Consider the following 57,671-nt stretch of genomic DNA (forward strand, 5'->3'; position numbering starts at 1 on the left):
GCAGGCAGGACTTCCTTGACGGTGTATGTGCCCAGCTTGAGATTCTCGAAGCACACCCAACCCGTCTCGTTCGTCACAGCCCACGCGATCTTCACCCCTCCCTGCCAGAGTTCGATCGTTACATTAGCAACTGGTCCGATTCCCTGTTCAATTTTCTGCACGCAGATCTTGCCGTACATAGTGTTTGCAAAATTGACATCCGTTACGTGCACGCCCGCCTGTACTGTCACGAAGAGGGCAGTGGGTCTTGTGTTATACCATCCCGCTTTCAGAACTTCTTTGACCGTGTAATTCCCGGCCTGAACTGGATCGAAGATATAGTATCCATTTGAATTGGTAATTGTGCTCGCAATTGGTACTGCTCCTCCGCTGGCATACAATTCAATTGTCCAGTTAGCCAGGCCAGGTTCTCCTAGATCCCAATTTCCGTCTCCATCAATATCATGGAACTTATATCCTGAAATCTTTCCAGCACCACTGTTAAAGAAATCAATGTAGATAATTTCTCCCTTTTTCAAGGCGAAATTGTTATATTCTCCAGCCGGAACATTAGGTGTCCCCAAACCGTTGGAAACTATACCTAGGCAGCTGTACTGCGGCTTGATATGTTCATGAACTGAATATGTACCCTGCACCAGACCACTAAATGCGAAGTATCCTTGACTAAAGGGTATGGTCACGAATTTTCCATTCTTATCAATAGTTGTGTAGCTTCCATTACCAGTTAGAACTGGCCCTAATGAAATCGGTATTCCGGGCAGTCCGTATCCAAGATCAATCGTGCCAGTAAGCGTGATCTCCCAATTGTTTGTGAGCATCCATGTGGATGGTACGGGACTTCCTGGAGAAGGTATTGATCCGCTTCCAGTATACTTATGACCCTCAATACGGCTCGTTGGATAGTTCGCTATTGGAATAGGTATAGTCTTTTCACCGATGCCAGGATAGTTCAGAGTAAAATGACGGGATGATCCCGTGGCGAATGCTGCACCATTCCATTTTGCAGTCCAGTCCTGAAATTCGCCACCATCTAGCTCGGTTGGAATTTCCGATTCTAATCCGTTTTGCCAAACAAGGCTGAGTGCCAGATGAGCTCTAAAGAACAAGATGATGTAATCGGAGTTTGTAGGCCATGTGTCATTGGTATACACAGTAAATTTCCTAGATTGTGAAGGTGCAGTTCCTGGTGAGTCGTCACCGCCGCTTAAAGGATCCATATAATTACGTATGTACCATCCAAAAACATTCGGGTTTGATCCTGAAATATAATTCACACCTTCAACAGGGATCGGTTTGCCCCAGGTTGTGCTCGGCGGTAGCTGCTGCCCGTCAGGAAGATAATCATTAGGAGAAACTGCAACTTGGAAGCCAGTATAAGATCCGTTGTAAGGTGTTATGGACGTGTCGAATCCATCCACATAGATTGCACCACTCGAAGGCTGATAGAAGTTGAAATCAATTTCGAATTCCGAACTGCCCCAAATTTTGCTTGATTTGGTAATTTTCAATTGATACGAAACGAAATCTCCTTCCGTGTAAGCCTTTCCAAGATCACCAGTTGTCCATTTGTTCTGCTCGAGATTGTAGCCAACAAATCGCTCCGAAGGTTCTGCTGCTACGACAGTATTTTCACTGACCATCGTAAACGCACCTGCAACCAACATTAGTAGTGCCAAGATTAGCCCCAGAAGTTTCCTGTTCCTATTTGTTGTAGTCTTGCTATTATTCATTTATCTTTTTCCCCCCTTTTGGTTCTCATTTGTGAAAACGACGATACAAAGGCTGTAGAATAGGCTTAGATTCGAATGTTCCTTTTTTTCATAACCCAGCTTCTTAAACTCTTCGTGTAATCACTTTATCATATGTTTTTAATTCGTCATTTTCACAAATGATATTTAGATTTTCAATTGCAATGAACCGTATTTAAATGTTGTTATCAAATGTAGCGATTTACCCATTACATTTGATAAAATAATATTATTTTACAATCAAAATATATAAATCTATAAATTTCTTTTTTTATTATTATTCATGAATGGAATCGAAATTCATCAACTAGACGAAGATTCCACATAACCGTTCAATTCCTAATATTTTCATTCAGTCTATTTGATAGTCAGTTGAGCAAGACAAATAATAAATTGGTTATAATCTCTATATACGAAGTAATTTCGTTGAAGAAACCATCAATTGGAAAAATGGAAGACTAAAGAATAGATTGGTAATAACAGAAACTTGCATAACATGCGAACTCGTCGTATTTCACAGTCTTTTTGGAGATGCTCGCAAAAGTTCTGAGGGTTAACCAATAAACGATTTATAATAAAACTGAAAATCGCAGAACGTTGGGCAAGCTTAAATTAGCAAGAAGTATTAAGTGAAACGACAAAGAATTAGGCAACAATCCAAAGATGGACAAAATGGTGCCTTAAATGGTTGAATCATCTGGCATGATTGTCATCGTCGTCGGCGCGGCGATTTTGGCATTTGTCATTTTCTTTGAGTTGAGGTATATGAGGTCAAGGAAAAGAGAAAAGATAGAAATGATACTACAGCGGGATGAAGCCTACAATGCGTTAATAACGACTAGTGCCGTTTCAAAAACTTTGAAAGAAAAGAATAAAGATACAAGCGAAGCGGATAGCCTTATTATCGAAGCGGAGAGAGCATATCAGAGGAAAGACTATCTCGTTTGTAAAGAATTGACCGAGCGGGCAAGAGAAGCTCTGAGAAGGGCGAAATCAAAGGATTTGGACGTATTCGAGGAAATTTCATCAAAACCGACTCCGCAAGAAGAAGAACAAATACCACCTTTTCAGGAAGTGAAAAAATTGCCAGTAAACTACATTGAGTCAAAATTCATGATTGAGAGTGCACAGATGGGTATCGAAGCTGCAGACCAGAGAGGCGTTGATACAACAGCCGCAAAAGATTATCTCGAAAGTGCAAGAAGATGCTTTGAAAGAACGGAGTACACGAATGCGTTGAAATTCGCTTATAAAGCAAAACGATGCGCTGAGGGGCAAGTGGTTGAACAGCAAGTTAAGGTGGCAGAACAGAGCGTAAAGGAGGAAATTGAGGCAAAAGATGAACCTCGGGCGAAAATTGAAATCGGGATGGTCGGTAATGAACAAAGATGCTCGAGTTGTGGGGACATTCTGCATCCAAATGATAATTTCTGTGGAAAATGTGGTGCAAAGGTTCGTAAGATTATTAGATGTCCCTCTTGTGCTTTAGAGGCAGAATCAACGGATAATTTCTGTAGGAAATGTGGGACTAGATTGAAAAGTACGTGATTTGACTTCTGAATTTCCCTCCGATCCGGAAACTTGTTCTTCGAATCCAAATTGAAAACTTTCGATCGTGCCCTCGATTTATGGAAAATGAACCGGATGGCTCGACGTCATCGCCTTAACTTGTGAAGAAGACTAGAGAATTCAAGAGATCATAGTCGGCAATCCGGTCAAAGACGCTATGAAGTCACTCAAACAGAATTGTTTAGGCTCTGTAGCCAAGAATCTTTTTATAGAGACCTTCAGATGCTTGAGTTGGTATAATGATACTAGTAAAATTCGGCGGTAGCGTGATAACGGATAAAATGAAATTGAGATATTTTAGAAGGAAGAACGTCAATCGACTTAGTCAGGAAATTGCAAATGCTGCAAAAAACATCATCCTGGTCCACGGAGCAGGCTCGTTTGGTCACATTGTTGCTCATGAATTCGAACTCCAAAGAGGATTAATTTCCGCGGAGCAATTGAAAGGTCTTGCTAAAGTCATGCTGGATGTGAGAGAATTAAATTATAAAGTCATGGAAGTTCTTGTTGAAAAAGGACTTAAACCGGTTTCCATTCCTCCAAGCACATCAGCGAGGCTTGATTCGGGAGAGTTGACATATCTCGATACAGATATTTTTGATAAATATCTTAAAATTGGATTCCTACCCGTGACTTTCGGCGACGCGTGTCTGGATTCGAGCAGGACTTTCGGAATATGTTCAGGAGATCAGTTGATGGAGAGATTGGCGATGTACTTCAAGCCCGAAATAGTTATCTTCTGCACGGATGTCGATGGTATTTATACTTCTGATCCATTCATGAATCCAAATGCGGAGTTGCTTGAAGAAATAGATCATTCTACGTTGGAGAAACTGCCTAAAACCTCAAGATACGTCGATGTAACTGGTAGCATGTATGGTAAGATAGAACGCATGGTACGAATTGCTTCTAGAGGATGCGAATGTTTGGTGATTAATGGCAATGTACCCGGAAGACTCGAATCTGCTCTTAAAGGAGAGCGTGTAAAAGGAACGAGAATCATTGGTGGATGAATCGATGTCAAGAATAGAAGATAGAAAGGCCGATCATATTGAAGTGTCGTTGGAAGAGGACGTAGGAAGCCAATACAACTATTGGGATGATATTAAATTAGTTCACAATGCCCTACCAGAAATCAATTTTGATGAAATAGATACCTCTATTGAATTCCTCGGACGCAAATTCTCATTCCCGTTGATAGTTACGGCAATCACTGGTGGATATTCAAAGGCCTCGAAAATCAATGAAAATATCGCTAAAGCTTGCGAAGAATTCCAAATAGGCATGGGCATTGGTAGCCAGCGGGCAGCACTGGAGAATGGAGATTACAGAAGCTATGCTGTCGTAAAGGATTACGATATTCCACTGAAGATCGGAAACCTAGGTGTTGCGCAGCTCATCAGACAAAAGAACAAAAATGCGCTGGCTTTGGACTCGATTAAACGTGCAATTGAAATGATAGATGCCGATGTGCTCTGCATCCATCTCAACTTTCTTCAAGAAGTTGTACAACCGGAGGGAGATACGAACGCAAAAGGATGTCTTGATGCAATTCGTGAGATCGCTCGAGAAGTGCCTATTATGATAAAAGAAACCGGGGCAGGTATCTCCAGAGGCGTCGCAAATCGATTAAAAGGTATCGGCATTAAGGCGATCGATGTCTCAGGAAGCGGAGGGACGAGTTTCTCCCTCGTTGAGAAATACAGAGCAGAAAGAGTAGGCGACGAAAAGGGAAAAATCTTGGGGGAAGCGTTTAAAGATTGGGGCATTCCATCGCCAGTATCGGTCATCGCTGCCAAGGTAGGTCTTCCACTCATTGCGAGTGGCGGAATCTTGAATGGTCTTCACATAGCAAAAAGCATCGCAATAGGTGCAAATTGTGCTGGCACAGCAAGATCGATTCTGCAGGCAGCGACCGAATCTGCAGATGCTGTCGTCAAGAAATTGAAAGTAATGCAGATGGAATTCAAAGCAACGATGTTCTTGACTGGTAGCGCAAGGGTTAATGAACTTTCAAGATCTCCACACGTCATCACGGGAATAACAAGAGAATGGCTAGAGCAAATGGGAGACTGATAAAATGGATATAGGCAAGGAAGTGAAGCCGATCATTGAAAAAATAGATAGAACTCTTATTTCTTACCTTCAGGAAGGAAAACCAGAGAAACTAATGAAGGCTGTACGGCACTACCCGGCCGCTGGTGGAAAGCGGTTAAGGCCACTAATCGCATACTTAGTCGCGGAAGCAGTTGGAAAGGCTGGGGATAGATCGCTACCGTTTGGATGTGCTCTTGAAATCATTCATAACTTCACACTCATACACGATGATATTATTGACCAGGATCCGGTAAGACGTGGGAGACCAGCAGTTCATGTACTTTTCGATATCCCCACTGCGATCATAGCCGGAGATGCAATGTTTGCCAGGGCTTTTGAGGTTATTGGAAAAACTCAAGTATGTGCTGGCGACCTTAACAGACTGTACGGGCTCACGGCCCGGACGGTATGGCTTATTGCAGAAGGGCAACAAATGGATTTTGATTTTGAGACAAGAAATGATGTGAGGCCAGAACAGTATTTGGAAATGATAGAGAGGAAAACCGCGGTCCTGTTTTCCTGCGCATCTGAAGGCGGCGCGATTATAGCCAGTGGTTCTGAATTCCAAGTTTCTGAAATGAAAGAGTATGGAAGAATGCTCGGCATTGCATTCCAGATTTGGGATGATGTTCTTGGCATTACGGGCGAGGAGGAGATATTAGGAAAGCCGATTGGGTCGGATATTCGAAACGGAAAGCGTACCCTCATTGTGCTTCATGCACTTGCAGAACTTGAGAAACTGGGAGATAATAAGAGAAGAGAATTTTTGCTTGCATCACTAGGCAATGAGAAACTTGATGGCGCTGGTATGGCTAATATAATCGCTTTGCTGGAGGAACTCGGAAGCATTGAGTTCGCAAAAAGAACAGCATTCTCATTTGCCGAGAGGGCAAAACATAGTTTGAAATGTCTTGATAAAAGCAGGGAAAGCGAGATCTTGTCGATACTCGTAGATTTTTCAGTTGGACGAAAGAGCTGATGATACATCAATAGCGAAAGAAATTTAGAAACTAACATGTCACGCCGCGATCTGTGAGCATAAACTCCGCGATCCTTCCTTCAGGAAGATGACGGTGTTTTACCAAGACTGCCCTGCGCCTTCCAGTTGAAATTTTTTCGAGCCGTATGATCACCTTTGCGTTATGATGAAGTGCATGACCACCGAGGGATTCAAAAGTGCCTTTTTCAACGTCCGTATAAACCTGAGAAGTGAGTAAGACGGGGATGTTCATTTTCCTCGCGACTCCAACGAGCTTAACAGTTTGACTTGCAATAGATCGCCTTTCCGATCGTTCTTCTTGTCTACTCGTAAGACGATAATACATTGTTGCGGAGTCGAGCACTATCAGGCCGATGTCAGCGTTTGCCTCGGCCATTTTCACAGCCTTATCGACCATTCTTTCTTGGTCGTCGAAGCTATGAACCTCTGTGAAAAGTGTATTTTTAATAACGGCATTGAAACTATCGCCAGCGATTTGACGAAGCCGGTCTAGAGATACACCTTCAGTGTCAATGTATGCGACCTTCCTCCCTGTCTTTACCACGTTGCACGTCGCGAGCAGACATAGGCTCGTCTTGCCTGTGCCAGCTTCCCCATAAATTAATGTGATGCAACCTGGTTCGATGCCGCCGTCAAGCATCGAATCAAGCGATTCGCATCCAAACGGAATTCTATCCACGCATCGAAAAGGTCTTCGAAAACAATAATCTTTCCCGTCGATAAAGTCGTCTATAGTCCAGATGAAACAATCATACACACTTTGGCTATACAAACAATGTTTCGAAATTTATACAACAAGGTGCAATCTTTACATCAAATATCAGGTCATTGTCAATCTAGTTCTTCTCGCAGTAAAGTCACAGTTCATAGGAAAATTACTTGCGGAACATTTGAAAGCCTTTTTTGATATTATGATTGCCGAGTGGAGCAGAGAAAACGAGATTATTAGGGGTCATTTCGAATGATTTTCCTTTTCCAGAAGCGCTCTCGGGAATGCCAGCAACAGAAGTGCACCTGTGATTTGGAATGCTGCCAAAAGAACCAGTCCAATGTCATAAGAGGAAGTAATAGCAACAGCAAAGCCAAGAATGATTGGCCCAAGTACGGCAGCACCGTTCGCAATGCCGTTCATAATTCCTGTTGCACTTCCAACAAGACACGTCGGTGCGACGCTCTGCAACAATGTGAAAGAGGTTGGTGCCATCACCCCCAGGAAAAAGAATATTCCTGCAGCAACAAGGATAATGAGATTCTCCGAGAACGTGAAAATCATAATGACTAATAAGATAGCATCGCATACAGCAAAAGCAAACGCAATCTCCACCCTTTTTCCCGTGTGATCACTAATCCAAGATCCAACATACATCCCGAAAATACCGCCTAGATAGGGCAGGGACGCAGCCCATATCAATTCCTCTACTGCCAAACCCTTCGCAACGATGAGATATGTAGGAAGCCATAGTGAAAGCCCCCACCAAGCCATGTTGATTGCGAGAAAGGCGATCGTAATTACAAATAACCCCCTGATCCTCAACGCGGACACAACATTCTCTTTTATTACGGCGAAAAGCCCACCCAGAGTTGTTTTCTGTCCGTCTTTAAAACAGCTTTTATCGGAAATATCTGGGATAAACAGCCATAAAGGAATTAACAGGATGAATCCTACAATTGCCACAAAATAGAACATAAATTGCCAGCTGGTTACGATTATTAAAGGAATGAAAATAATTGGCACTAGTAAATTCGAAAGGAACCCAGTGCTCAGATATAGCGCATTTATTCGAGCCCTGCCTGACAAAGGAAACCATGTAGAAACAATCTTACTTGCACTCGGAAAGAGCGGTCCTTGTGAGAGACCAAGTAGAAATCTTGCCAATATAAACGCGCCAACAACGGCTCCAAAGAGACCAGTCGCGAATGTTAAAATCGACCACGAAAACACAGCCAATGCCAAACTTTTTTTTGGCCCGATATGATCAATGAGTGGACTCATAAAAATATTTGAAATTCCGTAACCAACAAGGAAGATTCCTAGTAAAACTCCACCAAGTTCGCCAAGTTTTTCTGAATCCCAATGATATTCTTCGGCTACAAATGGCAGTGCAACTGATACATTTGCGCGGGCTATATATCCTACAAGCGTCGCCAAAAAGAGCATGAGTGAAATTGTTACCACGCGTTTTGTTCTGCGTCCGTCTCCTGCATCTTCCAGTCTGTCGATTGATGTATTCATCGAGAAGTCATTCCTCCTAGAAGCTAATCATGCTTTGGTCTTTCGGAAATCCGATGCTGCCAAGGATGCTTAACCTGTTAATATACATTTACTGATAAGTTTTTGGAATCATGCTCAGTTTGAACAACTGGGCGAATGACTTGATTGACCTAGCGAAAGATCATGTTACAGATCTTTTCCCATTTGAACAGCCAAGAAGAAGTCAAGATTTATTTCTTATGCATGCAAGAGAATGCGTCAAACACGGAATCCATCTGTTGGCAAATGCACCAACTGGGCTGGGGAAAACTGCTGTGTCTCTTGCAGCTGGACTTGAGCATGCGGTTAAAAATGGAGGACGGGTCTTTTTCCTTGTGGCAAAGCAATCGCAGCATACGGCGGTCATCGAAACTGCGAAGAGGATTCATGAGAAATACGCCATCAAAGTCGTAGATCTGATTTCCCGTAGAGACATGTGCTTGGCAACTGGCCCCAAGCATTTAGGATGTACTTCTAATTTGAAATGTTATTTTTCGAGGAAAATTCCAAGCGATCTCGTAGATTCCATCTTTCATTCGCCGTTGCACGTTCGAGAATTGATTAGATTTTCACTTTGCGAGGGGATATGCCCTTATCGCATGGCAATTAGCGCACTCCGCAAGGCAAATCTCATCGTTTGCGATTATAATCATTTCTTTGGAGCGCCTACTGAAAATTGCGCAAGTTGGTTAGGAGCGGATTGGGACAAAACCATTCTTGTAATAGATGAGGCACATAATTTGCCGAGGAGGATCGTTGAGAACTACTATTGCAAGATTTCAATGACCGATCTCCAGCGAATAATATCTGAGAAAAACTTAGGAAAATCCAGGCGGAAACTTGAAGAATTAAAGTTTCTCACGAGTAAAATCCTCCAAGAGAGCGAAGATGGCTACCCATTAGTAGGAAAGCTGCCTATAGATGATGTTTTGATCTATTTGGCCAACAATGAAGAAATCTTTGATGAAATAATGACGAGGCGTCGTGATGAGTTTAAAGAAAAGTGCAGCAGTGTATTGAAATTTGCTCATCTCTGGACCCAATACAGCAAGGATAGCATAAAATATGTTGAAAAAAGATCAAAAAGTCTCTGCATTAGACTTGTCGACCCCTCTACAATAGCTGCTCCAATTTTCAGTAAATTGCACTGTGCCATTCTGATGAGTGGTACTCTACATCCTCCTGAGATGTATGCGGATCTCCTTGGAATTGAAAGCAGATTTGCATGCAGAGAGTATGCTTCTCCCTTCCCTAAAGAAAACAGACTCATATGCGTACTACCAGAAGTTACATCTCTGTACAAGAAAAGGCGAAAATCCAATTATTCGAAAATTGCTGATTTGATAATTCAAATATCTGGAGTAATAGAGGGAAATGTGTCATGTTTCTTCCCCTCATATGAATTTCTCGAAAACGTGAAATCAGAGCTGAAGGACATAACAACCTCAAGGAGAATGCTTATTGAAAAATCAAGTTATGGAAAAAACGAAAGAGAGGCAATGATCTCTGCATTGAAAAGAGAGCATGATTACTTAATGCTTGCGACCATCAATGGATCTTTAGCCGAAGGTATTGATTTTAGCGATAATATTCTTTCTTGCGTCATTATTGTTGGTTTTCCGATTAAGCCGCCTTCACTCGAGACAAAGGAGATGAAAAAACGGTATGAATGGCGATTAGGAAAGGAGAGGGCTCACCTATATTTTGATATATATCCAGCGGTTTCGAGCGTGCTGCAGGCGGCTGGTCGAGCCATCAGGAGTGAAAAGGATAGAGCAGTAATTGTGTTGATGGATCATCGGTATCTTGATCACGAAATAAGGTGCGCATTTCCGAAAGATTTTGAAATGGGATACTACGCTGATCCTTTGCATGCTATTGCCAAATTCTACAGCCAAGAAAAACCACCATTGAATCATTAAAATTTAATTTAGTGAGTCACCTTCGCAATTGCAGATAGCAGAGCGATGACTTTTTTGTTTCAGAAAGATTATTTAGTCAAATGAAAGTTTTCGTTTTGTGCAAATCATCAGGAGAGGGGCCGAGGCTGAAATAAAAATTGGAGATTGGATGGGTCGCACTGCAATCATCAAAACAAGAATCCCAAAAAGCTACAGACATCCCGTGCTTGATCAGCATATTAGATCGACCCGCACGAAGAACGAAGCCAGACTTATGAAGGAGGCAAGAAAGTGCGGTATTCCTACACCAATAATCTACGATATAGACTTATTGAACTCGGAAATCGTCATGGAAAGAGTCGATGGAGAGAGGGTGAAGGATGTGCTCTCACGTGTTATTGACCAACATAAAATTGATGAAATCTGTAGAGAAATTGGCGGATTGGCTGCAAAGCTCCATAAAAATGGAATTGTACACGGCGACCTGACGACGTCAAACATGATTCTTAGAAATGGAAAGATATGGCTTATCGACTTTTCTTTGGGAGAAAGAAATGCGAGAATTGAGGAACTTGGTGTCGACCTTCATTTGCTTAAAGAGGCGTTCTTATCAGCGCACTCAGAAATCTTCGATAAGTTCGAGATAGTTTTAGATGCATACAGGCAGGACTTCGAGGGTGCCGATGAGGTGATTAACCGAATGATAGATATTGAAAAGAGGGGGCGCTATACCTAAATGAGGTTTTCTATCGTAACTTCAAATCAATGGAAAGTTGAAGAATTCAGAAATGCCATGGAACCGTTTGGTATAAAACTAGAAAAAAACAATTTGGACTGTGAAGAGATACAGGCAGATTCGCTTCAGGAAGTTGTGAAACACTGCCTTCTCGATTTGAAAGAAAGAGGTGTCAAGAATGCCCTCCTAGACGACTCGGGTCTTTTCATAAAACGATTGAACGGTTTTCCTGGTGTTTACTCATCGTATATTTACAAAACACTTGGGTGTAAGGGAATATTAAAACTGATGGAAGGCGAGAATGATCGAGAAGCGTATTTCGAATGCTGCATCGGATGTATTTTGAATGAGGAGGAAATTCTCATCAGCGAGAGAACCTACGGAAGGATAGAGTGCGAAATGAGAGGTACCAAGGGATTTGGATTCGATCCAATATTTGTACCCGACGGTGAGCGCAGAACATTCGCTGAGATGCCCATTGAGGAAAAGAATAAGATATCACACCGAGGCAAGGCAATCGCTTCATTGATAAAAACACTAATGGCTAAACACGTCGTTTCCGCCCGGTGATCAGATGATACTTCAGAATAAAAGAGTAGTTTTAACAGGTTGCGCTGGGTTCATTGGTAGTCATCTTGCTGAGAGACTCGTTGAGATGAATAACCACGTTATTGGAATCGACAACTTCAGTGCTGGAAAAATAGAATTCCTGCGATCCCTAGAACATAAAGATGTTTTTGAGCTAATCAGAGGAGACATTTTGGCACTTGAGCTCGAGGATATTATTAAGGATGCTGATGTGATCTTTCACTTTGCAGCGAATCCCGATGTCAGAAAGGGTGCTCAAGATACTCGTATAGACCTTGATCAAAATGTCCTTGCAACATATCGAGTCCTGGAAGCAGCTAGAAAGCTGGAAATCCCGAGATTCGTTTTTCCATCAACATCGACAGTTTACGGAGAGCCGAGCATCATTCCGACTTCAGAGAATTATGGGCCACTTCTTCCCATCTCGCTATACGGCGCATCGAAACTTGCTAGCGAAGCGATGATCGCAGCATACTGCCATATGTTCAGTATGGAAGCCGTGATATACCGATTTGCGAACGTTGTCGGTCCGAGGAGTACGCATAATGTCCTGCATGATTTTATATCGAAACTAAGAGAGACACCTAGACGATTGGAGATCCTCGGATCCCCACCAGGTACGAAAAAGTCATACATTCACGTCTCTGATTGCATAGATGCAATGATTATGGGAGCTGAGAGAACCTCAACAGATACTGAGATCTTCAACATTGGATCGGAAGATAGCATCACGGTGCAACAAATAGCAGACATCGTTGTTGACGAAATGGGCCTTAAAGGTGTCCAATATGTATGGACAGGGGGGGTCAAAGGGGGCAGGGGATGGGTAGGCGATGTAAAAGAAATGCTTCTCTCGATTGAGAAAATAAAGAAAATCGGATGGAGGCCGAAATTTAACAGTCGGGAGGCAGTAAGAAAGGCTGTGAGGGAGATGCTAGGTGAGTTGCGATGAAATCTCAAGAAATCCACTTAAAGATCCATTGATCTTAGCTTGAAAAAAAGTAAAAATTTCATCGCATGATTTTGATGTCATCATCGATCCTGTAGCGCGTCGATGCTTATCAGCCAGTTTGTTGATACAAACGTCCATAATTCATATTTTGTCAGTTCCGCCGCGTTCGAATTAGCCCTTATCGGGGATGCATTAGCCGGTAGACCGCCAGCATACATCGAACCTGCCGTATCTATGACTAACCAATAACCCATATAATGGATTATGTGCATAGTGACGTTCGTCCCGTAATATGACCACAGGGATTCCTCTACATTCGCAAGTTCAGATTGATACATTGATATGAAAACAGTGGTAAAGGCATGTCCCTCTATGAAATTGATACGTGCGTTGCCCCCTAACGCAGTTATTATTGATGCTAGCAGAATTGCTTGATCTTCGCAATCTCCCCTTTTTCTCATAAGTGTCTCTTCTGCGCTTTGCCAAATATCGGTTTCATTTTCCTTTTCATATTCAATATGATCTCGAACCCATTGAAAAGCCCGTGCTATTTGCAAAGTTGAATAATTACCAGGTTCAGCATTTTTTATTTCTTTTACGACATCGCTAACAGCGGTGCAATTCACCAATGATTTTACTCGATTGAAGTAACTCATGAGATTGCTTTTGATAAGATATTCTCGCTCAATTGCCAAAGGTTTAATAGCAACAGCCCTGTCCGCGCTTTCTACTTCACCATAATCGTACCATGCTGAGAAGGACGGATTTGAAACGCACAACTTCAGCACAATTGTGTACACGCCGACATCTCGATCAGATGGTGCGTAAAATTTGAGCAAGCCGATAGAGGCGTTTTCAGAGGGAAAAACGTATGCGCTCGTTGTTTTGAAATATTCTTCTGTGTAATTGACCCATTTCAAGCCATAGCCATAAACAAAGATCGCTGTCTGACCTTTGTTTCTTATCTCAAGAGACATAACCCCTCCATAGTATGCGTACACATCGCTGATTTCCCATCGTAACGAGTAAGTGTATACTTGCGGTTTGGAGGTGAGAGAGGATGGGAAGTCAATTGGTATCTCATTCTCCTGAACAATGCATGGCGCCTTTAGATCTGAGTCATTGAAGCCCTCAACAGCTGGATCAATCAAACAGCAAAAAACAAAAGATGCTAGTAGAACAATAGAAGCCGCGATAGCAAATGCCCTTCTCATCGATTATCTATCCTCATCCGAGATAAAGACCTCAGGAAAAATAAATCTGACCATCTGAAATCATTCATTAACTTAATGATTCGAGGCTCTGCTACATTTTTGTAATTCTCATAGCAACTGTAAGGAAATATTTATTTTAGACCGCCTCATTCCCTCAGCATAATGGGGCCGTGGGGTAGCTTGGTCCATCCTTCGGGCTTTGGGAGCCTGAGACCCCGATTCAAATTCGGGCGGCCCCATTTAGTCTCGAATGAATAATCGAGATCGCTGAGACGGTCAAGGTTTCCAATGCGACTTCCCGTTTATTATATGACAATTGCATGGCCGATTTATGCGCATTGATCCATTAATTGTCAATTTTCTTGAAAAGAAGGACTAAGAGAAAGTAAAGACCCCAATACACTCATTGAAGGATTGCCCCTAAAAATGGTTTTCCGGTAGATCATTCTCGATGAAGATTTAACGTAAATGAATATATGTGTTCCTCTTTTCTGAGGCCATCAGAATAAACAGAATATTGCGGGAAATGAATGCCAACAATCATGCCGATCGAGAAAAAAGAAAAGGGAAGAAATGGTTTACTCAATTTTCCACTTTGACGCCACTTTCACTATTAGGAAAATCACGAATGCCACTATCAAGAATGTGATCAGAGCAACGAGAAAGCTTCCGATCCCAAAGTATTGAGTGCCGACTTGGAATGTTAGCGTCGAAAGATTCTCTATACCAGGAAGCACAAGACCAATGAGCGGCATCAGAAGATCCTTAACCAGCGATTGAACCAATACACCAAGGTACAAACCCAAAATGAAGGCAACAGCAAGCCCGAGAACCTTATATTTTGATATAAAATCCTTGAATTCGGCCCGTAGACCCTTCGGAGGCGGCGGTGCAGGTTTCGGTTCAAGAATTTCCCTTATCTTCTTCAGCTCCTGAAGCATTGCGTCTTCCTTTTCCATGAGTTAGTAATTAGCATTAAATTTTATATAAATGCTTTCAGAGCTGGTTACACCATCCATCTGAATACGCTCATAATCGCTTGAATAAACTGGAAAGAAAGGAAGAACTCCATGGAAATTAATGCCGGAATTTACAAAAAATCTCCAGTTATGTTCTTCTTGATTAGATTCTTTGTTTACCTTCATTAAAATCTCAAATTGACCAGACTTATGAATTAAACAGCAATGAATTTGATCATATATAAGAAATAATAAATAAATTGGAGCTGGCTAAAATTTATAGATAGTGAATAATGAAGCTCCGATTTGTTACCTGCTTATAAATCGTATTTTCCTAGGTTAATTAGCCTGAAGCGAATTCCAATTTGAGAGTCATTCACAATCAAAATAAGATATGGAAAAGAGAAAAATAAACAAGGATACAAAAAATCATTCTCAGCGGCTCAAACATCATAGTAAAGAACAAACTCGTAGGGATGTGGTCGTAGCCTGACTTGATCATACTCTTTTCTTAATTTATAATCGATCCAGGTATCAATCAAATCTTTTGTAAATACACCTCCTTTCAATAGGAATTCATGATCGTTCGCAAGTGCGTTCAAAGCATCATCGAGAGAACCTGGGACAGTCCTTATCTTTTTCGCTTTTTCCTTTGATAATTCAAATATATCAACATCCAGTGGTTCGCCAGGATCTATCCGCCTTTCTATTCCATCAATTCCGGCCATTAATATGGCAGCAAAGGCAAGATAAGGATTGCAACTTGGATCAGGAGGTCTGTACTCGATGCGTTTCGATTTCGGATTCTGCGATGATACTGGGATTCTTATCGCTGCACTTCTGTTTCTCTGAGAATATACAAGATTCACGGGTGCCTCATAGCCCGGAACAAGCCTTCTATAGGAATTGGTGGTAGGAGAAGTAAGGGCAAGTAACGCTGGGGAATGGGTAAGTAATCCGCCAATAAAGTACATTGCGATGAGGCTTAATTGGGCATAGCCTTCTGCGTCATAAAACAGATTCACGTTATTCTTTGATAGGCTTATGTGAACATGCATTCCAGATCCATTATCTTGAAAGAGTGGCTTTGGCATGAAAGTCACTGTCTTATTTTGCTCCTTTGCGAGATTCTTCAAGATGTACTTATATAACACAAGGTGATCTGCCATTTTTACAAGCGACTGAAATTTTATGCCGATTTCACATTGACCACCAGTTGCTACTTCGTGATGGTGAACCTCCACATCAATTCCTGCTGCAGTCAATTTCGAGACAGCCTCTGATCTGAACTCCATCAAAGAATCTATCGGCGGTGCTGGAAAATAACCCTCCTTGTACCGGGGCCTGTATCCCAGATTTGATCCTTCGCGTCCTGAATTCCATGCACCTTCATGTGAATCTATGAAATAATATCCAGAGTTTTGGTTATGATCGAATCTAACGGAATCGAAAACGAAAAACTCTGCTTCTGGACCGAAGAACGCCGAGTCAGCTATGCCCTTTGATTTCATATAATTCTCTGCCTTCTGTGCAATATACCTTGGATCACGCCAGTATCGTTCCTTTGTGACTGGATCAAATACATTACAGATGAAGGATGCTGTGGGTGTCTTGCAAACTGGATCGATAAAGACAGTATTAATATCTGGAATAAGTATCATGTCGCTCTCATGAATTTCTGCAAAACCCCTTATGCTGGATCCATCGAAACCTATCCCTTCCTCAAGCAATCCAGTATTTAACCGTTGTGAAGGAATTGTTATATGTTGCAGTGTCCCTGGGAGATCTGTAAATTTAAAATCTACCATCTTAATTTCGCCCGTTTCGCAGAGAGATAGGATGTGGGATATCTTCGGCTTCTCTGCAGGAGCTTTTTCATCTCTCAAGTGAAATCGCTTTTCGAGCAAACTTCATCACTCCGCGTCTTTGATGGATTTGTTGATAATCCCGATGATGCGCCACCTAGCGCAGGCAATTTCTTTATCATATCTTCAAGTTTCAAACCAGTCAATGACTCTACTACAACAGGCAATTGGGAAATTATTCTTGTAATGTCATTAGTAAGCTTATTCGCACCTGCTGTAGTTCCGTCGTTTGAGATAATGATGACTTTATCAGTCTTTGATAGCGGAGCTGCAACCGCCTCTGCGAGTTCGGGCATAATTTGGATGAGCATCGAAGCGATGGCGGCTTCGTTGTATTGCCTCCAAGCGTTTGCTTTTTTCTCCATTGTTTCTGCTTCAGATCTTCCCTTCTCCCGGATTACATCGGCCTCGGCGATACCCGTGCTCTTTATAAACACGGATTTACCTTCTGCTTCTCTAAGCATCTTGATTTTATCGGCTTCTGCTATCTTTTCAGTCTTTATCCTTTCGGCCTCAGCAGGTTCAATGATTTCTGCTGCTAGTTCTAGCCTCTTTCTCGCAATTTCTTTTTCTGCGAGCGCTGCCATGAGTTCCTTTTCTACAATTCCCACACGAATCTCTTCCTCTTTAACAAGTTGTTCTGTTTTGAATTTCTGCAACTCGTATGCCAAATCGGATGCTGCCTTTTTCTGCGCGATTTCCGCATCGAGTTCAGCCTTTCTCACCTCATAATCTCTCTTTGCCGATTCTATATTAATGTCCGCTTGGTATCGAACTCTCTTAGCTTCCTCTTCAGCTATTGCTTCTCCTATAAGAGCGTCACGTTTTACTTGAGCGATCTTTGGACGTCCCAAGGAATCCAAATATCCCTGAGAGTCGGTAATGCTTCTTATAGTCAATGATAAGATCTCTAGTCCCATTCTGCTTAAATCACAAGTTGAAGCAACTTTGACCTTTTCTGCAAATTCTTTTCTCTTTTGATAGATCTCTTCTGGTACGGAAGCGCTTATCGTCGCCCTCATATGTCCTTCTATTACATTATAGGCTGTTTTCAAAATATCATCTCTGGACTTTGACAGGAAGTGCTCGGCTGCCATTATTATCGATGGTTCGTCTCCTCGAATTTTAATTTGTGCTGTGGCTTCCACTGTAATAGGGACACCGTGGATCGAATAAACATCCTGCGTGCGTACTTCGAGATTCATTAGTTCCAGTGACATTTTGCGCACTTGTTCGATAATTGGCCAAACAAATGTTCCTCCTCCCTTAACTATTCTGAAGCCAGTAGTCTTCGTTTCAGCTTTATCGCGTATTCTTCTCTTTCTACCAGAGATTATAAGTACTTCATTAGGCCCACATTTTGTATATTTCGCAGCCCATACCAGTACTAACACGGCAGATATGGCTAAAATTCCTCCTATAAACCCATAATCAATCACGCTGATTCCCTCCTTATTTGCTCTAATTCAACAGAAGCTGAACCGCTAACAATTCCCAATTCATTGAGAATCCTCGTCACATTACTCCGGAGCTTTTCCAAGTCCTCCCCAACGTAGATCCTTGGTCTTTCAGCTCCCAAAAGGATGTTGTCGATCTTATATACGGGGATGATATTGCGCTTACCCTCGCTGTAGTATCCCAACGAGGCTTCTGTACTCAAAAGAGTTTTTTTCAACTCTTTCCAAAAGAAATCATCCACTCTGTCCGCATAAAGGACCATATTGGGAGAAAATGAGTGCTTCTGATTCAAGAATGAATTCACCGCATACCAGAGCTTAGCCAATTCAGAAATTTCAAATCTTTGTGATGGTTTGTTTACGACGTCGAATATCAAAGACCTTATACCCACAAAGTCTTTGTGCGAGAATATTGGAAGCCACACTCTCTTTCGTGCGTCTCTAATAACCATCGCTGTAAGATACAAAGATAAATCAGCCCAGAGAAAAAGTCCGAGGGTGACTTCAGCCTCGGATGAAATGATCTTTTTCGAAAGTAAATAATTTGTGCATTTTTCGAATACCTCGCCGATATCAGACCCAGTAATAAGCCTTTCATTTATTTCTATTGTTAATTTGTCGCCTTTTAGATATATTGGGAATCTTGTTCCAGTCGGAATGATGAGTGAGTAGTATGGAAGAGTGCCCTGTCCCTTGAGCAGCTCGATTGCTTCATTAACGGCCCCAAGCAACATCTGGAGATTTCCTTTTTCGATCTTGTATCCCGCAATTTCTACTGAATAAATTTCTTTCAATAAGGGATGTAGACTGTTTGGCTTCCAGTATACAGGAAGACATGCAGAACGACCGGGTACAATATCTCCAAGATCCACTTTCAAGAAATATCTAGGCGCTATTTCACCGATTTCATAATCAAGATTCTTGCAAACCTCTATTTGGGGGCTCACAGTACATCCTCTCCTTCTTCTCCCGTACGTATCCTTATTGCTCTCTCAACGGGTGAGACAAAAATTATGCCGTCACCTACATTCCCTGTCCATGCGTGTTTCATTATCTCGCTACAAGCCGCTGAAACGAACTCATCCTTCACAAAGGTCTCAAGTTTCGCCTTGGGTACTCCCGCTTGAGAATATTCATAGGCCCTCCACTGTTGTTTGAAATCCTTCTGCTCACCAATTCCTACCACACCAAGAATTGTCATGCCTGATATGCCAATTGATTCCAACGCATTCTTCACATGCCCAAGCCTTTCGGGTCTCAGTACAGCCTCGATCTTTTTCACAGATTTCACCCCCTTGGTACTGATTTTTCTTGTTCTAGACCTGTATAGCTTGAAACGGTTGCGATCGCGATTTCTCCGCTTTCACCAGTGCGAATTTTCTTGGCATTTTCAACTGGAAGAACGAATATTTTACCATCACCGATTTCACCAGTTCTCGCAGCTCTGCAGATCGACGATATTATTCGATCGACATCACTATCAGCTACGACAACTTCGATCTTAATTTTCGGAAGAAGATCAATGCGATAGGTTCCCACTCTATGCGAAAATTCAAGACCTCTCTGCTGGCCCCTACCTTTTACTTCGTAGGTTGTTAGCCCTGGAATTCCTGTTTTTTCGAGTTCCTCTTTTACTAATGCAAATCTTTCTTTCCTGATTATCGCCTCAATTTTCTTCATCACCAACCTCCATTATTACGAATACGCACTTTCCCCATGCTGAATAATATCCGCACCTATTCTCTCCTCATCCTTGGTCAATCTAATCTGTGTGAATAGACCAATCATTTTCATCAGAACAAATGTCATAACGAATGAATATACCCAGACGGAAATTATCGCAATCACTTGAGCCATGAACAGATCAGTATTACCCGAGATTAGCCCATCATTTCCTGCAGAATTTACCGCAGTGGTCGCGAAGATGCCTGTAGCTAATGCTCCCCAGGTTCCTCCAATACCATGTACTCCCCATACATCAAGCGCATCATCCACTGCAATTTTTCGCCTTGCTATTATGCCTAGATAACAAGAAATGCCTGCCCCGATTCCTATGATAATAGATCCAGCAACATCGACAAACCCAGCTGCCGGAGTGATTGCGACAAGCCCTGCAACGCCACCGGTGATTAATCCCAACACTCCTGGTCTGCCCATGTGCAACCAACTAATGAATCCCCATGTAATCGCTCCAGTTGCCGCAGCAACTTGAGTTACAACAAAGGCATTTACAGCAATTTCGTTTGCAGCAAGTGCACTCCCAGCATTAAATCCAAACCATCCTATCCAAAGGAGCGCACCTCCAAGCACAACCATTGGAATGTTGTGCGGCACTTCGATACCGTGTCCGATAGTGTATCTCTTTCCAAGTACCAGCGCTGCTGCGAGAGCTGAAACCCCTGATGCAATGTGAACAACCGTACCGCCGGCAAAATCCAAGGCACCTAACTTACCTATCCATCCTCCGTTTCCCCACACCCAGTGAGCTATCGGGACATACACGATGAGCGTCCATAAGATAACAAATGCTATTAAGGCCCGTAATCTCATGCGCTCTGCAATTGCACCAAGAATCAAATTGACAGTAATAATTGCGAAAACACATTGAAAAATCATGTATGCGAGATGCGGGATGGAAGTCGCGTAGATTCCACTCGGTTGCAGGCCAACTCCCAACAAAATGACGTGGTCTAAATTGCCTATAACCCCGCTTACGTCCTGTCCAAATGCCAAAGAATAACCGACGACGACCCAAACGATTGTGACTATGCCTATAACAAGGATGCATTGGGCCAATATTGAGAGTACACTTTCTTTTCGCAACATTCCACCATAAAATAAAGCAACACCCGGTGACATTATGAAAACAAGTGCCGTTGACACTAGAATCCATGCGGTGTCCGCTTCATCCACTTGATTTCCTTCGGCCGATACGACTGGACACATTAGGACAAGAAAGGAGATACCGAGCAGGGCAATCAGCGTATAATTGAGCCAGCCACGTTTCATAAAGCTCGCCCCAATACTACTTTTTTGTTCGATTTATTCAGTCGCTGCATTCCAACTTTCTTGCGATATTTAATTTCATCATGTACAATTAAATTGAACATGTGTAGATGATTATACAAAGTAATATATATCTGCTATCTTAATGAATTATATTGCAAATATACGACTAGATAATGTAAAAATGAATAATATATCGGATCAAATTGCAGTTATCATCTATTTAAGAACCTGAGAACTTACTAAAATTTTCAAATCGCGATTAACCCGCCTCGAAACGCTTAGGTCGATTGCGGAATAAGATTAGTGACTTTTGAACAAAGCAAGTAGGCAATAATTGTATTAAATCAAGAGGGAGCTCTGAATTTTAGTATTGTGATTTTGTTGCCCTCATTTTATAGCGCAACCTATCAATAGTCAATTTATAAACGGTAATTCGATTAAATCATGAATTCTGAAATATTCGGAAAAAATTCCATGAATTTTGACAAATAAAATTTATGTTATTTTTTAATGATTAATTATGCTTACTCTTGAGCTATAATCTTCCGACTTAGATTTTCCGCAAGCTGGACGACACTTTCATGGTCATTTTCAGTTGGAGGCCCATTTATCTCGATTGCACCTACCAACTCAATCTTTGTTGGTTCAAATATCTCCATAGCTTGCTTAGCCGCACCGCCTCCCCAACCGTATGAACTCAAAACGGCTACAAATTTTGCAGGTGGCTTTAGAGCCTTAGTAAGCATCGCAATATAAAGTGCCACTGGATGAAGTCCGCCAAGAACCGTAGGTGCCCCGAGTACGATAGCTCTAGAATCGACCAAATCCTCTGCAATATTCCCTATGTCAGAATTCGCAATGTTGTAGAGTCTTACATTGATGCCGTTTGATTGTAACACTTCTACCATCGTATCGATCATTGCTGCAGTTGAATTCCACATTGAGGCATACACAACGAGTACCTTTTTCTCTGTGTCTCCAGCCGTCCATTTCTTATAATATTCAAGTATTCTCTTTGGATTCCTGTGAATCGGCCCGTGACTGGGAGCTATTAAGTCCACCTCAATCTTTTCGATTTTTTCGAGTGCTTTCTGCCCCATTTTCCTGAACGGCATCATGATTTCTCCAAAATAACGCTTGGCAATGGATGGAAGCTGATCTACCTCATCGTCGTAGAAGCCAAAAGCAGTATGCATTCCCAGGAAGTCGCAGGGAAAGAGCACTTTGTTTTCTTCAAGATATGTAAACATGGTTTCAGGCCAGTGAAGCCACGGAGCATCAATGAATCTGAGCGTCTTGCCACCTAGATCAATCTGGTCACCCTCTTTCACAACAATCGTCCTGTCTGGTGGAACACCATAGTAAATTCCTGCGGCTTTGGCACCTTTTTCAGTCGCAATGAGTTTAGCCTTCTTCGCTGCCTGCATGATGAATGGAATACCGCCGGCGTGATCTGGTTCCGCATGATTCATGACGACATAATCGATTGACGAGATGTCGACGAGACTCCCTATTTTTGCAGCCCAGTGTTCTTCAAAACCAGGATTCACGGTGTCAATAAGCGCGATTTTTTCCTCTCCCCTGACGAGGTACGCGTTATATGAAGTGCCATGTGGTAAGGGTATTAATGCATCAAATAATCGTCGCCACCAATCTTTAATACCAACCCAATAAACGGAGTCTGAAATTTCTCTTACATCATACTTCATGATTCTATCACCCGCTAAGCAAAACTCGCAGTGCCCAAATTATGAATGAGCGAGTTTAGAAAAAAAATGGGTGCACATCGCATATTAAACTATCGCTAGGAAAAATCAATAACAGAAATTTTATCAAATCTAACTACTGGATGAGGATTATTCATAGCGAAAGCTACCTTCAACACATCAACCGATAATACAAGCCAAAAGTCATTTCAATAAGAAAGAAGATCATGCAAGCCTGAATGATCTATGGCCAATGAACAAGTAAGAGTCGGTATGAGCGCCCCCAGATTCGAACTACCCTCGACTATAGAGGAAAAAATAAAGCTTGAAAGCATACTGGGTAGCGGTCCAGTTGTGCTCATGTTCTACGTCTCGGACTGGGGAATGATGTGTAATGTGGTAATTCGAACTTTTCGCGATATGTATGATAAATTCCTCGAGCATAACGCGAGAATCCTTGCAATCAGCACAAACAGCATCTTCAGCCATCGTGCGTGGGCAGCTCATTTGAAAATTCCATTTCCTCTGCTAAGCGATTTTGATGGGAGTATCTCAAAAAAATACGGTGTCCTGTGCGGAGAAGAAGGATACCTCAAGGGCTATTCTAATCGAGCGATTTTCATTATCGACTCCAAAGGCATCATAAGATACGTTTGGATTGCAGAAGATCCATCCTTTGAGCCCGATTACGACAAAATTCTTTTTGAAGTCGCAAAGTTAGCTGATGGTTCTTGAGAACTACCTAGTACTTTGAAAATTCCAACTGATAGAATTCATCAAAAATAAATCGGGCTTTTAATGAGAACCTAGAGAATAGATTTAGCATCTCTTCGAAAGAAAGCCTTTCGTGCAGGGGCGGACCAAAAGATGCAGGTTTCTTTTGAAAATCAACAACGCTAACTCTTCCACCAGATTTCAGAACCCGAGCGATTTCGTTAACCAACAACTCTTTAGCATCGACTTCATGGACAACATTGACCGCTACTACATGATCGACTACAGCTGATTTCAATGGCAGGAGGGGGAGTTTACACAAGAGGGGAATTATCCTATCTCTCAACATTGAGGGGGTTTTCTTCAAGAGGGTATCAAGCATGATCCTCTCGATATCCAAGGCGATTACATTCGCGCCGCGGGCTGCGAGCGGGATCGAAATGTATCCAATTCCGCATCCCAAGTCTAAACATGTTTCAGATCCATTTATTGCAGCCCTATCTATAATCTCTTGAGCAGGCTGGATGCGCCAGCGCCAACTTTCATCAAGCTTATTTCTATCCTTTACATTGAATCTATGTGGAGTCATTTCGCTTCTCCCAGGACGGCTTCTTTTACGATTAGACGGCCATGATCGCGACCAATTTCCTCAGAGATTTCAAGCAATTGCAATGGTGCCTTATGAAGTGGTGAATCAAGCACGAGACTTTCATATTCTCCACCCTCTCCTGCAATATGAACGCCAAAGCGGTCGTGAATCATTTTGAGAAATGCCAAGAAAGAATCATCGATTTCTATTCCAAGATGGGAACTGTCAAGACCCTCCGACGATACACTTACCACGATCGACTTAATACCAGCTTCGATTTCCTCCTTAACAATCATATATTCGTCTTTCCGCCAGAGGGGTGATAACATTGGAATTTCGAGTTCTTCGCATACACTATTGATTCTTTCCCACTGAAATTCCGATGCAATAGCACCGGTCACAATTCCGTCCACTTCTACGCTTTGGAGGGCTGATTTGAGCGCAAGCAAGTCTTCCTCTTCAGTTTTGCCACCCTTCACCATGATAAGAGGTTTCTCCATTGCACGTGATTGGAGCGGCAAGAGCTGGAGATTTGGCGTGTGGAATAACCACGAATGTGGATCCGTAGGCACAACGCCAATAAGATACTCAACAACATGCCCCTGCTGTTCGATGAGGTAGGTGGCGAACGTAGAATCTTTTCCACCCGAAAATAACGATGCAAATTTCATTATTGATTACCATTAATTCTCCTCAATTTCAACATTTCTTCTATTCGCACCTTAGCACTTTCTCCCTACAATCGGAAATCGACCAGAGCTGATTGCAATCCCACAGGCAGAATTTTAATTACTATCATTTCTGATGCCTCTAATAATGTACTATTGTCCGCGCTGCGAGAAATCGATAAAGAAAGAAAAAATCGATGAAATCGATCGAAAATTGAAAGAAAGATTCGACATAGATTCTCTGTCAAAGAAGATATGTCCTGTCTGCGGCTGTCCATTGATTGATCTTGATTCCAAGAAAGGTGAGAAACGTGCGAATTGAGGACATGACCAGTTGTGAATTCAGAGAGATCATAAAAAGGGATCCGATAGTTTTTCTTCCTATCGGGGCAACAGAGGCGCATGGAGCACATCTACCACTTTCCACAGATTCGCTTCAGCCAGAGGCAATTTCAGAAATGCTAGCAATCAGATTGAACGGACTGGTTGCTCCGTCGATAAAATACGGGTATCATAGTTCGACCAAGAACATGGCGGGAACGATCGGATTAGAGTTTGAAACGCTCCGTAATCTCGTCTTTGACGTTATTTCATCGCTTGCAAAGAATGGGATAAATAAAATTGTCGTTATAAGCGGGCACGCTGGTGTATTGCATATGGCAGCTCTCAGACTTGCTTGCCAACAAGCGGTCGAATCATTTGATCTTAAACTAATGCTCGTCGCTGATTACGAATTTGCCAAAGAAATAACTTGCGAGCTTGGATGCAACAACAAGGATGGACACGGCGGTTTTGTCGAAACAGCTAGAGTTCTCGCAATAAGACCTGAATTAGTAAAAGAAACACACGTCAAGGGGACATTCATCGATAAGAATTTCATGATTGTTAGAAACCCAGAAACCTGCTATCCCCAGGGTATTGTTGGTAATCCCAGTGAAGCATCCGTCGAAGTGGGCAAGCGCATCAATGAATATATCGCACAAAGAATTGAGAAGTTGGTTCGCTTGAATTTTGGGGACTGATATCATGAACAAGAAGGAGATAGCCGCGTTGAAGGCTGTTGAGGAGATTAAAGACGGTATGATAGTTGGTTTAGGAACTGGGAGTACCACATATTATGCGCTGCAAAGAATCGGTGAGCTCTGCAAGCGCGGGCTCAATATTGTAGGTGTACCAACATCTATCGAAACGGAAAAAATCGCACAGTGCTTAGGCATTCCGTTGATGTCGATCGACGACGTAGATCACATTGATGTCACTATCGATGGAGCCGATGAAGTTGATCCTGATTTTAGACTAATAAAAGGTCTCGGCGGTGCTTTGCTCCGTGAGAAAATTGTAGCGCATTTATCGCGGCAGGAGGTTATAATCGTTGATGATACGAAACTCGTTTCTGCATTAGGAACGAAGTCTCCGTTGCCAGTTGAGGTCATTCCTTTTGGCCACAAGCATACAAAAAAGAGGCTGGAAGAGCTCGGATGCATTGCATATTTAAGGGGAGGGGAGAAACCCTTCGTTACGGACAATGGACATTACATATATGATTGCAAATTCGGAAGAATAGAAACTCCAGGAGATTTAGAAAAACGGTTGAAATCCATTCCAGGAGTTGTAGAAACGGGACTTTTCATAGACATTGTGACAAAAATAATAATTGGAACTGAGCAAGGTGTCCTCGTAAGATTCCGTTGATCGGAGCAGTTGACTAAAGTCGATTTTTAAGAAGTTTCGGAGCCCTTTATTATCCCTTCAGGGGCTGCAATGACGAGCTGCTTCAATTGATTGACATTCTGTTCAATTTTCTCAATCCGTTTTTTCTCTTCCCTTTCAATCATCTCAACAATCTTTTCGAAGGGTACTGCTAAGCGGTACGCATGAATAGGTCTGCCCTTACCCTCCTTCTTAATATCCCTTTTTGTCACCCATTTTCTTCGACGAAGCTCCTGCATAGCAATCGAGACTTCGGGCTGTCGTAGGGCTGTCGACATTTCAATCTCAACAGACGTAGTTTCAGTTTTCTTTCTAAGAAAAGCGAGTGTTTTCGCAACATTTTTCGGCATACCAGTATTCGTCAGAAGCTCAACAAGCATCTCATCTTCCTTACTGAAGCCTCTTTCCACCATAATCTTCATTTTTTAATTATTCGAATCATATATATTCTTTTCTATTTCTAAATTTGATTCAAATTTACTCTCCTTTCGAGTCTTCAATTCACAAACTGGAAAAATTTATATGGATCAGAATTTCATTGGTACATGCATTGAAAGCCAGATGATCATTCCTTCTTGTCTTCTAATAAGATTTTATATATATGTTGAGTATTAGGGCACTTGCGCCCAAGGTGAATACTCATGAAAATGCCCAGAATCATCAGGACTTACTGTCCTCATTGTAAGACCCATACAGATCACGAGGTTGAAAGAGTTAAGAAAAGGAAGGCAAGCGAACTTAAATGGGGGCAGAGAAGATTTAGGAAGGCAACATCTGGATATGGGGGTTTTCCAAGACCGAAACCCGAAGGTCGTGAAAAACCTACGAAGCGCATCGCATTAAGGTACCGATGCAAGACTTGTAAAAAGGCACATCAGAGGCCATGCTTTAGAGCCAAAAAGTTTGAGCTGGCGGAGTGATACCTATGGCTGACGTCAGGACGGGTAAATTTATAAAAATCAAGTGCCCTGATTGCGGTAACGAGCAGATCGCCTTCAAGAAGCCATCTACCAACGTTGTCTGCCTCGTCTGTGGATCAGTATTGATCAGACCCACTGGAGGTAAGGGCGATATCAGAGGCGAGCTGCTCGGGGTGGTTGATTAATGGTTAGGATAAGCGAGTACCCTGAGGAAGGCGAGCTTGTCGTCTGCACAGTTCAGAATGTAAAGAATTTTGGTGCATTTGTAACACTCGATGAGTATGACAATAAGGAAGGGTTTATCCACGTAAGAGATGTGGCAACCGGGTGGATCAAGTATATACGCGATTACGTTCGGGAGGGGCAGAAAGTCGTGTGCAAGGTTCTCGGCGTGGATCCTTCAAAGGGGCATATCGATCTTTCATTGAAATCCGTCAATGAGCATCAAAGAAGGGAGAAGATCCAGCAATGGAAAAATGAGAAGAAAGCGGAGAAACTCATGGAAATCGTTGCTGAGCGTTTGGGTAAAAATGTCCAAGAGTGTTATGAGGAATTCGGATACAAGCTCATTGAGAAATTTGGGAGTCTCTATGGTGCCTTTGAACAATGTGCAATTAATCCCAAGTCACTAGCTGAGAATGGGTTCGAAGGATCTTGGACTTCCACATTCATCGAAATCGCTAAGGAGAATATTGTGCCACCATTCGTTCAAATTGATGGGCAAATTGAGTTGACTTGTCCGCTACCAGATGGAGTCGACAAAATCAGGGGTGCACTTCTCGCAGGTCTCGATCTGGCAAAAGAAAACGTTAAAATTCAATATATTGGTGCGCCACGGTATAGAATTGTAATTACCGCACCTGACTATAGGAGTGCCGAAGAAGAAATGAAAAGGATCAGTGAAAAAATAGTTACCACGATAAAACAGTCAGGTGGACAAGGAGTATTCCATCGGGAAACGAAATAATTAGCTTTTGTTCGTTAAATTAATACGAACGAAGATATGAATGTGAAACTAAGGAGAATGATTAAGGGGAAAAATTAATAATGAAAACTTCGCTTAGAAAGTGTCTAAAGTGTCAGGAATATACTCTCGAAGAATCATGTCCGCGATGTGGATCAATGAGTGTTATTGCGACACCACCCAAATTCTCTCCCGAGGACAAATATGGGAACTATAGGAGACGACTGAGAAAGGAAAGAGGTGATGGTTACGGAGTACATTGAAACAATATTCTACGAGGATCCGGTCCTCGAAAACCCAATACTAGTCGAAGGACTGCCAGGAGTTGGCAATGTGGGAAAACTCGCAGCAGAACATCTGTTGGAACAGCTGGGGGCCGTGAAATTTGCAGAAATTTACTCGAAATTCTTCCCGCCGCAAGTTCTCGTAGATGACGAGGGTTTGATCAGATTAGTCGGTAATGAGTTGTACTACAGCAAGGGCAATAGTGCGCGACCTGATTTGATCATTCTTGTTGGCGATTACCAAGGTCTCACCCCAGAAGGTCAATACGAGCTTTCCGATCACATTCTAAGAATAGCCAAAAAGTATGGTGTGAAGAAAATCTTCACACTTGGCGGGTATGGAGTTGGAAAGATGGTTGAAAAGCCTCGTGTTCTCGGTGCTGCGACGGACAAGGAGCTAGTTGAAGAGATGAAAAAATACGGCGTTGTATTCGCCAAAGGAGAGCCAGGAAGCGGCATAGTCGGGGCTAGTGGCCTGTTGCTCGGTCTAGGGAAGATTCACGGTATAAGAGCGGTCTGTCTCATGGGTGAAACGTCTGGTTACTTTGTTGATCCAAAGGGTGCTGAAGTAGTACTGCGGGTTCTTGCGAAAGTACTTAACGTCGATATCGATTTCAGCGCGCTTGAGGATAAAGCCGAACAAATCGATCTTATAACCTCAAAGATACGGGAAATAGAGTCGCCACCCGAACCAAAACGCGAAGACCTCGGATACATAGGGTAAACCAAGGATTCCTTAAACTAAGAAATACCCGCGTCGGCAACGATATCATTAAGTGATTCGATTAAAATAAATGCCAAAGGCGTGCCGTGTCTGGGTTTTCAGACATTATTATGCATGAATTAAATTATTCGTCTCCACGTTAAAAAAATAAAAAGGGGGGAGGTAATAGTGACCTCTTATCTGAGAATGTGCATCCCATCCCATTCTCACAGGCTATTTGTTGAGGTATCGTTCCTCGAAGATCTCCATAGCGGCGAGAGTCTTTTCGGCCTCTTCCATTTTCTTGATTTTATCCATTACTAGGTCAACGCGCCCGTAAATGAAGTCCCTAATTGCAGCTCGTATCGCTTCTGAGCGCGAGGGGAAATCATCGACTTTTACGAGGAAATCGAGTGCTCTGATGTATCTAGCAGGAAGCCGAATTGTTATTTTTTCAAGATCTTGCTCAACCATCCTCGCACCGGAGATCCAGAGAGGTACAAACGACCTCCTTTGTCTGACAAAAAGATATCACGACCATTGTATTTAAATATTATCATCCTTTGCTCTTGATAATAACTAGACTCCCAGCCTTAAGGATCGAGCTTTAAGCAGAACAAAATTCTAAATAGGAAACCGATAATTAGGTTGAAACATCCCGACTTAGCTCAGTCTGGCTAGAGCGGCTGACTGTAGTGGGTTACCGGCTTGCCGGTTGCAAAGCCGCTGAGATCAGCAGGCCCCCGGTTCAAATCCGGGAGTCGGGACTTTTTACTTCAATCATCGATTTACTACCTAACCTAATAACTTCTCTGCAACATATGATGCTTGCTTGGTGATATGAGCTTCGTCAGCTACGTTAATTACAAAATCCTTCATAAGAATATGTCCATCGCAAATTAGTGTCTTTACATTTGCTGGTGAAGAAGAATATATCAAATTAGGAATAAGAGTTGATAATCGAACAGGCTGAAGATTAGGAGCAGCGCCGTCAATTATTACGATATCGGCGCTCTTACCCGGTTCAATCGATCCTATCTTGTCTCCAAGACCAATTGCCCGAGCTGCATTGATCGTTGCGCAGTCTAAAATCTGTTGCGCTTTCAGAATAGCGGGATCCCATCGACTAGACTTTTGAAGAAGTGAAAGAACTTTCATTTCACCAAACATATCAAGAGAATTGTTTGTAGTTGCGCTGTCGGTTCCTATCGACACATTCACTCTTTCAGCAATCATCTCTGGAACTGGGGCTACGCCACCTGTAGCAAGCTTCATATTTGATACTGGACAAGTTGAAACACTAACGCCGTGCCTTGCTAAGATCTTTATTTCATTTCTTGTGAGCCAACAACAGTGAGCTGCTAGACAGCGCGAGTCAAAGAAATGAATAGACTCCAAAAATTCTGCTGGACGCATGCCAGTTTTCTTTTTGTGATCATTGACCTCTTTACGAGTCTCTGATAGGTGAAAGTGTAGAAGAAGTTCGTTTTCTCTCGCAAATTCTCCCGCTTCAGTAAACGTGTTTTCTGAACAAACATAAACGCCCTGCAACCCGACTCCAGGAGTAATTCTCGAAGAAATGCTTCGGAAACTCTCATAAAAATGTCTACAATTATCCATCGGACGCCCTTTTTGAGTTGTAAATTCTTCATCCAGCACGGCCCAGCAAAGAACTGCTCTCAATCCCATTTCTTGCACTGCTTTTGCTATTACATCTTCTGAATAGTACAAATCTACAAAGGTTGTCGTACCGCTGCGGATCATTTCAAGACATCCGAGTTTGGTTCCTAGATAAATGTCCTCAGAGGTACGACGGCTATCTATTTCGAAGACTTTAGACAGAAATTCCTCGAAAGTCATATCATCAGCAATACCTCTCATGATCGACATCGAAACGTGTGTATGCGTGTTAATCAAGCCCGGAATCACAATGTCGCCATGAGCATTAATCTCCTCGTCGGCGCAACAATCAACCGTTCCAAGTTGCTTGATGATACCATCTTCAATGAGAATATCTCCTCTCAGGATTTCTCGCCTTGCATTCTGAGTTACAATCCAGGCGTCCCTTATCACCGTTTTCATCAACCTTAGATCGAGACCTGGCGTATTAAAATTTGGTATCATCTTAAAACTCGAAATTTGTACGGCGTTTTATTCAGATGACTCAGAAAAACATATTTCAAAGAGTTTCATTCATACGTCAAAAACCAGAAAAAGAGGTATAAGGGTGACATTTATAACTTTTCTAGGTACTGGCGGGGGACGCTTTGCAACGATCTATCAGGCACGGAGTACAGGAGGAATTTACATAGATGATGGTGCAAGATTCCATGTAGATCCAGGACCAGGCGCAATAGTCGCGATGAAAAGATTGTCTATTGATCCCGCAAAAACAGATGCCATACTTGTTTCACACTGTCATTTAGATCACTACAGCGACGCAGAAATACTTATCGAGGGCATGACTTGCGGCGGATTTGGTCGCCGTGGATACCTTCTTGCTAGCAAGAGCGTAATTGAGGGCGAGGGGCGATTCGGTCCCGCGATCTCAAGATATCATCTCTCAATGGTCAAGAACGTTAAGACCGTTAAACCTCGAGATGAGATTCCCGTAGGAGATGTCACCGTGGAAGTCACACCAACAAAACATAGCGATCCAACTACTGTGGGGTTTCGCTTTCACACGTCGTCTGGGATTATTTCGTATGTTAGCGATACAGAAATTGACAAGAAGGTAATAGAATTCCATCGCGGCTGTCGGATCCTTGTACTTTGTGTTACGAGACCGCTTGGTTCTAGAATCACTTATCACTTAAATACAGAAGATGCTGCAGAATTTGTGAAATTGATACGGCCAGAAATCGCGATTCTCACTCATTTTGGTATGAAGGTGCTAGATGATGGGCCAGAAAAGCAAGCAGAATACATTGAAAGAGAGTCCGGAGTTTTAACACGCGCAATGAGTGATTATGCTTCGATCGATGTCCAAAGAGAGATAGAAGTTCGTTATTAAATGCGCTATGAAAAACATCATTCTGTTTACTGAGTAATTACAGACTTTGGGTTTCGCCAAAATATCGGAATACCGAGCGATTTTCGATAAAATATGCGGCTTATCGTATTCTTATTCGGGGAAGTAAATAGTTAATTATTTATAGCAGTGCATGCTATGGCAAAATTAGGCGCTTGGGGTCGGTGGCTCAACTTTCCTCCTAAGCTTTTTTGTTATCCCCACCACGCCGATCCTGGGCGCCAAACCCCCCTCATATTTTTCTCAGAATGATTTTATTGATATAACTGTTTCATACTGTAAAACAAAAGCATTTTTCAATTCAAGTGATATAGAGTCGTTGTATGGAACTCGAAAAGGAAATCGCTTGGAAAATTACCCCAGATGAAAAACATAGACAAATGGTTGAGAAGGTCGTCTCTGATTTGATGAAAAGAATCAGAACAACGATTACGGATTATGAAATTCCTCTTGAGCCGCGATTAGTCGGATCTGTTGCAAAGGATACGTATCTACCATATCCCGATATCGATATATTCATCATGTTTCCACCCTTCATAGAGCGGAAAGACCTTGAGAAGATCGGACTCGACATAGGAAAAAAAGTCCTAAACGGTGAGCAAAGATATGCCGAACATCCGTACATACACGGACAAATAGGTGGTTTTGAGGTCGATCTTGTTCCATGTTATAAGGTTCTTGATCCTTGTAACATAAAAAGCGCGGTTGACAGAACGCCCTTTCACACGGAATTCATCAAGAAACATTTGAAGGAAGAACAAAAGGTGGAAGTCCGTCTCCTTAAGCAGTTCATGAAAGGTATAGGCGTGTATGGAGCCGAAGCCAAAATTCAAGGATTCTCTGGCTATCTCGTAGAACTTCTAATTTTGAAGTATTCCACATTTATTTCCACCATCCACGCAGCATCAAGCTGGAAATTTGGAGAAACTCTGTGGTTAGAAAATCGAAGCGAATCTCAATTCAAAGATCCATTAATATTCTACGATCCAGTTGATCCCTTTAGAAATGTTGCCTCACCAGTTTCAGTAGATTCTTTTGCCAGATTTATTTACGCTTCAAGAGAATACATTGCTAGAAAAAGTGAGCGCTTCTTCTTCCCCAGAAAAAGAAAGCAATGGAAGATAAAAGAAATAAGGAAATGTATCGAAAAAAGGGGGACTTCGATTCTTGTTGTTGCTTTTAATCGTCCTGAGATTGTTGATGATGATTTATATCCGCAGATTAGAAAGACCGAAGAGGGCATCGCAAACCTTCTGAGGGAACACGATTTTGTAATAATTGACAAGAATTCCTGCGCAAATAAAAGGATCCTGATTGCATTTGAACTCGAGAGCATCAATCTTCCCTTTGCCAAAAGACACAGTGGCCCGCCAATGTGGATAGATCATTCTAAGCGATTTCTGGAAAGATGGAGGGGGGGCAGGGGTTTCAGCGAACCCTTCATTGATGGAGGTAGGCTTGTTGTCATTGCAAAACGCGAATACTGCCACGCACTTTCGCTGATCGAGGAGAAGATTAAGTGCACCTCATTGGGAAAGGACTTCAGAGAGTTGCCTTTCAGGACATACTCTGGCAAGATGGTATTTAGGAGAGAATTCAAAGGAATATTGACGATGCTTCTAGACAAAAGAATGCCCTGGGAGATATGAAATCATATCGATTACCCAATTACATATATATTGTAGGAATTAGACACCAATTGATTATCGGATTCATCAATTGCAACGATGTGAAAAACAAAGGGACCCGATCCAGTAAACTTGGATAGATCCTTTTCAAGCTGATAAATGTTTCCTGAGGCTAGAGACATATTCTCTGCAGGTTGCCCAGAGAACTCCAATTTGACCGATTTTAAACCGCCGTTATCCACAATTGTGGCAGTTATATTTATCACGGCATTCCTGGGGATGCCTGAAAAAGAGAAATCGGTCGGTTGTTTTCTCACCCAATCGGGGCCGTCTTGATACCAAATGGCGACCTCTGTCACATGCGGGCTCGTATGATCGCTGAAGGGTGGATTCATAAGGAGAATCCAGATGCCGAGGAAAAGAAAGAAAAAAAGCACACCATTTCCTAAAAGAGTTTTCTTGTCAAGTTCTTCTGGCTTTATTTTTATTAAGATGGGCAAATACCTTAATAAAAATATTCCTGCGAATAGCACTACGAGGCCGAGTAGTACATTAAATTCTCCAAGTAAAAATGCAATGATGCCACACAGAACAGCAAATAGAGTCGTCAATAGCAGCGTTTTCGTTGATCTAATATCATTTTCCAAGAACGCCTTCTCGTCAAATTCAGGAGGAATAAATTCATATTCCTCTTCAACGACCTCTTTTTTCTTCTTGCGAGCCATCTTGCACCCCCTAACACGGGGAAGATTAAAAATCCTTCGTATAATGCAATCCTGAGAAATAAGATACAAGTTCATCCCTAAAGGGTAATAAAACGATTGAAGTGTGACATTAACGATGATAGAATGCAAATGATGTATGCTGAATGCCGATTCATATTCATGACAGAATTATTCGTAAATTACTAGTAATAAAGCTTTTTTGATATAACTGGTCCTTAGTGCACCATTATGATATACCCACTTTCATTCATCTCCCGCAGTATATCTTATAAAGGTGGGTGAGATTAGTTTTAGTAGGTGCATCAATGCCCGAGAAGAAATTAGAGGAGTTGCCGGGTGTTGGCCCTGCAACAGCTGAAAAACTCCGTGACGCAGGATATACAGATCTCATGAGCATAGCTGTGGAATCTCCGAAAACTCTCGCTGAAATAGCGGAAATCGGGGAGAGCACAGCAGCAAAGATCATTGCCGCAGCTAAGCAGGCCGCGGACATCGGAGGTTTTGAGACAGGTGATCAAATCCTTGAGAGAAGAAAAAACATCCACAAGCTGACTTCATGTTCAAAAGCCCTTGATGATCTTATGGGCGGAGGTTTTGAAACACAGTCAATAGTCGAATTCTATGGGGAGTTTGGCAGTGGCAAATGCGTTTCCGCTGACACACCAGTTATTTATGAACTTGACGGTTCTCCTGAAATCGCATCAATCGAGGATCTGTTTGCTCGTCGTGAAGAAGAATCTGGCAAAATTAACAACGAGGGTGGCGGCGAAATTGTGAGCGCCGACGATTTCAGAGTTTTGGGTCTCGTCGACGGAATGATAATTCCCGTTGAGGCTTCTTATTTATACAGGGAAAAAGCCAGCGAGCTAATCGAGATCAAAACCCTTCGCGGACGAGATATAGCCCTGAGCGCGATTCATAAACTTCCCGTGGAAATAAATGGAGAGGTAACCTGGATTTGTGCCGGAAAAATCTTGCCTGGACAGAAGATTCGAGTGATTGATTCGCCGTACAAAGATCTTTTGGAGAATTTTAATAAACCCCATAAAATCTCATCCGATACGGTCACATCCGTTAATAGAATTCCTTATGATGACTACATTTATGACTTCGTCGTTCCAAATGGCCATTCTTTTGTTGGCGGATCTATTCCAATGATTCTTCATAACACACAACTTTGTTTTCAGCTCGCGGTGAATGCAACGATGCCCGTCGACAGAGGAGGTCTTGAGGGAGAGGTCATCCTGATCGACACAGAGAATACTTTTAGGCCAGAAAGAATTGTCCAGATGGCAACAGCACTTGATCTTGATCCTATAGAGACTTTGCAGAAGATCCATGTGGCAAGGGCATATAATTCGCATCATCAGATGCTACTCGTAGACAAGGCTTCCGAACTTGCACGTGAGCGACCGATCAGACTTATGATCGTTGATTCATTAACGGCACATTTCAGAGCGGAGTATATCGGACGTGGTGCACTTGCTGAAAGGCAACAATCACTCAATAAACATATGCATGACCTCATGAGATTCGCCGACGTAAACAACGCAGTTATCGCGGTGACAAATCAGGTGGCAGCAAAACCAGATGCATTTTTTGGCGATCCGACAAGGCCCATTGGCGGTCACATTGTCGGGCATACTGCTACATTTAGAATCTACCTCAGGAAGAGCAAGGGTGGGAAAAGAATCGCGAGGTTGATCGATTCTCCGAATCTGCCGGAGGCAGAGGTGGTGATCTCAATCTCAGGAGAAGGCGTTCGTGACTGAGTTGCCATTCTTTTTTGAATTATCAGGTGAACATCCAACGCTTCCAGAATCAGAGGCAATAGCTTGTGTGCGAGCCGAATGCGATCGATACACAATCGGAGCGCGTGGACCTGGCTACTTGATTTGTAATTTTCCAAGAGGAAGAGCTGATCGTATTGCGAATCGCATTGCTCTTTCACATCGCATCGGTAGATACCTCGGCTCCTGCCTCCCAGATAATTTCCAAGAATTCATAAATAGTATAGAGTTGCCATCAGGAACAATAAGCATCCGCGCAAGAAAATTTCAGAATTGCACGCCCGAAGTAGATACGAATCAGCTTGTAAGAAAGGCTGCAGCTGTGTTGACAAAAGATAGAAAAGTCGATCTCGTGGCGCCCGACGTCGAAGTCCGCATCTTGATTTCTGATTATCTGCATTTCTTCATTTCAGACTATGTGATTGATAGAAAGCAATACGATATGCGCAAGGTCGCTTTCAGGCCTTTTTTTTCGCCAATTTCTTTGCACCCCAGATACGCAAGGGCGATGATCAATCTCGCAGAGTTGCATGAAGGGGAATCCATTCTTGATCCCTTCTGTGGCACTGGCGGGGTTTTGATCGAGGCAGGGCTCATCGGTGCAAAAATTTTCGGATCGGACATTTCCCCAGAAATGATAGAAGGATGCAAAGAAAACCTCCAATACTTTGGAATTAACTGGGAAAGATTAGAAGCAATCGACGTCGGTAGATTACATCAATATTTTGACAAAATAGATGCAGTCGTAACGGATCCTCCGTATGGTCGGTCAGCTTCAACGAGAAAGGAAGATCTAAAAACACTTTACAATAGGACCCTGGATTCGATCTGTGAAGTTCTGAACACAGGAGGGAGACTATGTATTATTTACCCTTCGCCTCACAATTGCACCTCTGAGAGGTTGAAACTGCTGGAAGTCCATAAGCAGAAGGTCCATAGATCGCTTTCGAGAAACTACTGTGTATTCATCAAGACACATTGATTTCGAAACTCAATCTTTGTGATTTGCTCTGAGACGAAGTGTCAAGAACTATCGTTCTCTTGCCTGGAGTTGCGCCTTCCCAAACGTAGATTTCCATCGTCACATTAGCAGACATCCCATAGGGGACTCTAAATTCCAGCATATTTGTTGCATTAGCCTTGGATTGATTGCTCAGGTAGATTATTGCGCTCCAATTCATGGGAATCTGAGTCACGGAGAATTTGAGATCCAAATATGTATTACCAGTGTTGTTCACAAACATGGTGAATCCGACAACCTCTCCTTGCGTGACATTGACGACCGGTGATTCTGGATCAACAAGAATGATCTCGTACGAATGATCTGGTGGGATTTCTACAACTGGAATCGGAACAAACGTGAGTAGAAGAATCGCAATGGCTGCAATGCCGATAAATCTGCGTTTATTATCAACCTTCGATATGTCATTTAGCGGTGCTGGATGCCTCAATCCCAGCATGAATATCAAAACCGCAAAAATAAACCAACCTACATAGAAAAATGACATGATGAATAGAACTGCAAGTGTTACATAACTCAAATATCTGGAATTCTCACCCAGGAGACCTCTCGCAATGTGACCACCGTCTAATTGTCCTGCAGGGAGCAAATTGATTGCAGTCACAAGCAGTCCTACCCACGCTGCAAAAGCAGTAGGATGAAGTGCTACATTGTCAGGTATTGGGACAAAAAGCATGAAGAACTGGTATAGCGGCTGAAGAACTATTGCCATACCCCCGGCCGTTCCTATTTCGCCTGTTTGAATCTCGCCCTGGGCTGTGAGATAAAGACCTATAATGACAAGGGGAATCGCGACAACTAGTCCGCCAAGAGGTCCAGCAACTCCAATGTCAATGAGAGCTTTTCTGTTCGGCACGGGATCTCTCATCGATATGAACGCTCCAAAAGTTCCAAGAGGCGGAATAGATGGGATAAAAAAAGGAAGTGATGCTTCAACACCATGCTTCTTTGAGGCGATATAGTGGCAGAGTTCATGCATGCCCAACATTGTCATCAGTGGTACAGCAAAGAAGATGGCACCCCAGAGGAAATTATCAGCTAAAAATAGGGTTTCCGCATTCTTGTAACCTGCCCATAAATAGGCACCTGCGAACGTAGTAGTTAGAAAGGTGATAATCAACAAAATCAAATTCAGCCACGGACCGCGAGACTTAACCTCTGGCTTTCTTGCTATAGCGATGAGATACTCACCAGCTTGGAGACGAAGAAAAGGAATATAGCCTTTAGAGCCCAGTTCTCGGCGCATTGCCTCAAAATTCTCTTCAAGTGTTGACGGATCTGGCGATATAAAAATCGAAAGAGAGTCGTGAGTTACGCGAACATCATAGATTGGAAAATACCGTCCAATAATCGATCTGATCGATTCGATTTCGCCAGCCACATCGACATGAGCCATCAGGCACGCTATCATGCTCTTATTATTAACTTTTTGCCCAATGTTTTTTTGGCATTCGATTGCGATAGAAAAAAAAGTAATTACAGGGGAATGAAATTCACATAAAGTGAGGCATTTCGTTCAACTAGTAAGATTGGGCAATTGTTTGATGGGAGTACTAGGCGTAGTACTCGCCGCGCTCGTAGGTGTAGGCATCTCCATTACCGAATATGCGCTGGAAATACTCATCGCTTCGATAATTGTATTTACGTTTATTGCTGCGGGTAATTCCCTCAATGACTTCATGGATCGTGAAATAGACAGAAAAGCGCATCCTGAAAGACCAATACCATCAGGAAAAATTAGGCCAGTAACGGCGCTTTGGGTTTCTATTATTTGCTTCCTGATTTCAATAGTCTTTGCCGTATTCCTCGATGTGATTTCGATACTCATTGTCCTGATTGCCATCATTCTAATGATACTATATGAGATTAAATTGAAGAAATTGGGATTGGGCGGGAACTTTTTGATCGCACTTTTGACCTGCTTTCTATTTCTGCTCGGCGGTTCCGTTGTCAGACATATTGAACAAACCGCGGCACTTGCATCAATGGCGTTCCTTGCAACGCTAGGGCGTGAGATAATCAAAGATATTGAGGACATGGAAGCAGATTTCGACAGACTAACGCTACCAAAAACTATGGGAATTAGAAAAGCCGGCAGCGTCGCCGCGCTATCAATATTTGCAGCCGTTGCTTTGAGCTTTCAGCCATTTATTTCTGGGATCTTTAGTTTTGAGTACTTGTACATTGTTCTTATTGCTGATGCAATCTTTATATACTGCTCATATGTTCAATTTCAAAATCCAAGAAGAGGACAAAAACTGATGAAACTAGGTATGTTACTAGCGCTTCTTGCATTTCTCGTAGGTGGACTCCTATGAAGGTCAGAGAGTATCTTATGTCTCGAATGAAAAATGCAACCGTGCATATGACTTTGATCGATCCTGCTAAGCAGGATCCAGGAGTAAGTGCAAATATCGCTTTCAAGGCTGAACAACTTGGTACAGATGCAATTATGGTCGGCGGTTCCACAGACGTTACTCAGAAAAATCTCGACGAGACTGTTCTTGAGATTAAGAAAATGTGTAAAATTCCGGTGATCTATTTCCCCTCCGGAGCACATGCCATTTCGAGATATTGCGATGCAATATACTTCATGAGCATGTTGAACAGCAGGAATCTCAGAAATGTCATCGGCGAGCAGGTGAGGGGAGCTCCGATCATTGAGAAATTGGGACTTGAGACAATCGCAATGGGCTATGTCATTGTTGAACCAGGAATGAAGGTCGGAGAGGTAGGTCAGGCTGAGTTGGTTCGAAGGGACGACGTGGAACTGGCGATCGCGTATGCTCTTGCTGCCCAATACATGGGTATGGAGCTTTTCTACCTTGAAGCAGGAAGCGGTGCACCAGAACCCGTGCCTGTATCAATGATCAGAGAGGTCAAGAAACATATTTCGATACCTCTTATTGTTGGAGGCGGAATTAGGACACCCGAAGATGCTTTCGCTGCAAAAAACGCCGGTGCTAATGCAATTGTCACAGGGACTGTCGTGGAAAATGGAGATTTCGAGACTCGACTCGGAAAAATAATCGAAGCAATTAAGAAATGAAAAATAAGGAAGATGGAGTGAATAGCATTCTTCCAGTCATTTTATTGAATACTTTGCCAACAAAATCACACTAACGCGGTTAAATATCATTAGGAGATCTATTGATAATTGATCACATGCAAGAGCCCGATGCCTTGGGATTTGCTCGTGGAAATGAGTGAGTAGTCAATTCGCCTAAAGATGCGTGAGGCTCATCAAATCATCTTTATGAGCATTTCATGTATTCTTGTGTCTCCCGATAACTCGGGATGAAATGTTAATCCAAGCAAATTATCTTGTCTTGCCATTATGATTATCCGCTGAAACTCAGAAAGGATTTCGCAGTTTCCCCACACTCTTTTTATCGCAGGAGCCCTGATAAATACCGCTGGAAATGGACTGTTGAATCCTTTAATAGCTATGCTTGCTTCAAATGATTCGCGTTGCCTTCCGAAAGCGTTCCTATCAACCTCCATCTGCATAAGTCCTAGCAGAGATGTATCAGTTCTTGCAACTTCATCGTCGCCAATTTGAGCCAATAAAATACACCCAGCACATGTACCCATAATCGGCATGCCGCTCTGGCCCAATTCAACAATCCTGTCGAAAAGGTTGAGTCGCTTCAACAGTCTCGAGATCGTCGTGCTTTCTCCGCCTGGGATAATGAGACAATCTATATCATCAAGATCCTTTCGATTCCTAACCCTGACGGCATTACCCTTGATTCCTAAACGTTGGAATGCCACATTTGTCATTTCCACGTGCTCTTGTACCGCACCTTGCACCGCGATTATTCCCACTTTCATAATTCCTGCGTGACAATAGCAACCTTACTATCAATCTTGCTATGAAACCGTCGAAAGACTTCGCTCCCGTCAACTATACTGCTGTCTAAGATCAACAATTGACATCATCTTTGGTACAAAACTAAGAGTTCCACTTTCCACAATTTCAACGATTGGTTCCTCAAGGAGGTCATTTTCGATTCCTGATTTTATCTCTGGTATCTGAACGACTGCGTCCCTGATGTTCTTTTTCCCTTGCTCCTTATCTCCAATGAGCTCCACTTTAAATCGCAGTCGATCACGGTATCCAGACTTCTCGATATAGACCACATAATTCACCACATTTGGGACGCTAAGAATTGCCTCGTCGAACATGAGTGGAAAGATCTTCTCACCCATACCAATCTTCCTCATCATATCAAGTCTGCCCTTAATCTTTCCGATTTTTCCTATGGTTTTCAAACCACAAGAGCAAGGCGGTTCGATCACACTTGAAAGGTCGTAGGTCCTGTACCTGATCAAAGGGGTACCCTGATAAGTTAGACTTGTGATGATCAATTCTCCCGGCTTTCGTGAATCTACGTGTTCAAGACTTTGAGAATCAACAGCTTCCACTAAAAAATCAGCATCATTAACATGAAGTCCATCTTGTGCAAAACACTCCACAGTCGTCGCAAGGCCCATCTCTGTAAGTCCATACTGACTGAGGACCTTGCAACCCCAGGATGATTCGATTTCTCGGCGCATCGCCTCAGGCAACGGTTCTGCTGACAGGATTATAGCTTTGATGCCAAGCGATCTCAAATCGTATTTTTCCCTAGCTAGCACAGTCACTCTATAAATAAAGGAGGTCAGTCCAATCATCATTGTCGTCCTCGCTTCCTGCATGATCTTGATCTGCTCGTCCACATCGAGCATGTCTGCGATAACCGAGTGGAGACCCGCGATCTTGCAGGCACCATCTAGCATATAACCTGGATCCCAACTCGCAATGGTCGGAAACATTATCTGGAGCACGTCATTTTCTCGCATGCCCACCGTCTTGAGGGCAGCAGAGATAGAATCAATGATTCTGAGGATATCATCTCTGGTGAAGAATATCCTTTTTATCTGGCCTGAAGTGCCCGAGGTGGTGAAGGCACGCATCACCTTGCCTTGAGATACACAAAGGAAATGATTGGGCTCCTTGGCAACTTCCGCCGGTTCTGTAATAGGTACTTTTGTGAGGTCCTCATAACTCTTGATTTTCTTAGGCTCTATGTTCAATTTATTCAAGACACTTTTATAATAGACGCTATTCGCCATGACATACTCTAACTGCTTTCTGAAGCGATAAATCTGGTATGTTCGAACATCATCCCTTGAGACCTCATCGAGACGGTTTTTACCAAGGATTTCCTTAAACTCAGAGCTGTGCTTCAATTCCTTTTTTATCTGATTGTGAATCCATTCCTCGAGAGGGTACTTTGATTCTGAGGAAATATTTCTTGAGGAAAGATGCCGCCGAGCAATGGCGATTTTCCACTTATTCAGCACATTCACGTGGCCATGATATAAAGTCGCAAATATTAATGCTTTTGAGAACGCACCAGAGGAAAAGTTACCTCTCTTGTGCAATATCAATAATGCCCAATTTCTTTTAAAGATTGTCAAATTGATCATCGACAATTCTAAAACTTCATTGATGAATTGTCAAATATGCCAAACGAAAAGAAGTGGACATCCATCTGCTCGGAGCTTAAAAAAGTCCTCATTCTTAATAGTTCACCGATAGGCATCAAGATGTTGCGAGAAGCACGGGACTTGCTGATGTTCCAGGGTATTAAGATCATGACAAGAACAGCTCCATGCCATATGGCCGCAATCGCCAGATATTATGGGGAAAATGGAGTCATTGGCGCATCATCTGAAGGTATTAGATGTGTACTTGGGGCAGCTTGTATTGGTCTGATAAAAGCACCAGATCGCGTTTCAAGCGGCATACTTAATATTCCATTCGTTAGAGATGCATTAGCAGCAGAAAACTTGCAGAAATCGATTAAGATGCTCGGTCTTGATTCGAAGAAATACAGTGCCTTGATGATGGCTCCCCTCGACATCATCTCGACTGACCCAGATGTCATTGTAATTTATGGGACGCCTGCTCAGATGCTGAGGCTGATCATAGGCTCAGCCTACTTGAATGGCGAAGCTATCTTGGCAAATATGACGGGACAGGGCACACTATGCTCATCGATCGCTAAGGTCCTCACTGGCCAGAAAATTGTCATCGACATTCCCTGCATGGGAGATCGCACATACGGACTTGTCAAGGATGAGGAGATGGTAGCTGCGATTTCAAGCAGTTTTGTCAGCGACCTTATCGAAGGACTGAGAATGACAGAGAAATCGGCTTCACTCCCATTTAAGCCATTTTTGAGCTGGCCGGTTGTGCTAACTCCCGATTTTGATATCAGATCAAATGAATTAGGATGAACGATAAACCAACATCTAAGAAAAATGCGAAGCAGAACCGTTTGAATTCGAAGGAAGGTGACCTTAATTCACAGATCTGGTCTAAAATGAGTATCATTCGTCGTTCCCTGCCGAGAATTTAAATACGAGCATGGTTCTCAGCAGAAAAGGAGGATGAGGAGATGGTATTGACTCCGCATATGAGGCAACTCGGTGTTACTCCAGATCTCTTGAAGACAACAAAGAGGGTAACTTGTCCTCGGTGTGGTCGTGAATTCAGCCTCTTTCAATCCAGAGCTATCGCCTGTAGAGGGTGCAGAAGGGCAGCGACGACGTGCGAGCTGGCACGATGCCCATTTTGTGATTTCGAATTTCCACTGCAACAGCTCATTGTTTCGAATCAGCAAAGGCAGCGAGAAATCTCAGCCTACATGAACAAAATCGTTAGTGATTATCATCATAGCGTTGGAAAGAAAACCTCGCGTTAACCTTTTCCATATTTTGAGAATATCTCATGCCGATAGAGCGTCTTTCCCGTGATGCTGTTTATGTTGAAAAGACAGAAGGGGATCAACCGACCATCCGGCGTGACCGTGTGGATACAACAATTTTTCAATCGCTCCGTTTCGACATTCCATACATCCTGAAATGGCATCGTTGAGACTGTGAGATAGTGAGTTTTCGCACGCTGAATGAAACCCATCCATGTACCATCAAGATCTTCTTCGCTGCTGCTGGCCAAGGAATCTTCGATGTATCGCCATAAATCACATATTTCCTGCCTCGTTTTTCTTGCAATTTCGCTCGTTTCTCTTGGAGGGCCGAGTGCTCTTTGAGTTAATGGGAAGAGTGTACCATCCTCAAGCAGTACAGACATCGACTTTGCGTCGCAGTGAACATTCGCGCAGGATGTTGGAATGAAGTTGTCGGCTCTCAACTCCCCCTTCGTTTGTTCCTCTATTGCCCTCAATAAGTCCGGCAAAACAACATGGTCTTCTTCGCCGGGAGCTGAGGGATACCTTCCAAAATAACTAAGAGGTTGGAAATGCACACCCTTTACAGTGGGTATCCATTTCTTTGCAAATTGAATCACATCGCCGATCTGATGAAAATTAATATCGCGCGATACAACTGTTACAAGAGTAACTCCCATTCCCACTTCTTTGCAATTCTCGAGCGCTTTAACTTTTGTGACAAGAAGGTCCCTGCCACAGGTTTTCACAAACACGTCGCCGGTCACTCCATCGAATGAGAAATAAAGCGAATCAACCCCTGCCTCTTTTATAGCTCGAAGATAACTGATGTCTTCCGCAAGACGTATACCATTCGTATTGATCTCTATGTAATCCACTCCCATTTTCTTACCAATCTTGACAATCTCAGGTAAATCGTCTCTAATAGTAGGTTCTCCCCCACTTATTTGGACTGCAATAGGATGTTTCACATACTCTATAATGTATCTGAACATTTTCTCTATTTCATCCAGCGATGGATGAAAGCGATAACGCTCGTTTGCACTGGCAAAGCATATTGGACACCTGAGATTGCACCCATTGGTAACCTCGAGAACCACTAAACAGGTATGCTGAACATGATCAGGACATAATCCGCACACCTCTGGACACATGCCTTTGTTTTGAATCGCAATTCTCTCTGGTTTTGATTTAACGCATGAGTAACGTTCCAGATCTTTGTAATCAGTTACGCCACGCCAAATGAGAACTTTGTATGTCCCATGCTCTGGACAAGTCTTCACAAGATACACCTTATCAGACTCTGCAATTTTTTCAGCTGGAATTGTTTTCAGACATACTGGGCAAAGGCTTTCTGTTTTCCCGATGAGCTCACTCATATATACACCGACGGAGGTGCTGTATGGTATAGTTGAATTTCTAATTTTCCAATAAAGAAATTATACTCTATCGATTACGTAAGATGAAGAACACAAGTATCCGAGATGCATCTAAAATACAATGAAAGATTTACGGACCTTAGATTTCTTTATATGAAAATAGGAGAGGCCGCATACGCGGCCAAAAAAAACTTAGGCGCGTTTCTTCTCGAAGAGACCCTCAACAGCTGCAAGGGTTTTTGTTGCCAAATACTCTTCAACCCAAGAATCATTGCACTTAGGACAGACTACGGCGGGACCGTTTCTCGTCACCTGCATATAGGTCATTTCTACATGGCCATACATCGCAGGAGCATTGCAGTGAGCACATACCCAGTCACTCTTATCGGTTGCGTTCACGATCTTGCCCAAGGCAAGTCTGTGAGAGTAAGCCGACTTAACAGTTGCATGCTTTCTGATGAGTCCCTTTTCTAGATCATAATCCACGTAGATTGTAGCTTCGCCTATTCTTTTCTTTGCAATGTTTCGACCGTTCGCGACTATTTTCTTGTTTGAAGACTCCGCCGTCTCAATGACATCCTTTACGTCGGCCTCTTTTATACCTCTCTTTGCAATCAATTCCATGACTTCATTTGGTATTGTGATTTCCATTTCTCTCACCTCACCATGTCCCATAAGTACCATAGTCCCTGGCCGCTTTAACCAGAGCTAGGAGATTACCGGGAATCGTATACGGCGGCGTCTCACAAGAAGTACCGAGAATGTAGCCCTTCGGGCTATCACGACCTGCAAGTATCTGCGCCTTAGCTTGCTCATAGACTACCTTTGGATTGGGATTGATCATGAGCTTGGTATCAACCGATCCCATAATTGTTGTGCGGTTTCCAAATTCCTCTTTCAGCAGTTGTGACGGGAACGGCTCTTTTCCATAGTACCCTATATGCAGCACATTGAATGGAGACCAGAATAGCGTATCTTTGAACACCTTGTAATCTGTTTGATGGTTACCGCAGAAGTGATAGAACAGTTGTGGTCCAGCTCCGCCTCTGAATGCTTTGTCGACATAGTACTTCATATAATTCGCTGAGTACTCTTTCACTGCTTCATCTGAGAATATATCGTTGTTAGCGAGTACAGACCCTACAATCAGCATGGCCATCCCAAATTCCTGGGCTAACCCTATCGCACCGTTTACCGAAGTGTCCGTGTACTTCTTAACTAATTTGTGCGCTGCTTCTGGCTCCGTAAATGTCCACATAATAAAGTTTTCTACACCGCAAAGCTCAGCAGCTGCCCCTACCAAATCAAACCCGTAAGATATAGGTACGAGCGTCATTGGAAGATTCTTCTGCACATATTTGTAAATTCTGATGAACTCAGGTAGTGTATAACCCTTCTTAAGTTCATCTACGTCTGGCACATGTATACTGTCCACCTGTCCCGGTTCTGAGATAATGGGTCCCGTTGAAACTGGCGGTAGTGTTTCTTTGTATTCAAGCTTCAATCCCAGTTCACGCACCCACGGCAACGAATAGAACCAGTGCGTCACAGGCAAGAGGTCGTATAAATGCGAAATATACCCGACGCAGTGAATTCCTAGTTCTGGCTTCTCGTAAAAGTCCCTGATTGTAAACCCGCATGCCACCGCTGCATGCGATAGTATGATCGGGTCTACGTCAATTCTGTCGTGTGGTACGTCAACGAACGGGGAAGCAAATCTCTTCGTGGCATTTGCATGCCATTTCATATCCATTCCTGGAAATAGATCTTCGTAGCCCATTGAATACCCCCTGAAAAGATTAGTGCCTTCACGATATTTAAGGATTACTTTATCCGTGATGAAACATTTTTTCAAAAAGGATTGTTAAGATATGTTAATATGCAATATTTTTTCAACAATTTCAAAATAAAGCAACAAAGTTGCATATAATTGCTCAACTTCTATTCCTGAGTATTTGTAAGTCCTGCACCTATCCTTTATATAATTGGAAACAGCTTGATAAAGAAATAATGTGTAGAAACCACACAGTAAACGAAAGGCATCTTATGCAAATCAATTTGCACCGAGATTGAAAACAGTGTCTAGTCAATAATAATCCCTGTCAGTATGATGCACAAGAAATCCCTGATAATTCGTACGATGTTTTGGATGCATGTCAGTAATTCACCAAATGACTTTCATTATTTAATTTGATAATAAATCAAAAGAAACTGAAAACAAAGAATTGTAAGAACAATTCATCAAATTCTATTGAACAAGGATCTAGATTAATTTAAACAGGGAAGCATCGAAATCATTCTTCTTTTCTGAAGAGATATCGCCTTGCGAGCTCATCAAAATTCTCAAGTTCACCAGCGCTCAAATCGAAGGAAATACTTCTCTCTGGAAGAAGATCGTATAATCTGCGTGCTTCTGCTCGCTTCGCCGAATATTTTATCAAAAGCCGTCCTACCCTGTCGAAATCTGCGTACGCATCGAAGCGCTCTACTGCAATTCTCGCATTGATATCCATCAGTTCCCTGTTTTTGGATCTGATCTCCAAGTTTAATTGCCTAAGCAGTAATTCCATATTTTTCTCGGAAATGGCACGAGTCCAATTCTCGACAGCTCTTTCCGCTACCTGCAAGCCAACAGTGAAGCACATATTTATACTTTCGATTTTAGATAACTTGCATTTTCTAGAAACTTGTTTGATAAGATCCTGCAATTCGTCATCAATTGGAATATCGACGGATGCCATCATCTTATAGACACACCCCTTTCAAACGTCGCTGGATTTGTTTTCCAACACCATTCTCATTCTGTCTACGATCTTCTCAAGCATTTCAAGATGGTATTCTATTATTACTTCGTCGTTCGCATACGTAGCTCTAGCAGAACGAATCTCTCGCAATTCATTTAAAGCGATATTAATAGATTTATCAAGTTCGGCTAATCTCATCCTCTTTCCTTCTAGAAATTCTTCTGGTGTAAAACTCGAAAATAGATTTGATCGATCACCTAAGATTTCTATTGCACCTGCCCTTAAGATAAAGTGTGGCGAAAGATCAAACGGAACGTGCATGCCTAACAAACTGTTGAACTTAGAAAATGTTTGAACATCCAGGAGAATGCTCACCACATCACCATATGAGCTTTCGCTGACCCTTTCTTTGCGTTTCCCGAAGAAGTTCAATCTCGCCACACCTCCGTGCTCTTCCCACTTGTGTACTTAAAAAAACGCGTCTGCAGAAACCCTACCAAAATAAATTCAAAATCCATCGAAATTCCTTATCCAGATCCTCTACTATTTTATTAACACTATCAAGCAATCTATTGAATTCCTCCTCAACATCCTCTCCCGACAGGATTCTCTCCCGTGTCTCCTTGATTTTTCCAATAATCAGTTCCCCAGCGGCTTCAACTACAGAGACCATTAGGTTCGCCTTGCCCAACCTTTGACGCAGTGAATGAATAATGCAAATGCCTTATCATTATGATACGATGCCTGTGAATCATACTTTTTCTCCACATTGTTGGCACTAGCCATCTTTGAAATGCTGTTACAACCATTCTCTAACCCTACTGGACCCACGCATCGATAAGCCCCATCGTATAATTGATGCATGAGAACCATTCTAGGTGGAAATGGCCACAATCCGATTTCATAGTTCGTTTTCACATTTGACCATTGCTTGCAAAAGTGCTCATTATGTAAGTGGGAGAAATTTTGATGCATTCTAGACCTTGAAGACCTATTTACTTTTTCCTTGCCTTGATATTTCTCTACTTTCGCTACTCCAATCTGGAAGATCGATACCATATTATCCACCTATGTTGAACTCTGAGTTCATAAAATGGAGCCTTTCGATCGCCTCTTTCACAGCCTCACGAAGTCCCGTCAATTCTTGAAGCTTCGAATTCTTTTCAGATTCAGCTTTTTGTTTGAACATCTCGACCAGTTCAATTGCTCCTTTCATAACGTCCAATGTCATTTGCAGCCTGTTGAGAATTTCACTTTTTATAAGCTTTGTGCCTTCACGAAGTCTGTACGCATAATCATAGCGCAATTTACCAGAGTACTTATCCATTTCATTTGTGACTGCATTGCTCACTCGCTTTCTGAGCGTACGTATGTAAAGCGGCTTCGGGAGAACAAATGGTATTTCCGCTGGAATTATACTTTCATAATCCAATAATCTGACTTCGTCGAAGTATAATCTGCTCTTGCGGATTGGAAACCCCGATTTTTGGTAATCAGGTATCTCGATCTGAAAGATTCTTCCAATTTCTCTTCTGAACTCGTTGATCACTTTTTCAAGTTCGCTTTCCAGAGAAGATGCGATTTCTTGAACTGTCCTTTGCAAGTCCTCTTCCAAGCAATCTAAAATTGGCCGAATTTCATGCTCGATTGACGTTGTGAGAAATTCTTCCATCTTAGATAGTGATTCCTTTTTGCTGCATTTGCAGAATTCATTGTTGAAATAATCATCAATTCGCTCTAGCAAAACAGATGCTTTCTCGCCAATTTGCTGAGAGATCATTTTTTCCACTCTCCTCTCAGCCCGTTCACATTTAGCTAGAATGACGTGATCAACTTCGGAAATCTTGTCTTGAATCATTTCGATTTCCTGCTCAAGCCAGGCTATTTTACCTCGCACTTCATCAATCGGCTGCTGGAGCATTTTCAATTGAATTTCAATTGAAGTCAATAAATCTGAAGAAGTTCTCAGGGCTTTTCTCATAATTGATCTAGCAAATGTGATTCCTTTTTCGTTCAAAAGGAAATCTTTGAGACGACCTGCGAAGTCTTTAAATCCGCTTTTTTCTAATTTATATTCGTCACCGTCACGAAAAGCCAAGAGGGCTAATCTTGAAGATACTGGATAAATTTCCAGGTCATTTCTGTTCAAGCGATCTGCAATCACAGAATTGGAATAAGCTATCGCCTCAGCGATGTCGTTTTCATCGATTAAATCAATTTTATTAATTACAATGAAGATCTTATCTATAATCCCGAGCATTTTCGAAAGAAAAATGATCTCCTCGTTACCAATTGGCGGTTCAACACCAGTGACAAATATTCCAGCGTCGATATTTGGTAGAAATCTATAGGTGCTACTAGTGCTACCATCATGGACAGAACCTATTCCTGGTGTGTCGACGAGCACCACACCTTGTTTTAAGAATTCATTGTTGACGTAAACATGCACTTCAGTCACCCTCTTTTCATTGTTTGGGTTACCTTTTTCTGTGGTGAAAATTCCAAGATCATCAATAGGAATATCAACCGATTCTCCATTTTCAAAAAACACTTTTGCCTGAGTTTCTTTCCCATAGAATAATTTTGTAACAACTGATGTGAGGGGCAATATGCCAGTTACCAAAACCTCAGAACCCAACAATGCATTAATCAATGTGGACTTGCCTCGTTTGAAACTCCCGAGCACCGCGAGGTGAAATCTCTCATTCTCAATATCTTCAATAATGGAATTGATGGATGTTACCAGTGAGTTCCCGCCAATGTGTTCTGAAATCTTTACCATAAGGGAAAGTACATCGACGCAGGAATTCTTCCATTCGTTGAAATCCATAGAGCTTCTCGCAGAGTCCAAAGTCCAATGAGCTTTGCCGTTGAATGCACCACTTGAATCCATAAGCTCACTCTCACCAGATGGTGCGATTGCAAAAAGTAGAAGCTATCAGCCCGCACCTAGCGGTTAAAGGTGAGCTTCATCACCTGTTAGGGCATTAGCAAAAGCTGTTATATATTAATTTCCCGAGAACCCCACTAAATCGACGAGGCAATTTTGTAACCATCGTGAAAGGTTAGTTTTCGAAATGCAGCCCTCATCGATTTAAAATTTATCAATGCAATTTCTGCGAGGCTATACAATCATAGATTCAGTAGCAACTTTACAGTTCACTTTCAAAATTCAATCAATTAACGATGGTAATTTATTCTAATTATCAGAGTTTTTGCTCACAAAGAACGCGATCCAAATCCACTTCGTTATTCTTAGATGGAATGAGGATCTTCTGTTGTTCTAGTCTCAAAAAGTCATTAGGCCTTTTTGTGTGGACCGGAATGACTATCTCAGGATCTATTGCTTCAATGATTTTAAAAATATCATGCTGAGATGCATGACCTGATGCATGATAGCCAGGTTCGATTTCAAATACTGGTTGTTGCCCGTGAAGAGTTTCGCAGACTTTGAACCCTTTGATCTTCATTCTGAACATTTTCAGCCAATTTTTCAGCCTGACGAAATCTATTAGTTGATCCTCTGTATGAGCTTCACTGCTCGAATAGATATAGGTCCCTCCATCAGGTCTAATATCGAGCAATCTGTTCATATCCCAGAACGAAAAGCAGACAATGAAACTCCCAGGATTAACCGCGATCTCCTCTGAATCTATCAAAGCATCTTCATATTTTTCAACGATTTTCTTTTCAAAGCCTTCAATCCTTTTTTTCAGATCTTGATATATGCGTATGCCTTCCAACTGATCACTTCCATGAACGCATGATAGGGCATCTAGGTAATACGCATCTTTCATTAGGACAACGAGTTCCCTGCCGTATTCGGAGGCAATTTTCTTAAACGTTTCTAGGCGCTCGAAATTGCGGGGCGAAAAGTCAGCAACAACTAAATCCTTTTCATCAGCAACGGCAGCTGCGCATTTTTCTCTAACGTCATCTTCACTTACATCCTCACTTGTTGCATCGATGCGCGTGCCCTCGATTATGAGTGCGATGGGATGAAGCTTTTTAGCTTCGCTAATGAACTCCTTCGTCTTGTCAGCGAATCGACCATGCATTCTCAAATCTCCCGAATACACGATCCATCCCAGTGGTGTGTGTATAGCAAAGGCAGAGGCTCCGTAAATTGAATGGTCGACATCAAAATGCCTGAATTCAATGCTAATTTCAGAAGAATCAATGAAATCTGGAGGATATGAGCCTTTTTGCCAGGGGCAAGCAGTCAAGAACTCTTCAAGTTTTTTCGATATCGGAGCCGTAACAACCAGACTTCTCGTAAGAAACGGTTTTTTTCTTTCACTCACCAAAAGCCTTCCGTTGCAGCAACGTTTTCTCATCCCAGAATACATGATCTCATGTTCGATTCGATGGCTGTCACAATCTCTCAGGCATTTCAAGATCGCATATGTCATTGGACTTCCAATTAGTGGAATTTCCATATTGAGCATGGGAATCATTCCTACGTGATCTAAATGAGCATGGGAGGCAAACACAGCATTTACTCTTAACTTTCGAAAATCAGAAATATCGATGTCCGCTGGGATAAGATCATCTCTATATACGTTGACTTTTGGCAACTGCCCAGTACAGAGATAATCATAGATACCTCTCCCAGTACGAGGCGCAAGGAATTCCTCATAATATTTTCCTAGTTTCTCATAATTTATGCCGAAATCTAAGAGTACGCCATAATCATCACATTCAAGAAAGATCTTGTTCCCACCTATCGTATCGCATCCATCATAAACAGTTAACTTAACGCTCAAGGATCCCTCCCCATATTTTGAATGAGACTTTTTAATTATCAGACTTTCGACTGATATTTATGTTAGATTTTCTATACAATAAATCTTGCATATGCGACTACATGGTTCAAATGAAAAATATGAACAATTGCCTATTATGGAATGATACTGTTAATCCAAGAAATCGTGTAAGTCTTATGCTACGCCACGATATGACCAGTAATAAGAATTGTTTTTCCGCACTTTGAGCACTTGTGATCTTTTGAAATATTTTTCTTTAATATCCCAAAGTTAGGAGACCTCTTTATAATAACGCTGCAACATTCCGCGCAATATGTATATTGATACCTTACGTCCGGAACATTCCCGAGATATACATATTCAATTCCAACCATTTTGGCGATTTTGTATGCGTTTTCCAGTATTCTCAAATCGGTCGGTGGCTTATCATATTCATATGCCGGGAAATACCCTGTAAAGTACAGTGGAATCGAGGTAACTCCAAACTTGATGTGATTATCGATGACTGTTAGGATGGAGCAGTCGTCGTCTTTTATACCAGTAACAAGAAGATTGTCAACTTCAACATGCAGAACAAGCTTTATTGATCGATAGATATTTCTCCACACGTATTCCTCGCTGATGCCACCACAGTATTTCTTATAGACTTCTCTGTCTCCCTTTACATCTATCTTCATCGCGGATAACCCTGCATTTATTAGAGCATCAAGGGCTTGTTTGGTGATATAACCGTTCGAAACGTAGCGACAATATAAGTTTCGAGTTTTCGCCAAATCAAAAGTATCAAGAGTCCATTCTGTGAGTAGTGTTGGTTAATGAATACTCCCGCAAAGACCGTGTTCCCCTCTCAAAATAGTTGAATTAATAATGTCTTCTGGCGAAGTATATCTGTCGATCTCAGGGATAGGAGCTCTCCCTGAGACATAGTTTTGACACTTGGGGCATGCAAAATTACAAAACCGTGTTGAAAACGTGAAAGCACTTGAATCAGGATAATAATGGTAAAAGGGTTTAATCTCAATCGGTCTACCTTCAACCGCGCTCAAATTTCCGTAATCCAAACTGAATAACTTGCCATCAATATTCAATCTTGTCTGGCAGAATCCTTTCTCATTCAACTTGATTTTACACCGACGTTCGCATAACTCGCACCTAAGACTTTTTCTCCTGCCATTGTTGAAAAAATTAGATTCTTTTATGACGTCGCTATGGTGCTTACTTTGGCAGGGATCGGTGCTACGAGATTTCTCACATTTCACATTATGTCTTCTTTCACTTCATCTCGGTAAATAAATTCTGGCCTTCGTAGTCGTCTTAACTTGTACTACTTTCTTGTAATATATGATAATATTTATTAAATTTGCAACATTTTACAATGTTCTTCTGTTGCTGTCTGAAAATCGACCTTTAACAATATCATCTGAAGAATGATTCTGTTCTTGATTTACCAACATGAAGTTCAAAAATAGAGATCGAAAAACTATCGATCAATATTCATCTATATTTTTCAACGCGAAATTTTCGAAAATGCAGGTCTAGGCCGACAACGATGGCAATAGCCATTTATTTGTGATGGAGATGCCACGTATGTTGAGTGCGGGGGGAGGGATTTGAACCCTCGGACCCCTTCGGGACAGAATGTCTTCCGATAGCGATGCGCATTCGACTTAAGTCCTGCGCTTTTGGCCAAGCTTAGCTACCCCCGCTATTCCATATTTATGAAATTAGCCCTTGGTCAGGCGATATTTAGAGAAGTATTTCATCCTTTTGAGAATATTCGAGCAGCCCATTATTCCAACATTCGGTCAAAATCATGAATCAGACCGTCAAACCAACTTCAGCGTAGGACCGAGTTTCGCCACTATCAATTCTTCGATCGTTGGCCGCCCGATTTCACAAAGTTCATACTTCACCCTTACAAGGGGTTTGTTTACATTCATCACTCTTTCTAGATTCACTGGTGTACCTGAAACAACCACGTCACAATCTGCTTGATTGATCGTTTCCTCTAATTCTTTAATCTGATTTTTGCCATAACCCATCGCCGGCAAGAAATTCCCGATATGTGAATAATCCCTGAAAGTCTGTCTTATTGAGCCAACTGCATATGGACGAGGATCAATAATTTCCCGAGCACCAAAGTCCTCCGCAGCAATCATTCCGGCACCGTATTTCATTCCACCGTGTGTAACTGTCGGACCGTCCTCAACGACCAAGACACGTTTCCCGCGAATTAGACCAGGATCCTCGACGGAAATAGGTGATGCAGCCTCAATTATGATGACGTCTGGATTAAGTATTTTGACATTTTCGCGTACTTTTAGAATATCCTGACGATCTGCTGTTTGGACTTTATTTATTATGACGATGTCAGCCAGTCTCACATTTGTCTCACCTGGATGAAAGGTAAGTTCGTGACCAGCCCTGTGGGGATCCGCAACAACAATATGAAGGTCGGATTTGAAAAAAGGGAGATCGTTATTGCCACCATCCCACACTATGACGTCAGCATCCTGGCTTGCTTGCTGCAATATGCGAGCATAATCCACCCCAGCATATACAATAATACCCATGTCAATAAGAGGTTCGTATTCCTCCCTTTCTTCTATCGTGCACTCTTGTAAATCAAGATCGTCATAACTTGCGAATCTTTGTACGATTTGTTTCTTTAAATCACCATAGGGCATTGGATGTCTCACTGCTACGACCTTAAGTCCTTTAGACTTCAAAATCGTACAGATTTTTCGTGTCGTCTGGCTCTTACCTGAACCAGTTCGAACAGCGCAGACACTAATCACAGGGACTTTCGATTTCAAGACTATTTTTGAGTTTCCCATCAATCGAAAATCTGCTCCTGCGGCTAATACCAGGGAAGCTTTATGCATTAGGTCTATGTGTGAAATATCGCTATATGCAAAAATTACTTGCTCGACGGCGAATTCCTTTATAAGTTTGGGTAATAAATCCTCAGGATAAATTGGAATTCCATTTGGATATAGATTTCCTGTTACCTCACCAGGATATACTCTTTCATCTATATTTGGTATTTGAGCCGCTGTAAAGGCTACAACATCATAAGCTGGATTATCTCTGAAGTAGGTATTGAAATTATGAAAGTCACGACCTGCTGCCCCCATGATAATAACTCTTGTTCGTTCCATTCTAACACTCCCTCATCCATAGCACTAATCCAAAGAAATGCCCTCCGAGTAGATGATTCTAATAGGTAAGAACTGAAATAATCATATATGATTCTTCCATAAAAGCTGTCATCGATAATCAGATACGCGATGATGGGGGCCCGTATTCTTACTGTTGGACCCATTCCGGAGTTGGAAAGGTATGTGTATGATTAAATTCATCTGGTAATCGATGAATTATCGTATACCCCCTGAAGAAATCCTCTCAGAGGTTATAAAGGGAATTCTTAATGATCGGTCAGTAATCAATTCGCAAAAAGCTCTGTCAAAATATGTAAATGATGTCCTGAAGAGTATAAATCCAGAATATACCGCTACTGAAGGAAGAATTAGAAGGACACTTATCAATAATGCTCTTGGAAAGATCGAGATTCATGCGAGGGAAAGTGACGAAAGAAGTAAAGCGGGTCGTTGCCCCGTTTGTAGTTCTAAGATGATTAGAATCAGGAATCAAACGATATTCGGGGGGACAGTAACCCTAGGGTACAAATGCCTGAAATGTCCTTACTGGACCGGAATTAGAAAAAGGGTCCCAATTCGCTACATTTTCTTTGGAAAAATGTAAGAAAGAGAGACATGAGGATTTAAGGGGGTTTTTCCGTTGTTTTGCAGAGCTATTATGAAGAATAACCTTTGGTCCACAAAATTACAATACATCTGACAAGTGTTTAATTGACACAGCTCCCATTATCGCCGCTTCAATTATATTCCGAAGGCCAGAATGAAACTGGATCCGTATTCTTTACGGCAATATCTTTTTTCTGCCATGCAATAAAAAGTAAATATCCTGCAATCTGATCACGCATATATGTGTGAATCATCAGTATTTTTGGAAGAGAGGGGTGAAGTAAAGGAAGTCATGAAAGATGTTACGAGAATTGTGATGGATGGTCAGACTGTTGTTTGTATTAATATCATTGGAGAAAGACTGACTTTGGAAGGTGTGGTCCTCAAAGAGGCAAATCTCTTGAGTCATGGAGTCGTGTTTAAGAGGGTCTAGATGGCATTGAAAATTGCGGTTTCTGGCAAGGGGGGAGTGGGTA

59 protein-coding genes, 3 tRNA genes and 1 riboswitch (1 of these 63 running past the window's edge) are annotated in these 57,671 nt (G+C 42.2%); of the genes, 30 read left to right on the forward strand and 32 right to left on the reverse strand.

All coding sequences use genetic code 11. From position 1 onward, the window contains the following. The coding region (locus tag QW087_05860) for an SdrD B-like domain-containing protein (GenBank protein MEM2944245.1) at positions 1-1,730 on the reverse strand (1,730 nt) is incomplete at its 3' end. A gap of 702 nt (positions 1,731-2,432) precedes the next feature. On the opposite strand from QW087_05860, the gene QW087_05865 reads away from it, so the two are divergent. The 4 genes from QW087_05865 to QW087_05880 all read left to right on the forward strand — a co-directional run bounded on the left by QW087_05865 (position 2,433) and on the right by QW087_05880 (position 6,393). Continuing rightward, positions 2,433-3,296, forward strand: coding sequence for a zinc ribbon domain-containing protein (locus QW087_05865; GenBank protein MEM2944246.1), 864 nt, complete (start codon positions 2,433-2,435; stop codon positions 3,294-3,296). 260 nt (positions 3,297-3,556) lie between these two features. Then, positions 3,557-4,330: an isopentenyl phosphate kinase gene (locus QW087_05870; protein MEM2944247.1), complete on the forward strand. Its 774-nt coding sequence runs from the start codon at positions 3,557-3,559 to the stop codon at positions 4,328-4,330. Positions 4,331-4,334: 4 nt separating this feature from the next. Beyond that, positions 4,335-5,393 (forward strand): type 2 isopentenyl-diphosphate Delta-isomerase, encoded by a 1,059-nt coding sequence (fni, locus tag QW087_05875; GenBank protein MEM2944248.1) that lies wholly within the window; start codon positions 4,335-4,337, stop codon positions 5,391-5,393. A 4-nt stretch (positions 5,394-5,397) separates the two neighbouring features. Next, complete coding sequence (locus QW087_05880) at positions 5,398-6,393, forward strand: polyprenyl synthetase family protein (protein MEM2944249.1); 996 nt, start codon at positions 5,398-5,400, stop codon at positions 6,391-6,393. A gap of 31 nt (positions 6,394-6,424) precedes the next feature. Here QW087_05880 and radB read toward each other — a convergent pair whose 3' ends face one another. Continuing rightward, positions 6,425-7,093 carry a DNA repair and recombination protein RadB gene (gene radB / locus QW087_05885; protein MEM2944250.1) on the reverse strand — a complete coding sequence of 223 codons (669 nt, stop codon included), beginning with the start codon at positions 7,091-7,093 and terminating at the stop codon, positions 6,425-6,427. A 273-nt stretch (positions 7,094-7,366) separates the two neighbouring features. Beyond that, on the reverse strand, positions 7,367-8,647 hold the full coding sequence (locus QW087_05890) for an MFS transporter (GenBank protein ID MEM2944251.1): 1,281 nt from the start codon (positions 8,645-8,647) through the stop codon (positions 7,367-7,369). A gap of 119 nt (positions 8,648-8,766) precedes the next feature. On the opposite strand from QW087_05890, the gene QW087_05895 reads away from it, so the two are divergent. From QW087_05895 to QW087_05910, 4 genes are all read left to right on the forward strand, one after another. Continuing rightward, the gene (locus QW087_05895; GenBank protein MEM2944252.1) at positions 8,767-10,587 is read left to right on the forward strand and encodes an ATP-dependent DNA helicase; all 1,821 of its coding nucleotides are present in this window, start codon (positions 8,767-8,769) and stop codon (positions 10,585-10,587) included. Positions 10,588-10,684: 97 nt separating this feature from the next. After that, positions 10,685-11,302, forward strand: a complete 618-nt coding sequence (locus QW087_05900) for a KEOPS complex kinase/ATPase Bud32 (GenBank protein MEM2944253.1) — start codon at positions 10,685-10,687, stop codon at positions 11,300-11,302. Next, positions 11,303-11,872, forward strand: a complete 570-nt coding sequence (locus QW087_05905; GenBank protein ID MEM2944254.1) for an XTP/dITP diphosphatase — start codon at positions 11,303-11,305, stop codon at positions 11,870-11,872. It abuts the gene before it with no gap. Positions 11,873-11,876: 4 nt separating this feature from the next. Beyond that, entirely contained in the window at positions 11,877-12,842 is a 966-nt protein-coding gene (locus tag QW087_05910) for an NAD-dependent epimerase/dehydratase family protein (GenBank protein MEM2944255.1), read from the forward strand. A gap of 80 nt (positions 12,843-12,922) precedes the next feature. Here the strand turns inward: QW087_05910 and QW087_05915 are convergent, their stop codons facing one another. Then, positions 12,923-14,056: a transglutaminase-like domain-containing protein gene (locus QW087_05915; GenBank protein MEM2944256.1), complete on the reverse strand. Its 1,134-nt coding sequence runs from the start codon at positions 14,054-14,056 to the stop codon at positions 12,923-12,925. A gap of 164 nt (positions 14,057-14,220) precedes the next feature. On the opposite strand from QW087_05915, the gene QW087_05920 reads away from it, so the two are divergent. After that, positions 14,221-14,295 (forward strand) — tRNA-Pro (locus QW087_05920). A gap of 339 nt (positions 14,296-14,634) precedes the next feature. Here the strand turns inward: QW087_05920 and QW087_05925 are convergent. The 8 genes from QW087_05925 to QW087_05960 form a co-directional block, all read right to left on the reverse strand. Beyond that, the gene (locus QW087_05925; GenBank protein ID MEM2944257.1) at positions 14,635-15,015 is read right to left on the reverse strand and encodes an MscL family protein; all 381 of its coding nucleotides are present in this window, start codon (positions 15,013-15,015) and stop codon (positions 14,635-14,637) included. A gap of 443 nt (positions 15,016-15,458) precedes the next feature. Then, on the reverse strand, positions 15,459-16,922 hold the full coding sequence (glnA, locus tag QW087_05930; GenBank protein MEM2944258.1) for a type I glutamate--ammonia ligase: 1,464 nt from the start codon (positions 16,920-16,922) through the stop codon (positions 15,459-15,461). Next, positions 16,898-18,319 carry an SPFH domain-containing protein gene (locus QW087_05935; GenBank protein ID MEM2944259.1) on the reverse strand — a complete coding sequence of 474 codons (1,422 nt, stop codon included), beginning with the start codon at positions 18,317-18,319 and terminating at the stop codon, positions 16,898-16,900. The genes glnA and QW087_05935 overlap by 25 nt, the downstream gene beginning before the upstream one ends. Next, positions 18,316-19,284: a hypothetical protein gene (locus tag QW087_05940; protein ID MEM2944260.1), complete on the reverse strand. Its 969-nt coding sequence runs from the start codon at positions 19,282-19,284 to the stop codon at positions 18,316-18,318. Before QW087_05940 ends, QW087_05935 begins: the two co-directional genes overlap by 4 nt. Next, a complete protein-coding gene (locus QW087_05945; protein ID MEM2944261.1) occupies positions 19,281-19,619 on the reverse strand; it encodes a P-II family nitrogen regulator in 339 nt (112 codons plus the stop codon). The genes QW087_05940 and QW087_05945 overlap by 4 nt, the downstream gene beginning before the upstream one ends. 5 nt (positions 19,620-19,624) lie before the next feature. After that, on the reverse strand, positions 19,625-20,017 hold the full coding sequence (locus tag QW087_05950; protein ID MEM2944262.1) for a P-II family nitrogen regulator: 393 nt from the start codon (positions 20,015-20,017) through the stop codon (positions 19,625-19,627). Positions 20,018-20,032: 15 nt separating this feature from the next. Then, positions 20,033-21,346 (reverse strand): ammonium transporter, encoded by a 1,314-nt coding sequence (locus tag QW087_05955; GenBank protein ID MEM2944263.1) that lies wholly within the window; start codon positions 21,344-21,346, stop codon positions 20,033-20,035. Between the two features lie 524 nt (positions 21,347-21,870). Further along, complete coding sequence (locus QW087_05960) at positions 21,871-23,055, reverse strand: FprA family A-type flavoprotein (protein MEM2944264.1); 1,185 nt, start codon at positions 23,053-23,055, stop codon at positions 21,871-21,873. Between the two features lie 270 nt (positions 23,056-23,325). On the opposite strand from QW087_05960, the gene QW087_05965 reads away from it, so the two are divergent. Next, positions 23,326-23,787, forward strand: coding sequence for a redoxin domain-containing protein (locus QW087_05965; protein MEM2944265.1), 462 nt, complete (start codon positions 23,326-23,328; stop codon positions 23,785-23,787). 7 nt (positions 23,788-23,794) lie between these two features. Here QW087_05965 and QW087_05970 read toward each other — a convergent pair whose 3' ends face one another. Together QW087_05970 and QW087_05975 are read right to left on the reverse strand one after the other, a co-directional pair. Beyond that, positions 23,795-24,355 carry a methyltransferase domain-containing protein gene (locus QW087_05970; protein ID MEM2944266.1) on the reverse strand — a complete coding sequence of 187 codons (561 nt, stop codon included), beginning with the start codon at positions 24,353-24,355 and terminating at the stop codon, positions 23,795-23,797. Continuing rightward, a complete protein-coding gene (locus QW087_05975; protein ID MEM2944267.1) occupies positions 24,352-25,026 on the reverse strand; it encodes a diphthine--ammonia ligase in 675 nt (224 codons plus the stop codon). Before QW087_05975 ends, QW087_05970 begins: the two co-directional genes overlap by 4 nt. 133 nt (positions 25,027-25,159) lie before the next feature. On the opposite strand from QW087_05975, the gene QW087_05980 reads away from it, so the two are divergent. From QW087_05980 to rpiA, 3 genes are read left to right on the forward strand one after another with little or no spacing between them, the layout of a single operon-like run. Further along, a complete protein-coding gene (locus QW087_05980; protein ID MEM2944268.1) occupies positions 25,160-25,345 on the forward strand; it encodes a hypothetical protein in 186 nt (61 codons plus the stop codon). Next, positions 25,335-26,045, forward strand: coding sequence for a creatininase family protein (locus QW087_05985; protein MEM2944269.1), 711 nt, complete (start codon positions 25,335-25,337; stop codon positions 26,043-26,045). Before QW087_05980 ends, QW087_05985 begins: the two co-directional genes overlap by 11 nt. A gap of 4 nt (positions 26,046-26,049) precedes the next feature. Then, a complete protein-coding gene (gene rpiA / locus QW087_05990) occupies positions 26,050-26,715 on the forward strand; it encodes a ribose-5-phosphate isomerase RpiA (protein ID MEM2944270.1) in 666 nt (221 codons plus the stop codon). A gap of 26 nt (positions 26,716-26,741) precedes the next feature. Here the strand turns inward: rpiA and QW087_05995 are convergent, their stop codons facing one another. Beyond that, positions 26,742-27,155 (reverse strand): ArsR family transcriptional regulator, encoded by a 414-nt coding sequence (locus tag QW087_05995; protein MEM2944271.1) that lies wholly within the window; start codon positions 27,153-27,155, stop codon positions 26,742-26,744. Between the two features lie 219 nt (positions 27,156-27,374). Between QW087_05995 and QW087_06000 the strand changes: the two genes are divergently transcribed. The 5 genes from QW087_06000 to QW087_06020 all read left to right on the forward strand — a co-directional run bounded on the left by QW087_06000 (position 27,375) and on the right by QW087_06020 (position 29,625). Further along, positions 27,375-27,653, forward strand: coding sequence for a 50S ribosomal protein L44e (locus QW087_06000; GenBank protein ID MEM2944272.1), 279 nt, complete (start codon positions 27,375-27,377; stop codon positions 27,651-27,653). A 5-nt stretch (positions 27,654-27,658) separates the two neighbouring features. Then, positions 27,659-27,838: a 30S ribosomal protein S27e gene (locus QW087_06005; GenBank protein MEM2944273.1), complete on the forward strand. Its 180-nt coding sequence runs from the start codon at positions 27,659-27,661 to the stop codon at positions 27,836-27,838. Beyond that, a complete protein-coding gene (locus tag QW087_06010) occupies positions 27,838-28,620 on the forward strand; it encodes a translation initiation factor IF-2 subunit alpha (GenBank protein ID MEM2944274.1) in 783 nt (260 codons plus the stop codon). Before QW087_06005 ends, QW087_06010 begins: the two co-directional genes overlap by 1 nt. An 80-nt stretch (positions 28,621-28,700) precedes the next feature. Next, positions 28,701-28,880: an RNA-protein complex protein Nop10 gene (locus QW087_06015; GenBank protein ID MEM2944275.1), complete on the forward strand. Its 180-nt coding sequence runs from the start codon at positions 28,701-28,703 to the stop codon at positions 28,878-28,880. Further along, positions 28,861-29,625 (forward strand): proteasome assembly chaperone family protein, encoded by a 765-nt coding sequence (locus QW087_06020; GenBank protein ID MEM2944276.1) that lies wholly within the window; start codon positions 28,861-28,863, stop codon positions 29,623-29,625. The genes QW087_06015 and QW087_06020 overlap by 20 nt, the downstream gene beginning before the upstream one ends. A 213-nt stretch (positions 29,626-29,838) precedes the next feature. Here QW087_06020 and QW087_06025 read toward each other — a convergent pair whose 3' ends face one another. Then, on the reverse strand, positions 29,839-30,078 hold the full coding sequence (locus QW087_06025) for a ribbon-helix-helix domain-containing protein (protein MEM2944277.1): 240 nt from the start codon (positions 30,076-30,078) through the stop codon (positions 29,839-29,841). Positions 30,079-30,261: 183 nt separating this feature from the next. Here QW087_06025 and QW087_06030 point away from each other — a divergent pair. Beyond that, positions 30,262-30,371 (forward strand) — tRNA-Tyr (locus tag QW087_06030). Positions 30,372-30,399: 28 nt separating this feature from the next. On the opposite strand, the gene QW087_06035 is transcribed toward QW087_06030, so the two are convergent. Then, positions 30,400-31,686, reverse strand: coding sequence for an amidohydrolase family protein (locus QW087_06035; GenBank protein ID MEM2944278.1), 1,287 nt, complete (start codon positions 31,684-31,686; stop codon positions 30,400-30,402). 145 nt (positions 31,687-31,831) lie between these two features. On the opposite strand from QW087_06035, the gene QW087_06040 reads away from it, so the two are divergent. Beyond that, on the forward strand, positions 31,832-32,617 hold the full coding sequence (locus QW087_06040; protein ID MEM2944279.1) for an MBL fold metallo-hydrolase: 786 nt from the start codon (positions 31,832-31,834) through the stop codon (positions 32,615-32,617). Between the two features lie 341 nt (positions 32,618-32,958). After that, positions 32,959-34,284: a CCA tRNA nucleotidyltransferase gene (gene cca, locus QW087_06045; GenBank protein MEM2944280.1), complete on the forward strand. Its 1,326-nt coding sequence runs from the start codon at positions 32,959-32,961 to the stop codon at positions 34,282-34,284. An 11-nt stretch (positions 34,285-34,295) separates the two neighbouring features. Here the strand turns inward: cca and QW087_06050 are convergent, their stop codons facing one another. After that, positions 34,296-34,988 carry a hypothetical protein gene (locus QW087_06050; protein MEM2944281.1) on the reverse strand — a complete coding sequence of 231 codons (693 nt, stop codon included), beginning with the start codon at positions 34,986-34,988 and terminating at the stop codon, positions 34,296-34,298. A 305-nt stretch (positions 34,989-35,293) separates the two neighbouring features. Between QW087_06050 and radA the strand changes: the two genes are divergently transcribed. Then, the gene (gene radA, locus QW087_06055; protein MEM2944282.1) at positions 35,294-36,760 is read left to right on the forward strand and encodes a DNA repair and recombination protein RadA; all 1,467 of its coding nucleotides are present in this window, start codon (positions 35,294-35,296) and stop codon (positions 36,758-36,760) included. Beyond that, positions 36,753-37,760, forward strand: coding sequence for a methyltransferase domain-containing protein (locus QW087_06060; GenBank protein ID MEM2944283.1), 1,008 nt, complete (start codon positions 36,753-36,755; stop codon positions 37,758-37,760). The genes radA and QW087_06060 overlap by 8 nt, the downstream gene beginning before the upstream one ends. Here the strand turns inward: QW087_06060 and QW087_06065 are convergent. Next, positions 37,747-39,195 (reverse strand): site-2 protease family protein, encoded by a 1,449-nt coding sequence (locus QW087_06065; GenBank protein MEM2944284.1) that lies wholly within the window; start codon positions 39,193-39,195, stop codon positions 37,747-37,749. The two genes, QW087_06060 and QW087_06065, sit on opposite strands and share 14 nt — an antisense overlap. A 106-nt stretch (positions 39,196-39,301) precedes the next feature. On the opposite strand from QW087_06065, the gene QW087_06070 reads away from it, so the two are divergent. Continuing rightward, positions 39,302-40,117, forward strand: coding sequence for a UbiA family prenyltransferase (locus QW087_06070; protein MEM2944285.1), 816 nt, complete (start codon positions 39,302-39,304; stop codon positions 40,115-40,117). Then, a complete protein-coding gene (locus QW087_06075) occupies positions 40,114-40,848 on the forward strand; it encodes a geranylgeranylglyceryl/heptaprenylglyceryl phosphate synthase (protein ID MEM2944286.1) in 735 nt (244 codons plus the stop codon). The genes QW087_06070 and QW087_06075 overlap by 4 nt, the downstream gene beginning before the upstream one ends. Before the next feature lie 194 nt (positions 40,849-41,042). Here QW087_06075 and pdxT read toward each other — a convergent pair whose 3' ends face one another. Beyond that, on the reverse strand, positions 41,043-41,633 hold the full coding sequence (gene pdxT / locus QW087_06080) for a pyridoxal 5'-phosphate synthase glutaminase subunit PdxT (GenBank protein MEM2944287.1): 591 nt from the start codon (positions 41,631-41,633) through the stop codon (positions 41,043-41,045). Positions 41,634-41,702: 69 nt separating this feature from the next. Further along, entirely contained in the window at positions 41,703-43,154 is a 1,452-nt protein-coding gene (locus QW087_06085) for an AMP-binding protein (protein ID MEM2944288.1), read from the reverse strand. A gap of 156 nt (positions 43,155-43,310) precedes the next feature. On the opposite strand from QW087_06085, the gene QW087_06090 reads away from it, so the two are divergent. Together QW087_06090 and QW087_06095 are read left to right on the forward strand one after the other, a co-directional pair. Next, on the forward strand, positions 43,311-44,087 hold the full coding sequence (locus QW087_06090; GenBank protein MEM2944289.1) for a DUF169 domain-containing protein: 777 nt from the start codon (positions 43,311-43,313) through the stop codon (positions 44,085-44,087). Between the two features lie 161 nt (positions 44,088-44,248). Next, positions 44,249-44,554, forward strand: a complete 306-nt coding sequence (locus QW087_06095) for a hypothetical protein (protein MEM2944290.1) — start codon at positions 44,249-44,251, stop codon at positions 44,552-44,554. Here QW087_06095 and QW087_06100 read toward each other — a convergent pair. From QW087_06100 to QW087_06150, 11 genes are all read right to left on the reverse strand, one after another. Further along, on the reverse strand, positions 44,551-45,918 hold the full coding sequence (locus tag QW087_06100) for a radical SAM protein (protein MEM2944291.1): 1,368 nt from the start codon (positions 45,916-45,918) through the stop codon (positions 44,551-44,553). The genes QW087_06095 and QW087_06100 overlap by 4 nt on opposite strands. A gap of 192 nt (positions 45,919-46,110) precedes the next feature. After that, positions 46,111-46,569: a hypothetical protein gene (locus QW087_06105; GenBank protein MEM2944292.1), complete on the reverse strand. Its 459-nt coding sequence runs from the start codon at positions 46,567-46,569 to the stop codon at positions 46,111-46,113. Between the two features lie 10 nt (positions 46,570-46,579). Further along, positions 46,580-47,698 (reverse strand): uroporphyrinogen decarboxylase family protein, encoded by a 1,119-nt coding sequence (locus QW087_06110; GenBank protein MEM2944293.1) that lies wholly within the window; start codon positions 47,696-47,698, stop codon positions 46,580-46,582. Between the two features lie 514 nt (positions 47,699-48,212). Continuing rightward, on the reverse strand, positions 48,213-48,662 hold the full coding sequence (locus QW087_06115) for a hypothetical protein (GenBank protein MEM2944294.1): 450 nt from the start codon (positions 48,660-48,662) through the stop codon (positions 48,213-48,215). A gap of 18 nt (positions 48,663-48,680) precedes the next feature. Then, positions 48,681-49,103, reverse strand: coding sequence for a hypothetical protein (locus QW087_06120; protein ID MEM2944295.1), 423 nt, complete (start codon positions 49,101-49,103; stop codon positions 48,681-48,683). A 52-nt stretch (positions 49,104-49,155) separates the two neighbouring features. Next, a complete protein-coding gene (locus tag QW087_06125) occupies positions 49,156-49,335 on the reverse strand; it encodes a hypothetical protein (protein ID MEM2944296.1) in 180 nt (59 codons plus the stop codon). Between the two features lie 387 nt (positions 49,336-49,722). Next, on the reverse strand, positions 49,723-51,555 hold the full coding sequence (locus QW087_06130; protein ID MEM2944297.1) for a dynamin family protein: 1,833 nt from the start codon (positions 51,553-51,555) through the stop codon (positions 49,723-49,725). Between the two features lie 29 nt (positions 51,556-51,584). Continuing rightward, positions 51,585-51,648, reverse strand: a riboswitch (Fluoride riboswitch). Between the two features lie 220 nt (positions 51,649-51,868). Continuing rightward, positions 51,869-53,428, reverse strand: coding sequence for an MBL fold metallo-hydrolase RNA specificity domain-containing protein (locus QW087_06135; GenBank protein MEM2944298.1), 1,560 nt, complete (start codon positions 53,426-53,428; stop codon positions 51,869-51,871). Between the two features lie 179 nt (positions 53,429-53,607). Beyond that, positions 53,608-54,105 carry a hypothetical protein gene (locus QW087_06140; GenBank protein MEM2944299.1) on the reverse strand — a complete coding sequence of 166 codons (498 nt, stop codon included), beginning with the start codon at positions 54,103-54,105 and terminating at the stop codon, positions 53,608-53,610. A 918-nt stretch (positions 54,106-55,023) separates the two neighbouring features. Next, positions 55,024-55,134, reverse strand: a tRNA-Leu gene (locus QW087_06145). Positions 55,135-55,254: 120 nt separating this feature from the next. After that, entirely contained in the window at positions 55,255-56,589 is a 1,335-nt protein-coding gene (locus tag QW087_06150) for a cyclic 2,3-diphosphoglycerate synthase (GenBank protein ID MEM2944300.1), read from the reverse strand. A gap of 211 nt (positions 56,590-56,800) precedes the next feature. On the opposite strand from QW087_06150, the gene QW087_06155 reads away from it, so the two are divergent. From QW087_06155 to QW087_06165, 3 genes are all read left to right on the forward strand, one after another. Then, positions 56,801-57,193 carry a hypothetical protein gene (locus QW087_06155; GenBank protein ID MEM2944301.1) on the forward strand — a complete coding sequence of 131 codons (393 nt, stop codon included), beginning with the start codon at positions 56,801-56,803 and terminating at the stop codon, positions 57,191-57,193. Between the two features lie 243 nt (positions 57,194-57,436). Next, on the forward strand, positions 57,437-57,628 hold the full coding sequence (locus tag QW087_06160; GenBank protein ID MEM2944302.1) for a CooT family nickel-binding protein: 192 nt from the start codon (positions 57,437-57,439) through the stop codon (positions 57,626-57,628). Next, a protein-coding gene (locus tag QW087_06165; GenBank protein MEM2944303.1) for an ArsA-related P-loop ATPase crosses the window boundary here: on the forward strand, positions 57,629-57,671 show its 5' portion. 767 nt of this gene lie beyond the right edge of the window; only the first 43 of its 810 coding nucleotides appear in the window; the start codon lies at positions 57,629-57,631; its stop codon lies beyond the right edge, outside the window.

It is taken from the genome of Methanomassiliicoccales archaeon, assembly GCA_038850735.1.
In the GTDB taxonomy this organism is placed as follows: Archaea; Thermoplasmatota; Thermoplasmata; order Methanomassiliicoccales; family JACIVX01; genus JACIVX01.

What these genes read in the sequence shown, in the direction of transcription:
- QW087_05865 (MEM2944246.1), top strand. Translation starts at nt 2,433, where the DNA reads ATGGTTGAATCATCTGGCATGATTGTCATCGTCGTCGGCGCGGCGATT.
- QW087_05870 (MEM2944247.1), top strand. Translation starts at nt 3,557, where the DNA reads ATGATACTAGTAAAATTCGGCGGTAGCGTGATAACGGATAAAATGAAA.
- fni (MEM2944248.1), top strand. Translation starts at nt 4,335, where the DNA reads ATGTCAAGAATAGAAGATAGAAAGGCCGATCATATTGAAGTGTCGTTG.
- QW087_05880 (MEM2944249.1), top strand. Translation starts at nt 5,398, where the DNA reads ATGGATATAGGCAAGGAAGTGAAGCCGATCATTGAAAAAATAGATAGA.
- QW087_05890 (MEM2944251.1), bottom strand. Translation starts at nt 8,647, where the DNA reads ATGAATACATCAATCGACAGACTGGAAGATGCAGGAGACGGACGCAGA.
- QW087_05905 (MEM2944254.1), top strand. Translation starts at nt 11,303, where the DNA reads ATGAGGTTTTCTATCGTAACTTCAAATCAATGGAAAGTTGAAGAATTC.
- QW087_05910 (MEM2944255.1), top strand. Translation starts at nt 11,877, where the DNA reads ATGATACTTCAGAATAAAAGAGTAGTTTTAACAGGTTGCGCTGGGTTC.
- QW087_05915 (MEM2944256.1), bottom strand. Translation starts at nt 14,056, where the DNA reads ATGAGAAGGGCATTTGCTATCGCGGCTTCTATTGTTCTACTAGCATCT.
- QW087_05925 (MEM2944257.1), bottom strand. Translation starts at nt 15,015, where the DNA reads ATGGAAAAGGAAGACGCAATGCTTCAGGAGCTGAAGAAGATAAGGGAA.
- QW087_05950 (MEM2944262.1), bottom strand. Translation starts at nt 20,017, where the DNA reads ATGAAGAAAATTGAGGCGATAATCAGGAAAGAAAGATTTGCATTAGTA.
- QW087_05955 (MEM2944263.1), bottom strand. Translation starts at nt 21,346, where the DNA reads ATGAAACGTGGCTGGCTCAATTATACGCTGATTGCCCTGCTCGGTATC.
- QW087_05960 (MEM2944264.1), bottom strand. Translation starts at nt 23,055, where the DNA reads ATGAAGTATGATGTAAGAGAAATTTCAGACTCCGTTTATTGGGTTGGT.
- QW087_05965 (MEM2944265.1), top strand. Translation starts at nt 23,326, where the DNA reads ATGAGCGCCCCCAGATTCGAACTACCCTCGACTATAGAGGAAAAAATA.
- QW087_05970 (MEM2944266.1), bottom strand. Translation starts at nt 24,355, where the DNA reads ATGACTCCACATAGATTCAATGTAAAGGATAGAAATAAGCTTGATGAA.
- QW087_05975 (MEM2944267.1), bottom strand. Translation starts at nt 25,026, where the DNA reads ATGAAATTTGCATCGTTATTTTCGGGTGGAAAAGATTCTACGTTCGCC.
- QW087_05980 (MEM2944268.1), top strand. Translation starts at nt 25,160, where the DNA reads ATGCCTCTAATAATGTACTATTGTCCGCGCTGCGAGAAATCGATAAAG.
- rpiA (MEM2944270.1), top strand. Translation starts at nt 26,050, where the DNA reads ATGAACAAGAAGGAGATAGCCGCGTTGAAGGCTGTTGAGGAGATTAAA.
- QW087_05995 (MEM2944271.1), bottom strand. Translation starts at nt 27,155, where the DNA reads ATGAAGATTATGGTGGAAAGAGGCTTCAGTAAGGAAGATGAGATGCTT.
- QW087_06000 (MEM2944272.1), top strand. Translation starts at nt 27,375, where the DNA reads ATGAAAATGCCCAGAATCATCAGGACTTACTGTCCTCATTGTAAGACC.
- QW087_06005 (MEM2944273.1), top strand. Translation starts at nt 27,659, where the DNA reads ATGGCTGACGTCAGGACGGGTAAATTTATAAAAATCAAGTGCCCTGAT.
- QW087_06010 (MEM2944274.1), top strand. Translation starts at nt 27,838, where the DNA reads ATGGTTAGGATAAGCGAGTACCCTGAGGAAGGCGAGCTTGTCGTCTGC.
- QW087_06015 (MEM2944275.1), top strand. Translation starts at nt 28,701, where the DNA reads ATGAAAACTTCGCTTAGAAAGTGTCTAAAGTGTCAGGAATATACTCTC.
- QW087_06020 (MEM2944276.1), top strand. Translation starts at nt 28,861, where the DNA reads ATGGTTACGGAGTACATTGAAACAATATTCTACGAGGATCCGGTCCTC.
- QW087_06025 (MEM2944277.1), bottom strand. Translation starts at nt 30,078, where the DNA reads ATGGTTGAGCAAGATCTTGAAAAAATAACAATTCGGCTTCCTGCTAGA.
- QW087_06035 (MEM2944278.1), bottom strand. Translation starts at nt 31,686, where the DNA reads ATGAAAACGGTGATAAGGGACGCCTGGATTGTAACTCAGAATGCAAGG.
- cca (MEM2944280.1), top strand. Translation starts at nt 32,959, where the DNA reads ATGGAACTCGAAAAGGAAATCGCTTGGAAAATTACCCCAGATGAAAAA.
- QW087_06050 (MEM2944281.1), bottom strand. Translation starts at nt 34,988, where the DNA reads ATGGCTCGCAAGAAGAAAAAAGAGGTCGTTGAAGAGGAATATGAATTT.
- radA (MEM2944282.1), top strand. Translation starts at nt 35,294, where the DNA reads ATGCCCGAGAAGAAATTAGAGGAGTTGCCGGGTGTTGGCCCTGCAACA.
- QW087_06065 (MEM2944284.1), bottom strand. Translation starts at nt 39,195, where the DNA reads ATGGCTCATGTCGATGTGGCTGGCGAAATCGAATCGATCAGATCGATT.
- QW087_06075 (MEM2944286.1), top strand. Translation starts at nt 40,114, where the DNA reads ATGAAGGTCAGAGAGTATCTTATGTCTCGAATGAAAAATGCAACCGTG.
- pdxT (MEM2944287.1), bottom strand. Translation starts at nt 41,633, where the DNA reads ATGAAAGTGGGAATAATCGCGGTGCAAGGTGCGGTACAAGAGCACGTG.
- QW087_06090 (MEM2944289.1), top strand. Translation starts at nt 43,311, where the DNA reads ATGCCAAACGAAAAGAAGTGGACATCCATCTGCTCGGAGCTTAAAAAA.
- QW087_06095 (MEM2944290.1), top strand. Translation starts at nt 44,249, where the DNA reads ATGGTATTGACTCCGCATATGAGGCAACTCGGTGTTACTCCAGATCTC.
- QW087_06100 (MEM2944291.1), bottom strand. Translation starts at nt 45,918, where the DNA reads ATGAGTGAGCTCATCGGGAAAACAGAAAGCCTTTGCCCAGTATGTCTG.
- QW087_06105 (MEM2944292.1), bottom strand. Translation starts at nt 46,569, where the DNA reads ATGGAAATCACAATACCAAATGAAGTCATGGAATTGATTGCAAAGAGA.
- QW087_06110 (MEM2944293.1), bottom strand. Translation starts at nt 47,698, where the DNA reads ATGGGCTACGAAGATCTATTTCCAGGAATGGATATGAAATGGCATGCA.
- QW087_06115 (MEM2944294.1), bottom strand. Translation starts at nt 48,662, where the DNA reads ATGATGGCATCCGTCGATATTCCAATTGATGACGAATTGCAGGATCTT.
- QW087_06125 (MEM2944296.1), bottom strand. Translation starts at nt 49,335, where the DNA reads ATGGTCTCTGTAGTTGAAGCCGCTGGGGAACTGATTATTGGAAAAATC.
- QW087_06130 (MEM2944297.1), bottom strand. Translation starts at nt 51,555, where the DNA reads ATGGATTCAAGTGGTGCATTCAACGGCAAAGCTCATTGGACTTTGGAC.
- QW087_06140 (MEM2944299.1), bottom strand. Translation starts at nt 54,105, where the DNA reads ATGAAGATAGATGTAAAGGGAGACAGAGAAGTCTATAAGAAATACTGT.
- QW087_06150 (MEM2944300.1), bottom strand. Translation starts at nt 56,589, where the DNA reads ATGGAACGAACAAGAGTTATTATCATGGGGGCAGCAGGTCGTGACTTT.
- QW087_06155 (MEM2944301.1), top strand. Translation starts at nt 56,801, where the DNA reads ATGAATTATCGTATACCCCCTGAAGAAATCCTCTCAGAGGTTATAAAG.
- QW087_06160 (MEM2944302.1), top strand. Translation starts at nt 57,437, where the DNA reads ATGTGTGAATCATCAGTATTTTTGGAAGAGAGGGGTGAAGTAAAGGAA.